The 57671-nt window shown below is 46.9% G+C and carries 46 protein-coding genes and 1 riboswitch (1 of these 47 running past the window's edge); of the genes, 26 read left to right on the plus strand and 20 right to left on the minus strand.

Annotation, left to right across the window (positions count from 1 at the left end; translation table 11 throughout):
• Positions 1 to 633: EFR1 family ferrodoxin (locus DW039_RS05260; protein WP_120381774.1), on the plus strand; the 633-nt coding region annotated here is incomplete at its 5' end.
• Positions 634 to 636: 3 nt separating this feature from the next.
• Here DW039_RS05260 and DW039_RS05265 read toward each other — a convergent pair.
• The gene (locus DW039_RS05265; RefSeq protein ID WP_005826809.1) at positions 637 to 1443 is read right to left on the minus strand and encodes a helix-turn-helix domain-containing protein; all 807 of its coding nucleotides are present in this window, start codon (positions 1441 to 1443) and stop codon (positions 637 to 639) included.
• A 171-nt stretch (positions 1444 to 1614) separates the two neighbouring features.
• Here DW039_RS05265 and DW039_RS05270 point away from each other — a divergent pair, with 171 nt between their 5' ends.
• From DW039_RS05270 to gcvT, 3 genes are all read left to right on the plus strand, one after another.
• On the plus strand, positions 1615 to 3027 hold the full coding sequence (locus DW039_RS05270) for an amidophosphoribosyltransferase (RefSeq protein ID WP_005826808.1): 1413 nt from the start codon (positions 1615 to 1617) through the stop codon (positions 3025 to 3027).
• 196 nt (positions 3028 to 3223) lie between these two features.
• Entirely contained in the window at positions 3224 to 4447 is a 1224-nt protein-coding gene (gene pepT / locus DW039_RS05275; RefSeq protein WP_005826807.1) for a peptidase T, read from the plus strand.
• A 31-nt stretch (positions 4448 to 4478) separates the two neighbouring features.
• Positions 4479 to 5567, plus strand: coding sequence for a glycine cleavage system aminomethyltransferase GcvT (gcvT, locus tag DW039_RS05280; protein WP_120381775.1), 1089 nt, complete (start codon positions 4479 to 4481; stop codon positions 5565 to 5567).
• A gap of 90 nt (positions 5568 to 5657) precedes the next feature.
• Here the strand turns inward: gcvT and DW039_RS05285 are convergent, their stop codons facing one another.
• Both DW039_RS05285 and DW039_RS05290 read right to left on the minus strand, forming a co-directional pair.
• Complete coding sequence (locus tag DW039_RS05285; RefSeq protein ID WP_035449408.1) at positions 5658 to 7184, minus strand: M48 family metallopeptidase; 1527 nt, start codon at positions 7182 to 7184, stop codon at positions 5658 to 5660.
• A gap of 181 nt (positions 7185 to 7365) precedes the next feature.
• The gene (locus DW039_RS05290) at positions 7366 to 7617 is read right to left on the minus strand and encodes a type B 50S ribosomal protein L31 (RefSeq protein ID WP_005835945.1); all 252 of its coding nucleotides are present in this window, start codon (positions 7615 to 7617) and stop codon (positions 7366 to 7368) included.
• A gap of 188 nt (positions 7618 to 7805) precedes the next feature.
• Here DW039_RS05290 and DW039_RS05295 point away from each other — a divergent pair, with 188 nt between their 5' ends.
• Together DW039_RS05295 and DW039_RS05300 are read left to right on the plus strand one after the other, a co-directional pair.
• Positions 7806 to 8813 (plus strand): endonuclease/exonuclease/phosphatase family protein, encoded by a 1008-nt coding sequence (locus DW039_RS05295; RefSeq protein WP_117749565.1) that lies wholly within the window; start codon positions 7806 to 7808, stop codon positions 8811 to 8813.
• Between the two features lie 282 nt (positions 8814 to 9095).
• A complete protein-coding gene (locus tag DW039_RS05300; protein ID WP_005826798.1) occupies positions 9096 to 10106 on the plus strand; it encodes a class II fructose-bisphosphate aldolase in 1011 nt (336 codons plus the stop codon).
• Between the two features lie 468 nt (positions 10107 to 10574).
• Here DW039_RS05300 and DW039_RS05305 read toward each other — a convergent pair whose 3' ends face one another.
• From DW039_RS05305 to mce, 7 genes are all read right to left on the minus strand, one after another.
• Positions 10575 to 12425: a glycoside hydrolase family 13 protein gene (locus DW039_RS05305; protein WP_005835949.1), complete on the minus strand. Its 1851-nt coding sequence runs from the start codon at positions 12423 to 12425 to the stop codon at positions 10575 to 10577.
• Positions 12426 to 12535: 110 nt separating this feature from the next.
• Complete coding sequence (locus tag DW039_RS05310; protein WP_005835952.1) at positions 12536 to 13888, minus strand: lipopolysaccharide assembly protein LapB; 1353 nt, start codon at positions 13886 to 13888, stop codon at positions 12536 to 12538.
• A 169-nt stretch (positions 13889 to 14057) separates the two neighbouring features.
• Positions 14058 to 15218 carry a sodium ion-translocating decarboxylase subunit beta gene (locus DW039_RS05315; protein ID WP_005826789.1) on the minus strand — a complete coding sequence of 387 codons (1161 nt, stop codon included), beginning with the start codon at positions 15216 to 15218 and terminating at the stop codon, positions 14058 to 14060.
• A 1-nt stretch (position 15219) separates the two neighbouring features.
• Positions 15220 to 15654: a biotin/lipoyl-containing protein gene (locus DW039_RS05320; RefSeq protein WP_005826788.1), complete on the minus strand. Its 435-nt coding sequence runs from the start codon at positions 15652 to 15654 to the stop codon at positions 15220 to 15222.
• A gap of 23 nt (positions 15655 to 15677) precedes the next feature.
• A complete protein-coding gene (locus DW039_RS05325) occupies positions 15678 to 16610 on the minus strand; it encodes an OadG family transporter subunit (RefSeq protein WP_008663742.1) in 933 nt (310 codons plus the stop codon).
• A gap of 31 nt (positions 16611 to 16641) precedes the next feature.
• Positions 16642 to 18195 carry an acyl-CoA carboxylase subunit beta gene (locus tag DW039_RS05330; protein WP_005826784.1) on the minus strand — a complete coding sequence of 518 codons (1554 nt, stop codon included), beginning with the start codon at positions 18193 to 18195 and terminating at the stop codon, positions 16642 to 16644.
• A 58-nt stretch (positions 18196 to 18253) separates the two neighbouring features.
• Positions 18254 to 18670, minus strand: coding sequence for a methylmalonyl-CoA epimerase (gene mce / locus DW039_RS05335; RefSeq protein ID WP_009036790.1), 417 nt, complete (start codon positions 18668 to 18670; stop codon positions 18254 to 18256).
• Positions 18671 to 18959: 289 nt separating this feature from the next.
• Here mce and DW039_RS05340 point away from each other — a divergent pair, with 289 nt between their 5' ends.
• The 3 genes from DW039_RS05340 to DW039_RS05350 all read left to right on the plus strand — a co-directional run bounded on the left by DW039_RS05340 (position 18960) and on the right by DW039_RS05350 (position 23256).
• On the plus strand, positions 18960 to 20447 hold the full coding sequence (locus tag DW039_RS05340; protein ID WP_005826781.1) for a TolC family protein: 1488 nt from the start codon (positions 18960 to 18962) through the stop codon (positions 20445 to 20447).
• 143 nt (positions 20448 to 20590) lie between these two features.
• Positions 20591 to 21952, plus strand: a complete 1362-nt coding sequence (locus DW039_RS05345) for a sigma-54 dependent transcriptional regulator (protein ID WP_005835956.1) — start codon at positions 20591 to 20593, stop codon at positions 21950 to 21952.
• Positions 21943 to 23256: a PAS domain-containing sensor histidine kinase gene (locus tag DW039_RS05350; protein WP_120381776.1), complete on the plus strand. Its 1314-nt coding sequence runs from the start codon at positions 21943 to 21945 to the stop codon at positions 23254 to 23256. The genes DW039_RS05345 and DW039_RS05350 overlap by 10 nt, the downstream gene beginning before the upstream one ends.
• A gap of 26 nt (positions 23257 to 23282) precedes the next feature.
• Here the strand turns inward: DW039_RS05350 and aspD are convergent, their stop codons facing one another.
• Together aspD and aspT are read right to left on the minus strand one after the other, a co-directional pair.
• The gene (gene aspD / locus DW039_RS05355) at positions 23283 to 24902 is read right to left on the minus strand and encodes an aspartate 4-decarboxylase (RefSeq protein WP_120381777.1); all 1620 of its coding nucleotides are present in this window, start codon (positions 24900 to 24902) and stop codon (positions 23283 to 23285) included.
• A 276-nt stretch (positions 24903 to 25178) separates the two neighbouring features.
• Positions 25179 to 26873: an aspartate-alanine antiporter gene (aspT, locus tag DW039_RS05360; RefSeq protein WP_120381823.1), complete on the minus strand. Its 1695-nt coding sequence runs from the start codon at positions 26871 to 26873 to the stop codon at positions 25179 to 25181.
• A 188-nt stretch (positions 26874 to 27061) separates the two neighbouring features.
• Between aspT and DW039_RS05365 the strand changes: the two genes are divergently transcribed.
• The 7 genes from DW039_RS05365 to DW039_RS05395 all read left to right on the plus strand — a co-directional run bounded on the left by DW039_RS05365 (position 27062) and on the right by DW039_RS05395 (position 34873).
• On the plus strand, positions 27062 to 29599 hold the full coding sequence (locus DW039_RS05365) for a DUF5686 and carboxypeptidase-like regulatory domain-containing protein (RefSeq protein WP_120381778.1): 2538 nt from the start codon (positions 27062 to 27064) through the stop codon (positions 29597 to 29599).
• A gap of 107 nt (positions 29600 to 29706) precedes the next feature.
• A complete protein-coding gene (locus DW039_RS05370; RefSeq protein ID WP_008663727.1) occupies positions 29707 to 30996 on the plus strand; it encodes an inositol-3-phosphate synthase in 1290 nt (429 codons plus the stop codon).
• A 138-nt stretch (positions 30997 to 31134) separates the two neighbouring features.
• The gene (locus DW039_RS05375) at positions 31135 to 31608 is read left to right on the plus strand and encodes a phosphatidylglycerophosphatase A (protein WP_035449646.1); all 474 of its coding nucleotides are present in this window, start codon (positions 31135 to 31137) and stop codon (positions 31606 to 31608) included.
• On the plus strand, positions 31593 to 32120 hold the full coding sequence (locus DW039_RS05380; protein WP_005826761.1) for a GtrA family protein: 528 nt from the start codon (positions 31593 to 31595) through the stop codon (positions 32118 to 32120). The genes DW039_RS05375 and DW039_RS05380 overlap by 16 nt, the downstream gene beginning before the upstream one ends.
• On the plus strand, positions 32110 to 32763 hold the full coding sequence (locus tag DW039_RS05385; RefSeq protein WP_005826758.1) for a CDP-alcohol phosphatidyltransferase family protein: 654 nt from the start codon (positions 32110 to 32112) through the stop codon (positions 32761 to 32763). Before DW039_RS05380 ends, DW039_RS05385 begins: the two co-directional genes overlap by 11 nt.
• Positions 32760 to 33692, plus strand: coding sequence for a phosphatase PAP2 family protein (locus DW039_RS05390; protein ID WP_120381779.1), 933 nt, complete (start codon positions 32760 to 32762; stop codon positions 33690 to 33692). The genes DW039_RS05385 and DW039_RS05390 overlap by 4 nt, the downstream gene beginning before the upstream one ends.
• 8 nt (positions 33693 to 33700) lie before the next feature.
• Positions 33701 to 34873: an iron-containing alcohol dehydrogenase gene (locus tag DW039_RS05395; RefSeq protein ID WP_117680499.1), complete on the plus strand. Its 1173-nt coding sequence runs from the start codon at positions 33701 to 33703 to the stop codon at positions 34871 to 34873.
• Between the two features lie 80 nt (positions 34874 to 34953).
• On the opposite strand, the gene DW039_RS05400 is transcribed toward DW039_RS05395, so the two are convergent.
• Together DW039_RS05400 and DW039_RS05405 are read right to left on the minus strand one after the other, a co-directional pair.
• Complete coding sequence (locus DW039_RS05400; protein ID WP_005826752.1) at positions 34954 to 36528, minus strand: Rne/Rng family ribonuclease; 1575 nt, start codon at positions 36526 to 36528, stop codon at positions 34954 to 34956.
• Between the two features lie 235 nt (positions 36529 to 36763).
• Positions 36764 to 37039, minus strand: a complete 276-nt coding sequence (locus DW039_RS05405; protein ID WP_005826750.1) for an HU family DNA-binding protein — start codon at positions 37037 to 37039, stop codon at positions 36764 to 36766.
• Positions 37040 to 37197: 158 nt separating this feature from the next.
• Here DW039_RS05405 and mutY point away from each other — a divergent pair, with 158 nt between their 5' ends.
• The 4 genes from mutY to DW039_RS05425 all read left to right on the plus strand — a co-directional run bounded on the left by mutY (position 37198) and on the right by DW039_RS05425 (position 40798).
• Positions 37198 to 38238 carry an A/G-specific adenine glycosylase gene (gene mutY / locus DW039_RS05410; protein ID WP_120381824.1) on the plus strand — a complete coding sequence of 347 codons (1041 nt, stop codon included), beginning with the start codon at positions 37198 to 37200 and terminating at the stop codon, positions 38236 to 38238.
• 72 nt (positions 38239 to 38310) lie between these two features.
• On the plus strand, positions 38311 to 38766 hold the full coding sequence (locus DW039_RS05415) for a single-stranded DNA-binding protein (RefSeq protein WP_005826745.1): 456 nt from the start codon (positions 38311 to 38313) through the stop codon (positions 38764 to 38766).
• 23 nt (positions 38767 to 38789) lie between these two features.
• Positions 38790 to 40139: a gliding motility-associated protein GldE gene (gldE, locus tag DW039_RS05420; protein ID WP_005826743.1), complete on the plus strand. Its 1350-nt coding sequence runs from the start codon at positions 38790 to 38792 to the stop codon at positions 40137 to 40139.
• Between the two features lie 29 nt (positions 40140 to 40168).
• Positions 40169 to 40798, plus strand: a complete 630-nt coding sequence (locus DW039_RS05425; protein ID WP_005826741.1) for a 4'-phosphopantetheinyl transferase superfamily protein — start codon at positions 40169 to 40171, stop codon at positions 40796 to 40798.
• A gap of 5 nt (positions 40799 to 40803) precedes the next feature.
• On the opposite strand, the gene DW039_RS05430 is transcribed toward DW039_RS05425, so the two are convergent.
• The 3 genes from DW039_RS05430 to DW039_RS05440 all read right to left on the minus strand — a co-directional run bounded on the left by DW039_RS05430 (position 40804) and on the right by DW039_RS05440 (position 45436).
• Complete coding sequence (locus DW039_RS05430) at positions 40804 to 42177, minus strand: tryptophanase (protein ID WP_016273374.1); 1374 nt, start codon at positions 42175 to 42177, stop codon at positions 40804 to 40806.
• A 272-nt stretch (positions 42178 to 42449) separates the two neighbouring features.
• Positions 42450 to 42651, minus strand: a riboswitch (cobalamin riboswitch).
• A 327-nt stretch (positions 42652 to 42978) separates the two neighbouring features.
• Positions 42979 to 44772, minus strand: a complete 1794-nt coding sequence (locus tag DW039_RS05435) for an ATP-binding protein (RefSeq protein ID WP_005835971.1) — start codon at positions 44770 to 44772, stop codon at positions 42979 to 42981.
• The gene (locus DW039_RS05440) at positions 44747 to 45436 is read right to left on the minus strand and encodes a response regulator transcription factor (protein WP_005835972.1); all 690 of its coding nucleotides are present in this window, start codon (positions 45434 to 45436) and stop codon (positions 44747 to 44749) included. The genes DW039_RS05435 and DW039_RS05440 overlap by 26 nt, the downstream gene beginning before the upstream one ends.
• A 288-nt stretch (positions 45437 to 45724) precedes the next feature.
• Between DW039_RS05440 and DW039_RS05445 the strand changes: the two genes are divergently transcribed.
• The 6 genes from DW039_RS05445 to DW039_RS05470 all read left to right on the plus strand — a co-directional run bounded on the left by DW039_RS05445 (position 45725) and on the right by DW039_RS05470 (position 56655).
• Positions 45725 to 46921: a hypothetical protein gene (locus DW039_RS05445; RefSeq protein ID WP_009036798.1), complete on the plus strand. Its 1197-nt coding sequence runs from the start codon at positions 45725 to 45727 to the stop codon at positions 46919 to 46921.
• 677 nt (positions 46922 to 47598) lie between these two features.
• Entirely contained in the window at positions 47599 to 50808 is a 3210-nt protein-coding gene (locus tag DW039_RS05450) for a SusC/RagA family TonB-linked outer membrane protein (protein ID WP_120381780.1), read from the plus strand.
• A gap of 21 nt (positions 50809 to 50829) precedes the next feature.
• Positions 50830 to 52677: a SusD/RagB family nutrient-binding outer membrane lipoprotein gene (locus tag DW039_RS05455; RefSeq protein ID WP_057256388.1), complete on the plus strand. Its 1848-nt coding sequence runs from the start codon at positions 50830 to 50832 to the stop codon at positions 52675 to 52677.
• Positions 52678 to 53008: 331 nt separating this feature from the next.
• Positions 53009 to 53815: a DUF3805 domain-containing protein gene (locus tag DW039_RS05460; protein ID WP_165853102.1), complete on the plus strand. Its 807-nt coding sequence runs from the start codon at positions 53009 to 53011 to the stop codon at positions 53813 to 53815.
• A 63-nt stretch (positions 53816 to 53878) separates the two neighbouring features.
• The gene (locus tag DW039_RS05465; protein ID WP_120381782.1) at positions 53879 to 55768 is read left to right on the plus strand and encodes an ABC-F family ATP-binding cassette domain-containing protein; all 1890 of its coding nucleotides are present in this window, start codon (positions 53879 to 53881) and stop codon (positions 55766 to 55768) included.
• A gap of 44 nt (positions 55769 to 55812) precedes the next feature.
• Positions 55813 to 56655 (plus strand): histidinol-phosphatase, encoded by an 843-nt coding sequence (locus DW039_RS05470; RefSeq protein WP_034525511.1) that lies wholly within the window; start codon positions 55813 to 55815, stop codon positions 56653 to 56655.
• Positions 56656 to 56728: 73 nt separating this feature from the next.
• On the opposite strand, the gene DW039_RS05475 is transcribed toward DW039_RS05470, so the two are convergent.
• The 3 genes from DW039_RS05475 to DW039_RS05485 all read right to left on the minus strand — a co-directional run.
• A complete protein-coding gene (locus DW039_RS05475; protein ID WP_120381783.1) occupies positions 56729 to 57157 on the minus strand; it encodes a co-chaperone YbbN in 429 nt (142 codons plus the stop codon).
• 9 nt (positions 57158 to 57166) lie between these two features.
• A complete protein-coding gene (gene trxA, locus DW039_RS05480) occupies positions 57167 to 57463 on the minus strand; it encodes a thioredoxin (RefSeq protein ID WP_005826711.1) in 297 nt (98 codons plus the stop codon).
• A gap of 71 nt (positions 57464 to 57534) precedes the next feature.
• Positions 57535 to 57671: the end of a S46 family peptidase gene (locus tag DW039_RS05485; protein ID WP_118132268.1), read on the minus strand. Its footprint extends 2023 nt past the window's final position; only the last 137 of its 2160 coding nucleotides appear in the window; its start codon lies beyond the right edge, outside the window; its stop codon occupies positions 57535 to 57537.

Here is a 57671-nt window from a genome sequence, read left to right on the forward strand (position 1 = left end):
GTGGGGCACTTTTTAAATGTTGTTCCGGGTCCCTTTTCAAGTGTTAGCTACACCTATGGTGCAAGGAAGTGCGATGCGGTAGAGATTTGGGACCGTATATCCCGTAAAGCCGACAATGCGTTCGACTATATCAACACTATCATCATGGTGGATAACTGGCTACCCAACTTCGACATGAACGAGCAACTCAAGATAGACAAGCACATCCCCGAGAACTTGCAGAAGATAACGGCAGATATCAACAGTCGGCAGCATTGGCACGAACCGGTGACGGAGGAGGAACGGCAACAGCACCAAGGTTTTATGCAGCGGAGTGGACTCGACCCCGAGGTGGGCTTCCTGATGAAAAGCGAGAAGTTCTTTACCGTGACTGATGCTTGTATTGACTGTGGCATCTGCACCTACGTTTGTCCGCGCGGCAATTATGAGCTGACGTCGAGAGGAGTGAAGACGTCCGGTGACTGCGAGTTCTGTTTTGCCTGCATACAGAATTGTCCGCAGAAGGCTATTCAGTTCATAAAGCAGGAAGATGGCTCTTTTCCTGACGGAACGGAGAAGAACCCCAATGCCCGCTATCGTAATGAGCATATTTCGCTAATAGATCTGAAACGGGCAAACAATCAAAAACTATAATCATTAACCTCTGTATTTTGTCGGATTTACACCCAGATGTTGTTGTACGTAACGGCTAAAATAAGCAGGAGAGGAAAAACCGAACATATCGGAAATACGGACGAACGTTAGTGATTTGTCGCGCAGCAAACGCGAGATGTCGAGTGTGGTATAACGGTTTATCCAGTAGTTTGCTGTATAACCGCTTACTTTCTTGGAAACTTCCGAAAGATATTTGGAGGTGACACATAGGCAGTCGGCATAATAGGTCACTTCACGATGCTCGCGGAAAGTTCCGTTCTCCAGCATGTTGAGGAAACGGCTCATGATGGAAGCATTTTGTACAGAGATATTGTCCTCGCCATATAGATGGGAGTGGAAATCGAAGAAGTCGAGTATCAACATCTGTGTGGAGGCGATAAGCATATCGCGATGGAAATGATGGTCTGTATTCCGGAGTCTGTATTCCACTTGTTCAAAATCCCGGAGACATAGCTCTTGCTGTTCGGTAGTCAGGGACATGATAGGATTGAGAAATAGGGAAAGTTGCCCTTTCATGCCGTAGTTGTTCTGTGGTGTACTCAGCACCACAAAGCCCGATGCGATATAGATGACCTTTACGCGAAAATCTTCTGAAGGTTGAATTTTCTCTACCAGTTTTCCTTTGCGGACAATCATCAGGTCGCCGGCACGTAGCTCGCGCTCCTCTCCATTGTACTTCAATCGGCAGATTCCTGACAGACAGAGGGCGTGTGCAAGATAGCCACTGTATGCGTCCGTCCCCAGACCTTGAAGAGTATCGGCTATTATAATATTTGCGGTTTCTCCCATTATACAGTTGTTTGGTTTCGATCACAAAAGTATATGTTTCCAATAATATAACTTCTATTGTGGGCAAGAAATATATTGCCTTTTTTATTCATTTCAAATCTGCCCGAATTTCGCAAATTCTTCATACCTTTGCATCCGTTAATTTTAGAAACCAATAACAAAACAGAACTTATGGGAGGTTTTTTCGGAACAGTCGCCAAGGCAACAAGCTGTGTGGCAGATTTGTTTTACGGCACAGATTATAATTCACATTTAGGGACAAAACGTGGTGGGTTGGCTACATACGATGCAGAAACGGAGCAGTTTACCCGTTCCATTCACAATCTGGAAAGCACTTATTTCCGCACGAAGTTTGAGGATGAACTGGATAAGTTCAAAGGAAATTCCGGAATAGGAATCATCAGTGACACAGACCCTCAACCCCTTATCCTTAACTCCCACCTCGGTCGCTTTGCCATTGTAACGGTAGCCAAAATAGTAAATCTGCAAGAACTGGAAACAAAACTGTTGGCCCAAAACATGCACTTCGCCGAACTCAGTTCGGGCAAAACCAATCAGACGGAACTTATCGCCCTCCTTATTATACAAGGAAAGACATTTGTCGAAGGAATTGAAAATGTGTATAAGCATATCAAAGGTTCCTGCTCCATGCTGTTATTGACGGAAGACGGCATCATTGCCGCTCGCGACCGCTGGGGACGTACTCCGATTGTGATTGGCAAGAAAGACGGAGCGTATGCCGCCACAAGTGAGTCGAGCAGCTTTCCGAATCTTGGTTATGAGATAGACCGTTATTTGGGACCCGGAGAGATTGTTCGCCTGCGTGCCGATGGTGTGGAACAGATGCGCAAGCCTGATGAGGGAATGCAGATTTGTTCCTTCCTATGGGTATATTACGGTTTCCCCACTTCCTGCTACGAAGGTAAGAATGTGGAGGAAGTGCGTTTTGCCTCCGGTTTCAAGATGGCACAGACAGATAAGTCAGAGGTGGATTGTGCCTGCGGTATTCCTGATTCGGGTGTAGGTATGGCGCTTGGGTATGCCGAAGGTAAAGGAGTTCCTTATCATCGTGCCATTTCCAAATATACTCCGACTTGGCCTCGTAGTTTTACTCCCAGCAAGCAGGAATTGCGTTCGCTGGTGGCAAAGATGAAGCTGATTCCCAATCGTGCCATGCTCGAGGGTAAGCGTCTGCTGTTCTGTGATGACTCTATTGTCCGGGGGACCCAGTTGCACGACAATGTGAAGGTGCTGTATGAGTATGGTGCCAAGGAGGTGCATATCCGGATTGCTTGTCCTCCATTGATATATAGCTGCCCGTTTGTAGGATTCACGGCTTCCAAAAGCGACATGGAACTGATTACCCGTCGTGTCATCAAGGAACTGGAGGGTGACGAGAATAAGAATCTCGATAAGTATGCCACTACCGGCTCACCCGAATACGAAAAGATGGTGGACGTTATCCGCGAGCGTTTCGGACTTTCATCCTTGAAGTTCAATACGTTGGAAACTCTGGTTGAGGCTATCGGATTGCCTAAGTGTAAGATATGTACGCATTGTTTTGATGGTAGCAGCCATTTTTGATTGACATTTTGTCCTTAAGAAATAAAAAAGAGGCGTGAATTGCTTGGCAGTTCACGCCCCTTTTTTTATCTTTACAGCACAAAATAGTGGTTAATGATTAGTGATTAATGATTAATGCCATTCGGATAATGCTTTTCGCCAATTACTAATCACTGACCATTAATCACTAACCATTAATCACTAATCATTATTCATCATGACTTTAGTAGAACGTTTTTTAAAGTACGTAAGCTTCGATACTCAGTCCAGTGAAGAGACTGAGATTACTCCGAGTACTCCGGGGCAAATGGTGTTTGCCCGGTATCTGAAAGAAGAATTGGAAACTTTGGGTCTGGAAGAAATCACGTTGGACGAAAATGGTTATCTGTTCGCCACTCTTCCTGCCAATACAGACAAGCCGTTGCCCGTCATCGGCTTTATTGCCCACATGGATACAAGCCCCGATATGAGTGGCAAGAATGTTTCTCCGCGTATCGTGCAGAATTATGACGGTAAGGACATTGTTCTTTGCGCCGAAGAGAATGTGGTTCTTTCTCCTGCCCAGTTCCCCGAACTGCTCGACCATCAAGGGGAAGATTTGATTGTGACCGACGGCAAGACCTTGCTTGGTGCCGATGATAAAGCCGGTATTGCCGAAATTGTATCGGCGGTGGTATATCTGAAGGAGCACCCCGAAATCAAGCACGGTAAAATCCGTATCGGCTTTAATCCGGATGAGGAAATCGGTCTGGGTGCCCATAAGTTCAATGTAGCGCAGTTCGGCTGCGAATGGGCCTATACCATGGATGGCGGAGAAGTGGGTGAACTTGAATTCGAGAACTTCAATGCGGCCTCTGCCAAGATAAGCTTCAAGGGACGGAATGTGCATCCGGGCTATGCCAAGAATAAGATGATTAACTCTATCCGCGTTGCCAACCGTTTCATGTCCATGCTTCCGGCTGACGAGGCTCCGGAGCATACCGAAGGTTACGAAGGTTTCTATCATCTGATAGGTATTACCGGCGAGGTGGAGCAGACAACAGTCTCTTACATTATCCGTGACCACGACCGCACCCGCTTCGAAGAGCGCAAGAAGGAGATGGAACGTCTTGTGGCAAAAATCAATGAAGAATACGGTCCGGGTACCGCTACTCTGGAACTTCGCGACCAATACTATAATATGCGCGAGCAGATTGAACCGGTGATGCATATCATCGACACCGCTTTTGCCGCCATGAAGGCGGTAGGTGTAGAGCCTCGTGTAAAAGCCATTCGCGGAGGTACGGACGGCGCCCAGCTCTCTTTCAAGGGCCTGCCTTGTCCCAATATCTTTGCCGGTGGCTTGAACTTCCACGGCCGCTATGAGTTCGTGCCTATCCAGAACATGGAGAAAGCCATGAACGTCATCGTCAAGATTGCCGAGCTCGTAGCAAGCAAATAGATAATTCATAACTCATAACTCTAATAGTTCCATGAAAACCACTCCGTTTACCGAAAAACACATCTCGCAGGGTGCCAAGATGCACGAGTTTGCGGGATATAATATGCCTATCGAGTATTCCGGCATCATTGACGAGCATCTTACAGTATGTCAGGGTGTCGGTGTATTCGACGTCTCACACATGGGAGAATTTTGGGTGAAAGGTCCCCATGCTTTGGACTTTCTGCAGAAAGTGACTTCCAATAACATAGCTGCCCTCACACCGGGGAAAGTACAGTATACCTGCTTCCCAAATGAAAATGGAGGCATTGTGGACGACCTTCTGGTCTATCATTATGAGCCGGAGAAATACCTGCTTGTCGTGAATGCGTCGAACATTGAGAAAGACTGGAACTGGTGTGTGTCTCATAACACGGAAGGCGCTGAATTGGAAAATGCTTCCGAGCACATGGCACAGCTTGCTGTGCAAGGACCGAAGGCTATTCAGGCTTTGCAGAAGCTGACTTCCATTAATCTTTCCGACCTTCCTTACTATACTTTTACCCACGGTGAGTTTGCCGGAGAAAAGGATGTCATTATCTCCAATACCGGATATACCGGCGCGGGTGGTTTTGAACTTTACTTCTATCCGGAGGCTGCCATGAAGATTTGGGATGCCGTGTTCGAGGCAGGCGCGGAGTTCGGCATTAAGCCAGTTGGTCTGGGTGCGCGCGATACGCTTCGTCTGGAAATGGGATTCTGTTTGTATGGCAATGATTTGGATGACACCACTTCGCCCATTGAAGCGGGTTTAGGATGGATTACCAAGTTTGTGGAGGGAAAGAACTTCACCAATCGCCCGATGCTGGAAAAACAGAAAGCGGAAGGCACTACCCGTAAGTTGGTGGGATTTGAGATGATAGACCGCGGTATCCCCCGTCATGGTTACGAGCTGTATAGTACAGACGGTATTGCCATCGGTGTGGTTACCTCCGGAACTATGTCGCCTACCCGTAAGATTGGTATCGGAATGGGGTATATCAGACCCGAATACAGCAAGGTCGGTACGGAAATCTGCATTGACATGCGGGGACGTAAGCTGAAAGCTGTGGTTGTGAAGCCGCCGTTCCGCAAACAGTAGTTTGAATAAATGACTGAGAATGAAGAATTTGGCTGCGCAATGATGCCGCATGACAAATTCTTCATTCTTTATTCTTAGTTATTCCTTTCTCTATATTCTGCTTATCCTATCCAGCATTTGGTTTGCCCAACCTATCTCTTTATTGGTCCATTCCTTTTCGGTTCCTTCTATGCCCTGGCCTTCGTAGGCCGAAAGCAAGATGATGTATTCTTTCAGTATATCGGTGGCTTGGGCTTGTTTGTTCATGCGCATCAATAATAGTATTTTTTGTTTATATATGTCCAGATTGGGGCTTGTTCCTGCCATCTCCTGGGCTTTATCAAGCATGGCGAGGCAGCGGTTGTTCACTTCTTCCGTATTAGACAGTGCCATTTCCGCTTTTACCAGGATGATGTAGTCATTGTCCGTGGCTAGTCTGTTGTCAATGTTCTTGCGTATCAGCCGGGCAGTTTCCTTATAGCGCTTGTTGGCGTAGTTCATACTTGCGTTGAAAGAAACGACATCGCTGGTAGTCCGTAGGTAGGGGCGGGCACTCAAGCTATGGGATTCACCGGCCTTTTCTATACGCTTTTGCAGGTCGCCGATGCTGCCGTAGCGAGGAATATCCTTGTTGCGCTGGTGCAGGTTGTAATACCCTATAATTTTACTGAGGGCCGATGCGATTCCGTCGGGATTATAGCCCTTGAATGCCAGAAGTTGGCGCGCAAGGCGGTCTGAAGAGATTTCCTGGGAAGTTTTGTATTTCATCCCCAACCGGTCCGTTGCCGGAATGCTCAAAAGGGAAGCGATGGCTCCGATATCTGCCACCAGACTGACGGCATAAGCATCTTCATTATCGTCCCAGTAGGCCACATCGAGGGCTGCACTGGCGGTAGTGGCAAAGACATCTGCCCAAAAAGCTGCACGCTTGGCACGCCGCTCGGCACGGTAAATGTTGTTTACCTGATGGTCGAGGACGAAATGTCCCAGCTCACATGCGATGACGGCGGCCAGTTCGTCTTCGGAATCAAGAGTGCAGAGGAGGCCCGTACTGATAACCATGGAGCCGTTGGGAAGCATGAAGGCATCTGGTTCGGGCGACTGGATGATACGTATGTTCAGACTCTCCCCGCGATTGCTGTCAATGGTGGTGGCGTTCAACTTGGAGAACACTCCCTGCACGTACGAAACGATGTAATCTTCCTGATAGGCTATCTCATTCAGTTTGTCGAGATAGTCCAGGCACTCTTCGTCGATTTCCTGGCGCAGTTTGTGCTTGTAGCCGCGGTCGCTGAAATATTCGTAAAGATGGTTTTTCAAGTATATCTGCTGCCAGAATTCCCGGTCGGTTTGCGGAGCGGATATGGCAATGTGCCCCATCTCATTCGAAGGAATGGTCTCTTGCATGCCGTTCATTTCGACAGCATAGTAAATGTTGTTGCTGCTTTCACCGGGATTCTTCATTTTGACAACCCGGCGGATAATGACCGGTGTACCGGCGGGAGATTGCCGGTACTCTTTTGTCAATTCTCCTTTGACAGCGATGTTCCCGCTTAAATCTTTGTACTTTTGGGGCTTGGCAAATCCTGCCGTTGCGACAAGGATTGTCAGGATGAATAGGGTGGCAAGTCGTTTCATGATTAGTATATGTTTTCGGTTTTGATGATACAAAAATAGGGAAGTGTTTTTTCCCTTTCTCGTTTTTTTCCCTATTCTGTGATAGGAGATTCCCTATTTATCGGTCCTGCAGTGGAGGCGGAAACAAAAAAGGGAACCTTTCAGTGAAAGACTCCCTTTTTTCAGTTTGCTTGAAAACTGATTATTTCTTACGGTTACCGTAACGGCTCATGAACTTATCAACACGACCGGCAGTGTCAACCAGCTTAGACTTACCTGTGTAGAACGGGTGAGAAGTGCTGGAGATTTCCAGCTTTACCAGCGGATAAGTTTCACCTTCGAATTCGATAGTCTCTTTCGTGTTGCAAGTGGAACGAGACAAGAATACATCACCATTTGACATATCTTTAAATACTACCGGACGGTAATTTTCAGGATGAATACCTTTTTTCATTTTGATATTTTCTTTTAAAAATTTATATTCTGTTACTATTTTGGTAATAAATAGTGTAATGGTCTTCTTTTCAGAGCGCAAAGATAGTGCAAGTTGGAGACTCTACAAAATAAATTCAGATTTATTTTTATTTAGTAGGTTTATCGCATTTTATTTCTGATTTTTGCAGGACTTAATCTTGTGAATTTATGAGGAAACTACTTGTCTTATGCTCTTTCTGGCTGTGCGTGGCAACGCTGGGGGCACAAAATGCGGAACGGAAACTGTATAGTGTTGCGTTCTATAATCTTGAAAACCTGTTCGATACGGTTCATGATGCCGGTAAGAACGACCATGAGTTCCTGCCCGACGGCAGTTACCAATGGACGGTAAAGAAGTATGAGTCTAAACTACAGAACCTTTCCAAAGTGTTGGGTTCCCTTTCGCGTGATTTAGTGCCGGAAGGTCCGGCATTCATCGGTGTGGCAGAGGCGGAGAACAGCCGAGTGCTGGAAGACCTCGTGAAGCAGCCGGCCATTTCCAATTATGAGTTCGTGCATTATGAAGGACCGGACAGACGGGGTATAGACTGTGCCTTGCTGTACGACCCGAAGCAGTTCAGCGTTACCCACTCGAAGTTGGTGCTTTCCACTCCTTTTGAGGGGGATACGGTGCACTTGACGCGCGGCTTCCTGATTGTGGACGGACAACTGGCGGGAGAGCGTGTCTGCGTGATAGTGAACCACTGGCCCTCCCGTGGGGCGAAGTCACCGGTGCGTGTGCATGCAGCCAGGCAAGTAAAGGCCTTGAAGGACTCTCTGATGCGTAGCGACAAGAAGCTGAAGCTCATCGTGATGGGGGATATGAATGACGACCCGATGGATGAAAGCATGGAGGTGCTGGGTGCACGCAAATATCCGAAGCAGGTGAAGAAAGGCGAATTCTACAATCCCTGGTGGGAGACACTGGAAGACAAGGGAGTGGGGACATTGCTCTATCGGGGCAAGTGGAACTTGTTTGACCAGATTGTCATTTCGAAACCGTTGCTGAAGGCTAAGAAAGGGTTGCGCTATGATCACAATGAAGTTTTCATCCGCGATTATCTGATTCAGCAGGATGGCAAATACAAAGGTTCCCCCTTGCGTACGCATGGAGGCAGGACTTGGCTGAACGGTTACAGTGACCATTTGCCGACCATCATCTATCTGAAAAATTAGTATTACATAATAATGTGTAAACAGATGCCGGAGAGCAAACATGTTCTCCGGCTTTTTTGTTGATAGAAGTATAGATGGCAAAAGTATGGCTGGCAGAGATAAATGCAAAGAGTTTGTAATATAGAGATTACAATAATCTGTTAAATGAAGCCAATAGCTTTAAAATAGAATGGATTTGGTAGGATGAGCCGGATATTTTATTCCTCTCAAGTTCTTTACTTTAAAGGATAATGATTACTTTTGCGTAGAATTTTAATTCACTAACAATAAAATTTAAACAAAATGGTTAATTACAAAGATTTAGGACTGGTAAACACAAGAGAGATGTTTGCTAAGGCTATCAAAGGTGGATATGCTATTCCGGCATTCAACTTCAACAATATGGAACAGATGCAGGCTATCATCAAGGCTGCAGTTGAAACAAAGTCTCCGGTTATTCTTCAGGTATCTAAGGGTGCCCGTCAGTATGCCAACGCTACGCTGTTGCGTTACATGGCTCAGGGTGCTGTTGAGTACGCTAAGGAATTGGGTTGCAAACATCCTGAAATTGTTCTTCACCTCGACCATGGAGATACATTCGAAACTTGCAAGAGCTGTATCGACTCCGGTTTCTCTTCAGTAATGATTGACGGTTCACACCTTCCGTACGAAGAAAACGTTGCACTGACTAAGAAGGTAGTTGATTATGCTCATCAGTTCGACGTAACTGTAGAAGGCGAACTCGGTGTATTGGCCGGTGTAGAAGATGAAGTTTCTGCAGAACACCATACATATACTAATCCTGAAGAAGTTATTGACTTCGCTACCCGTACAGGTTGCGATTCACTGGCTATCTCAATCGGTACTTCTCACGGTGCATACAAGTTCAAACCCGAACAATGCCACGTTGACCCTGCTACCGGTCGTCTGGTTCCTCCTCCTCTGGAATTTGCCGTTCTGGATGCTGTAATGGAGAAACTCCCGGGATTCCCCATCGTTCTTCACGGTTCTTCTTCAGTTCCTCAGGAAGAAGTTGATACTATCAACAAGTATGGTGGCAAATTGGAAGCTGCTATCGGTATTCCCGAAGAACAGTTGCGTAAGGCTGCCAAGTCTGCTGTTTGCAAAATCAACATCGACTCTGACTCACGTCTGGCTATGACAGCTGCTATCCGCAAGACATTTGCTGAAAAACCGGCAGAATTCGACCCGCGTAAGTATCTGGGTCCGGCTCGTGACAATATGGAAAAACTGTACAAGCATAAAATCATCAACGTGCTTGGTTCAGAGAACAAATTGGCTCAACTGGACTAATCGAAAGATAATCCGAATATAGCGTCAGCCCTTGCAATATTGATGTTGCAAGGGCTGACTTGTTGTATATAGGCCGGTGTTGTGGGATGGTTAAGTTCGCCGCTTATTTCAGAAGCGGATGTTTCAACGTGTACAACAGTCTGTTTCCTTTAACAAAACAGTCTGTTTCCCTTAACTGAACAGTTTGTTTCAATAAAGAGAACACTTCGTTCCAATATGCAAAAACACTTCGTTCCAATACGTAAGAACACTTTGTTTCTACATATCCGAACACTTTGTTTCTCTATACTGGAACAAAGTGTTCACTGTTATGAACTAACAGATTAGCTGTATTTGAGGCCGGTGAAAGGCATACCCCGGACACCTATTCCATACTAAAAATCCCTTGCAGATGGCTGGCAGGAGAAGTGTCTGCCAGCTATCTGCAAGGGAGATTTGCAAGAATGAGCTCTCTGTGTGGAGTACGCGTTATAATTCTATCACTAATGATTCTCTGGGGCCCATCTTCAGCTCTTCACCGAAGGTGATGGCCTTGCCGCTAAGAATATCTTTTCCCTGCTTGCTGTCTTTTAGGATTTCCTTGTAGAATTTCAAAGGAACGGTGGTTTCTGCATCTGTACCGTTCAGCATCACGAATATCGTCTTGCCTTCGTACTGGCGTGCGTAGGCATAAACACCATTCTGTACCATGAACTGCACCATGCTGCCTTTGGCAATCACATCGTTTCCTTTACGCCAGTTCAGGATGGTCTTGTAGAAGTCGTAGCACTCGTTCTGTATCTTGGTACGTCCGGCTGGGGTCAGTGCGTTTGTTGCGTCACCGGTCCATCCGCCGGGGAAGTCCTTGCGGACATAGCCGTCGCTCTTGCTCTTCACGCCATTCATCATGACTTCCGTTCCGTAGTAGAGTTGCGGAATGCGGCGGGTGGTAAGCAGCAGGGTAGAGGCTTGCTTCAGCATCGGAAGGTTGTTGCCCTCGCCCAGGAAGCGGTCGGTGTCGTGGTTTTCGATGAATGCCAGTACGGAAGCGGGGTTGGGGTAGAGGAAGTCGTATACGAAGTTATTGTATATGCGGTCCAGTCCCTTGAACCAAGTTTCGGTCTGTTCATTCTTGGCGGTGTTTATCTTGTCAAAGAAGCTGAAGTCCATAACGGTCTTGAGGTTACTGTTCTTGGGGGCTGATAGCTTGGAATCCTTCTGCCACCAGGCGGTGTAGGCGGGTTCGGTAACCCAGGTCTCGCCCACGGTGTTGTAGTTGGGATATTCTTCGTTGAGCTCTTTCATCCAGTTGCTCATGGCATCATAGTCGGCATACGGGTAAGTGTCCATGCGGATGCCGTCGATGTTGGCGAATTCAATCCACCAGAAACTGTTCTGTACCAGGTAGCGGTAAACGTGAGGGTTCTTCTGGTTGAGGTCGGGCATGGAAGGTACGAACCAGCCGTCGTTCATCTGGTCGGCATCGTACTGGGAAGTATAAGGGTCTACGTGCGGGGTCAGTTTGAAGGAGGTCTGCACGAAGTTGTTTTCGTGGTCGGGGTTGTTGAACCAGTCTTTGGAGGGCATGTCCTTAATCCATACATGCTCTACGCCGCAGTGGTTGAAAATCATGTCCATTACGATTTTGATGCCGCGTGCATGGGCTTTTTCAATCAGTTGCTTGTATTCTTCGTTGGTACCGAAGCGCGGGTCTACCTTGTAGTAGTCTGTGGTGGCATAGCCGTGATAGGAACCGCCGGTCATGTTGTTTTCCAGTACCGGAGTAAACCAGAGGGCTGTGACGCCGAGGTCGGAGAAGTAGTCCAGGTGTTGTTCGATGCCGGCAAGGTCACCGCCGTGGCGTGCATTGGGGTCTTTGCGGTCTATCTTGTACTCGGCCATGCCCGCAATCTGGTCATTGTCCGGGTTGCCATTGGCAAAGCGGTCGGGCATCAGCAGGTACAGTGCGTCGGAGGCGTCGAAACCTTTATGTTCGCAACCTTTCTTGTTGCGTGCCTTCAGTTCATATTCCTTTACGAGTTTCTTTTTTCCTTCAGTGAAGGTGAGGTTGAATTTGCCGGGTTTTACATCCTTGTCCAGTTTCAGATAGACCAGGAGGTAGTTGTTGCTTTCCAGCTTGACGGTGCTGCTCAATGAGACGCCGGGATAATTGACGGATACTGCCGCGTTGCCGATGCCTTCGCCATAGACCATCAGCTGGAGTTCCGGGTTCTGCATGCCGGTGTACCAAAACGGAGGGTCGATTTTGTTCACATTCATAGCTGCATACGTACTGAGGGAGAGTAAGAGTGTTCCCAAGATTAAGAATACTTTTTTCATGATAGTAACTTTACGGTTAATTTTTGCGCTAATTTAAAACAAATAACGGAGAAAGTTAATCTTTCTCCGTTACTGTACCTTATTATATTATGCAAACGTTTTCATTGGGGCTATTTGATGGGGGTTACGCTGGCGGTATCGACCTTTCCCTTGAAGAAGTCCTCTTTCTTGCGCTTTTCTCTGATGTCCTTCAGCCAGTTTTCGGCGGCATTGTATCGGTTGTCTTCTCCGATGATGGGAACTCCGTCCGCATCTACTTCCTGCACTTTGTCCTTGCTGTTTTTCGGACGGGTTTTCAGGTAGGCCGTCAGATATCTCTCTGCTTTGGACACATCTTTCAGATAGTAATAATAGATAAAGGCTGCGTCGTAGAGCAGTTTGTGTTTCTGCCGGTCGTATTTTTCGTATTGCGTCAGAAGGGTATTCGCCTGGTCGGTGTATTGAAATGCCATCTTGTAGCAGTCCGCAAGCCCCACATATAGGCGGGACATGACACTGTCGCTGGGCATGGCGAGGCTTACGGCAGTTTCCAGATAAGTCACTCCATCCTCTTTCCATGATGTCTTGGAGCAGGCGCGTCCCAGATAATAGAGAACGTTGATGTTGGTATTGTCATCTTTAAGAGCCCTTTCCAGCAGGTCGTGTGCTGGGTAGAAGTCTTCGAGGGCATAATAGCTGATTCCGGCGTAGAAGCAGGTTTGGAAAGAACTGTCTTTTTCCTGTAACAGTTGTTCATATCTTTCTATTGCTTTGGGGTAATCTTTGTTCAGGCAATAGGCTTGGGCATTGATGCGGTTCACAAGGACGTTGGTGGAGTCTATGGAACGGTATTTCTCCGTTATGTTTATGGCGTCTTCATACTGGTGGCCTGCTACATAGATGTTGCCGAGTTTGGCAGCAGACAGGTAATCATTGGGATATCTTTTCTGTATGTCCAGGTAGGCATCTATCACATGCATGATTTCTGTGTTGTCATAGACTTGCCCCATACTTTCGGCTCTAAGGTGTAGTACATAGGCGGAACTGTCCCTTTCTGCCAGCAGGTTGCTTTCCTTTAGAGACTCACGGTATCTCTTCATGTTCATCAGCAGACTGATATACTGAATGCGTGCGTATTTATTGTCCGGATTTATGTGGAGCGCATTTTGGTAGTAATCCAGTGCCTCGCTATATTTGGCAAGTGATTTGCAGCATTCGGCAGCTTCAATGTATGCCCGGGGATTGAGAGAATCCTGAGCTACGACTTCCTGAAATACGCTCAGAGCTTCAAGGTTATTGCCCAGCCCTTTCAGCGCTTTCCCTTTTTGGTAGAGTAGGGGGACGGTCGGGGTTTCTTGATCGATCAGCATCAAGGCTGTTTCATAATCGTAGTTGGCCATCGCCTCTTGAATGGGATTTGTGGTCTGTGCCGCCAGAAGCGAACAGCATGCACTGAAACATAAGGAGATAAAAAGCTTTCGCATACAGTATATCATTTATATGAGGTTAAACTGACTGCAAGTTACTAAAAAGAATGTATTTACGAAATAATCGTAATCTGTTTTAGATAGATTAACGAAAAAGCCCCTCCAAAAATGAAGGGGCTCTAAAATAGTTCAGAATTCAAGCCGGATAACGGAATGAATAAATGTATTACATTAAGAATCCCAGCAGGATACCTGCTGCTACAGCGGAACCGATTACACCGGCAACGTTCGGGCCCATGGCATGCATCAGCAGATAGTTGGTAGGATCGTATTCCAGACCTACTACTTGGGAGATACGTGCAGAGTCGGGTACGGCAGATACACCGGCATTACCGATCAACGGATTAATCTTGTTGCCTTTCTTCAGGAAGAGGTTGAAAATCTTCACGAAGATGACACCGGATGCTGTGGCAATGACAAATGATAAGGCGCCCAGACCGAATATCTTGATTGAATCAAGGGTTAAGAACTCGGATGCTTGCGTAGAAGCACCTACTGTCAAACCAAGCAGAATAGTAATGGTATCAATCAGCGGACCACTGGCTGTGTTTGCCAGACGACGTGTAACTCCACTTTCTTTCAGTAAATTACCGAAGAACAGCATACCCAGCAAAGGCAGACCGGATGGTACAAGGAATGTGGTCAGTAACAAACCGATAATCGGGAACATTACTTTTTCCGTATGTGAAACCACACGGGGAGGTTTCATACGGATAAGACGTTCATTTTTACTGGTCAGCCAACGCATAATAGGCGGCTGTATCACCGGTACTAATGCCATATATGAATAGGCTGATACTGCAATGGCACCCATTAAGTTAGGAGCCAGTTTAGAAGAGAGGAAGATGGCAGTCGGACCATCGGCACCACCAATGATACCGATTGCACCAGCCTGCATCGGGTCAAATCCTATGGCAAGGGCAATCATATAAGCACCGAATATACCGAATTGGGCTGCTGCACCAACCAACATTAATTTGGGGTTCGATATCAAAGCAGAGAAATCCGTCATGGCACCGATACCCAGGAATATGAGTGGCGGGTACCAACCGGAGGTTACTCCCTGGTACAGAATATTAAGTACGGAACCTTCTTCATAGATACCGACTTTTAATCCGGCTTCCATATTGAAAGGTATATTACCAATCAGCATACCGAAACCGATAGGAATTAATAGCATCGGCTCAAATTCCTTGGCTACAGCCAAGTATATGAAAAACAAACCTACCAGAAGCATTACCACATGTCCTACCGTTGCATTGGCAAAACCTGTATAAGTCCAGAAGTCGGCAAGGTTGTTTCCTAAAAATGTGATAAATTCTCCCATATTATTCAATAATTACGAGGTCAGTACCTTCGAGAACAGAGTCCCCTTTGTTTACATTGATGGCTGTAATCTTACCGTCTTTATCAGCATTGATATTGTTTTCCATCTTCATGGCTTCCAAAATGATGATAACTTGTCCCTTCTTTACTGTATCGCCGACATTTACTTTGATATCGAGGATTACACCGGGAAGCGGAGATTTTACACCTGACTTGCCGGTAGAAGCAGCGGCCGGTTTTACTACCGGAGTAGCAGGAGCAGCAGGAGCGGATGTGGCTGCCGGACGTGCTACCGGTTTAACAACTACCTTCGGTGCTTTTTCCATTTCAACTTTGTAGGGAGTACCGTTCACTTCTACATGAGCGATGTTGTCTTCAATATCTCCAATGGCAACTTTATATACGTTACCGTTAATTTTATATTTATATTCTTTCATCGTTTTATTTTATTATGGGTGACTTACTTTTTGTGAGGAGTCTCACGCAACGTATAAATCTTTGAACTCCACGGTGAGTAACTGCGTTTTACACGGGTAATGGTAAGTATCGTGTCTTCCACATCGTGTACATCGCTTTGGAATTCGTGCATGGCCATTGAAATGGCAGCAAAAACTTCTCCCGGAGCCTGCCCCAGTTGTTTCTCTTTTGCTTCTTGTTTATCAGTAATACCTTTAGCTTTCATGGCATTGCGTTTGCTGAGGTTAACTGATATTTTACCTATAATCTTGAAGGAGATGTAGAGTAATATCAGCCCGCAGAATACAACGCTCATGGCAGAAATAGCCATACCGATACCTACGCTGTCATGCTCTTCGAATTTTTCCATTTTGGCATTGCTGTCGATAGTCTTGTTGTTGGTACTCGGAGTGACATATTTATCTTCGCTTCCACCCTTTACTTCCCATTGGTCGGCTGCATCACTGACACGGGCATAGGATTGGTTGGCTTTTAAAGTACCGGCAGGCACTATGACTTGATCAAGCAATTTCTTGCCGGAATCATACAACCCAATCCAGTTGGCATTTGTGGCATCCAGTTTGAAGTTCGTATGAAATGTACCGCGTCTTGGTTCTCCATCAGCCCAGAAAAGTGCATGCTGACGTGGTTTTATGAGTGTCAGAACGTCACCTTTGGGAATGAAATAACTGGCAGTATCACCCGGCTGGCTGCTGAATTTCAGATAGCAACCTGCAAGGTCGGCGCTGCCGTATGATCTGTTGAATATTTCAATCCATGCGCTGTGCACACCGTAGTCATCCTGATAGTTGCTCTCGTTGTTGACCAGCACTTCATTCAGCAGCAGTTTGTTGTTCGATTTCTGTTCTTTGCAAGAAGAGCAAAAGCCTAACACCAGCATCAATGAAAGGAATATTCCGATTTTTGTTTTATTCATAATCGTTCTTGTTTTAGTGTGAAAAGCTTGATTACAAGGGAATATTACCATGCTTCTTAGCCGGGTTAGTCAATTTCTTGGTTTGCAACTGTTGCAGGGCACGAATGATGCGGAAACGTGTGTTACGCGGTTCGATAACATCATCAATGTAGCCATATTTAGCTGCATTATAAGGATTGGCAAACAACTTGGTGTATTCAGCCTCTTTTTCAGCCAGGAATTGAGCCGGATTTTCCTGCTCTTTGGCTTCGCGGGCATATAATACTTCTACAGCACCTGCACCACCCATTACAGCGATTTCAGCAGTAGGCCAAGCATAATTCATGTCGCCACGCAGCTGCTTACAGCTCATCACGATGTGCGAACCACCGTAGGATTTACGCAGTGTGATGGTAACCTTGGGTACAGTAGCTTCACCGTATGCATACAGCAGTTTGGCACCGTGCAGGATGACGCCGTTGTACTCCTGGCCGGTTCCCGGAAGGAATCCCGGTACGTCTACCAATGATACGATAGGAATATTGAAGGCGTCGCAGAAACGGACGAAGCGTGCGCCCTTGCGGGATGCGTTGCTGTCGAGCACACCTGCCAGATACTTCGGCTGGTTGGCAACAATACCTACGGACTGTCCGTTGAAACGTGCGAAACCAATAATGATATTCTTTGAATAATCTTTTTGGATTTCGAGGAACTCACCATTATCTATGATAGCGCCAATTACCTCGTACATATCGTACGGTTTGTTCGGGTTATCAGGAATGATATCGTTCAGGGAATCTTCCAGACGGTCAATAGGGTCTGTACAGTCTACATAGGGAGCTTCTTCCAGATTGTTCTGGGGAATGTAGCTCAACAGTTTGCGGATAAGGGCCAAACCTTCTTCTTCTGTCTGTGCAGTAAAATGAGTAACACCAGATTTGGTGGAGTGAACGCTCGCGCCACCCAGGTTTTCCTGGCTTACGTCTTCTCCGGTTACAGTCTTTACTACCTTCGGACCGGTAAGGAACATGTAGGATGTACCTTCCATCATCAAAGTAAAGTCTGTCAAGGCAGGAGAGTAAACGGCGCCACCAGCACAAGGACCGAAAATACCGGAAATCTGCGGAATGACACCCGAAGCAAGTATGTTACGTTGGAAGATTTCAGCGTAGCCAGCCAAGGCATTAATACCTTCCTGAATACGTGCACCGCCCGAGTCGTTGATACCGATACACGGAGCACCCATTTTCATGGCTTGGTCCATAATCTTACAGATTTTCAGAGACATGGTTTCGGACAGTGAACCGGCAGAAACTGTGAAGTCCTGTGCGAAGATATAAACCAGACGGCCTTCGATTGTACCGCAACCGGTTACTACACCGTCACCGGGGTAGTGTTTCTTTTCCATGCCGAAGTTGGTGCATCTATGTTCTACGAACATGTCCATTTCTTCGAAACTGCCTTCGTCAAGAAGCATGGCTATACGCTCACGAGCTGTATATTTACCCTTCTCGTGTTGCTTTGCAATCGCTTTTTCACCACCACCGAGACGTGCTGCAGCGCGGCGGTCTATAAGCTCTTTAATCTTTTCAAGTTGATTACTCATGAATTTATATTCTTTAAGTGTTTATACAATTTATGATTTGATGATTTTACAGTCTTGCTTATTCCGGTTTTTCGCAAAGCTCGGTCAGGACACCGAGAGTTGACTTCGGATGCAGGAATGCAATGTTCAGACCTTCTGCACCTTTGCGGGGAGCTTTGTCTATAAGGCGGATACCTTTTTCTTCGACTTCGGCAAGCGCACCGGCCACTCCGTCTTCAACGGCGAATGCGAGATGATGCATGCCACCGTTACCGTTGTTCTTTTCGATGAACTTGGCAATTGTGCTTTCGGGAGAAGTAGGTTCCAACAATTCGATCTTTACATCGCCCACTTTCAGGAAAGCGGTTCTAACTTTCTGATCTTCCACGGTTTCGATGTTGTAGCATTTCAAACCTAAAACGTTTTCGTAGTACGGAAGGGCTTCTTCAATGCTCTTAACGGCAATGCCCAGATGCTCAATGTGTGAAATCTTCATAACTATATAAATTAATGTTAGTATTGTATCCTTTTTAATAAAGGTATAAAGCAGCACAAAGAAAGAGAATTCTTCCTTAATAAAGAAATTTTTCATCAATTAATTAATGGTTAATTGAACTTTAGAAGGATTTTTTCAGACTTTAGATAGAGACCGGTTGTTTTCTTGATATCGTCCGCTAACGGACATCCCCACTGTCCGAAAATGAACACTTACCCCTCTATGAAACCTTTCCGGCCACTTGGCACACTCTTTGCTTTTCTGTTTGCGACAATTTTAAAGATTGAACATGAAAAAGAATATTTTACTTGCAGTTTGTTTTTTGATGCCGTTGGCAACCATGGCGCAGAATGATACTTTGGGACATGAACGCAATATTACGCTGTCGGAGGCCATTGTACTGGCCCGTACGCAGTCTGTGGATGCTGCTGTGGCATTGAATGAATTGAAAACCGCGTATTGGGAATACCGTACATTCCGTGCGGACTTGTTGCCGGAAGTGAATTTCACCGGTACACTACCCAACTATAACAAGTCCTACAGTACCTACCAGAATTCCGACGGCTCCTATAGCTTTGTCCGCAACAATACACTGGGGCTGTCCGGACAGCTTTCGGTAGACCAGAACATTTGGTTTACGGGGGGTAAGCTGTCACTGACTTCTTCGCTGGATTATCTCAAACAACTGGGTTCCGGAGGAGCGAAGCAGTTCATGTCAGTCCCCGTGAGTCTGGAGTTGACGCAACCGGTCTTCGGAGTGAATACCTTGAAGTGGAACCGCCGTATAGAGCCCGTACGCTATGCCGAGGCAAAGGCCGAGTTCATTTCAGCTACGGAAGAGGTGACGATGAAAACCATCACTTATTTCTTTGAGTTGCTGCTGGCCAAAGAATCGCTCGCTACCGCCATGCAGAACAAGACGAATGCCGACCGCCTTTATGAAGTGGCCATAGCCAAACGTAAAATGGGACAGATATCCGAGAATGATTTGTTGCAGCTTAAACTGAATTCATTGCAGGGCAAGGCCGACGTGACTGAGGCAGAGAGCAACTTGAATGCAAAAATGTTCCAGCTCCGTTCTTTCCTCGGGGTGTCCGAGCAGGAAAGCCTGAATCCGGTGTTGCCCGCCACTGTTCCCGATATAAAGATGGAGTATGACCGTGTGCTGAACAAGGCACTGGAACGCAACTCCTTTGCACAGAACATTCGCCGCCGCCAGCTCGAAGCTGATTATGAAGTGGCAACGGCACGCGGAAACTTGCGCAGCATCGACCTCTTTGCCAGTGTGGGCTATACGGGGCAGAACCATGAATTCTCTTCAGCCTACCGGGACTTGCTTGATAATCAGATTGTGCAGGTAGGCGTCAAGATTCCTATCCTTGACTGGGGCAAGCGCCGCGGCAAGGTAAGAGTGGCAAAGAGCAACCGTGAAGTGGTCTTGTCCAGAATCCGTCAGGAACAGATGGACTTTAATCAGGACATCTTTTTGCTGGTGGCTAACTTCAACAACCAGGCGCAACAGCTGGACATAGCCGAAGAGGCGGATGTCATTGCTGAGAAGCGTTACAAGACCAGTGTAGAGACCTTTATGATAGGTAAAATCAGCACCCTGGACCTGAACGATGCACAGAACTCTAAAGACGAAGCCCGTCAAAAGCATATTTCAGAGCTGTACTACTATTGGTATTACTTCTATCAGCTCCGCAGCTTGACCCTTTGGGATTTTGAACGCGATACGGAATTGGAAGCTGATTTTGAAGAGGTGGTAAGAGGATAAGTCGACGGGTTGCAAGTGATAAGTTATGAGTTATTTGCCGGTAAAAGTACCGTATATGCGATATTATAGGTAAATAACTTATAACTTATCATTCATAACTCTGCTTTTTTACTTATTTTTGCGGGAAACAAACTACAATTTTTATGATACTGATAATAGACGACGATAGTGCTGTGCGCTCTTCCCTCAGCTTTATGCTGAAGCGTGCCGGATATGAGGTGAAAACGGCTCCGGGCCCTCGCGAAGCTATGGACATAGTGAGGGCCGAAGCTCCCGCCTTGATTTTGATGGATATGAACTTCACTCTTTCCACTACCGGAGAAGAGGGACTTACCTTATTGAAGCAGGTAAAGGTGTTCCGTCCCGATGTGCCCGTTATTTTGATGACGGCATGGGGAAGTATCCAGCTTGCCGTGCAGGGTATGCAGGCCGGCGCATTCGATTTCATAACCAAGCCTTGGAACAATGCTGCTCTTTTGCAGCGCATCGAGACGGCCCTTGAGCTTACGGCCGCCCCGAAAGAGGTGCCGGAAGAACAGACTACCGCATTGAATCGCAGCCATATTATAGGTAAGTCCAAAGGGTTGATGGAAGTGTTGAACACAGTGGCCCGCATAGCCCGTACCAATGCTTCGGTGCTGATTACGGGCGAAAGCGGAACGGGCAAGGAGCTGATTGCCGAAGCCATCCATATCAACAGCCAACGTGTGAAGCAGCCTTTTGTCAAGGTGAATCTCGGCGGCATCTCGCAGAGCTTGTTCGAGAGCGAGATGTTCGGCCATAAGAAAGGGGCGTTTACCGATGCCAGCGCCGACCGTATAGGGCGTTTTGAAATGGCAAATAAAGGTACTATCTTCCTCGACGAGATTGGTGACCTCGACCCTTCCTGCCAGGTGAAACTGCTGCGCGTGCTTCAGGACCAGACATTCGAAGTGCTGGGCGATAGCCGTCCCCGCAAAGTCGATGTGCGCGTCGTTTCCGCCACTAATGCAGACCTCCGCAAGATGGTGTCCGAACGTACTTTCCGTGAAGACCTTTTTTACCGTATCAACCTGATTACCGTAAAACTGCCCTCCTTGCGGGAGCGCCGTGAGGATATACCTTTGCTGGCACGTCATTTTGCCGACCGTCAGGCAGAGGTGAACGGCTTGCCGCGTACGGATTTCTCGGCCGACGCTCTGAATTTCCTTTCCCGCCTGCCTTATCCGGGCAACATTCGTGAGTTGAAGAATCTGGTGGAGCGTACCATTCTGGTCAGCGGCAAGCCGGTGCTGGATGCCACGGATTTCGATGCCCAATATCTGCGTCACGACGAACCGGCCAAAGCTGCCGAAGGTACTTCTTTTGCAGGTATGACCTTGGATGAAATAGAGCGGCAGACTATCTTGCAGGCGTTGGAACAGCATAAAGGGAATCTCAGTCAAGTGGCAGTGTCATTAGGCATCAGCCGCGCTGCGCTTTACAGACGTTTGGAAAAATATAATATTCAAGTCCCGTGCGCATAAAATTCTTTTTCTTCATACTTGTCCTTTTTCTGCTCGGTCTGGGTGGAATGCTGGTATATTTGCTGAGTGGGAAGCCGCCTTTGTATCTGTACGTATTGGAGGGGCTCATCGGGTTTATCCTTATCTATCTGATAGTATTCTATAATAAGATAGTGAAGCCGATGAACACCATAGGCAGCGGTATGGAGTTGCTGCGCGAGCAGGATTTCAGTAGTCGTCTCAGCCGGGTAGGGCAGTACGAGGCAGACCGCATTGTGAATATCTTTAACCGAATGATGGAGCAGCTCAAGAATGAACGGTTGCGCATGCGCGAGCAGAATCACTTCTTGGATTTGCTGATTCAGGCATCTCCAATGGGGGTTGTTATCCTGACAATGGACGATGAAGTGTCGCAACTGAATCCGATGGCGGTAAAGATGCTCGGTGTCCGTATGGAGGAGGCGATGACAAAACGGCTGGACCAGATGGACTCCCCGTTGGCTGCCGAACTTTCGTCCATTCCCAAAGACGAGACGGCAGTGGTCCGTCTCAATGACGCGAATATTTATAAATGCACCCATTCTTCTTTTATTGACAGAGGGTTCAAACATCCTTTTTTCTTGATAGAGCGTATGACAGAAGAAGTGATGCGTGCCGAGAAGCGTGCCTATGAAAAGGTTATCCGCATGATAGCTCACGAAGTGAACAATACCACTGCGGGCATCACTTCCACACTCGATACAGTGGAGCAGGCACTTTCTACAGAAGATGATATGGAGGACATCTGCGACGTGATGCGCGTCTGTACGGAGCGTTGTTTCTCGATGAGCCGTTTCATTACCCGTTTTGCAGATGTGGTAAAGATACCCGAACCTACCCTGGCACCCGTCCAGCTGAATGAGTTGGTGTCCATGTGCAAGCGTTTCATGGAAGGAATGTGCAATGACCGCAATATAGAGCTACGTCTGGAATGCGACCCAGAGGTGGGAATGGTGCGTATGGATGCTTCTCTTTTTGAGCAGGTGCTTGTGAATATCATCAAGAATGCCGCCGAAAGTATAGAGGGGGACGCCGGAGAAAACGGACAGCAAGGTGAGATAATAGTAAGGACCACTGCCCCCGCTTCTGTCGAAGTCGTTGACAATGGTCCGGGGATAAGTAAAGAGACCGAAGCTAAACTCTTCAGCCCCTTCTTTTCCACCAAGCCGAACGGGCAGGGAATTGGCCTGGTGTTTATCCGGGAAGTTTTGAGCCGTCATGGTTGCACGTTCTCCCTGCGTACCTACAGCGATGGATTGACCCGCTTCCGTATACTATTTAATTGAAAATTGAAAGTTTTACCTTTCACCTTTCAAATTCTGCTTTTAAAGAATTCTTTTGCATATTCGTCCAATATCCTTTTAATGCCTTGGCCGATGGTCGCATAGTCTTTCTCGTCCAGATTGGCGAGTGAGGCGCGCACGCTCCATTCGGGGCCGTCAAAACCACCGCCGTTCAGCAGCACCAGAGAGGTTTCTTTGGCAAGGCGGAAGACTACGTTCAGCGGGCTGTAGGTACGTTTCAGATATTCTACAAAGTCGTCCCCATAGAACTTCTTTGCCCAAACCAGCATGTCGATTTCTGTATAATAACCTACACGCAACGGGTCTTCCGTCAGCGTGAAACCGGTATTCTCCCAAAGGGCATGCAATCGGCGGCGGATAATCTCCTGCATCTTTTGCTTGTATTTGTTTTCCTTGTCCAGCAGGGCAAAGGCGGCGAAAAGGCCCATCTGCATCTGTTGTGGCAATGACAGTCCGGCGGTATGGTTCAGTGCCACCTGGCGACTGTCGGCAACCATACGGTCGATAAACTTCAGTTTTTCAGGTTCCAGAGTGAGGGTGGAGTAGCGGCGGTGCAGAATCTCCCGTTTCTCTTTCGGCAGTTTGGCTATCAGCTTGTCGAACAGATTGAATTCGTGCAGGGCAATGACCGCATTGCGCCATCCGGTGGCACCGAAGTATTTGGAGAATGAATAGACGCAAAGCGTATTGTAGGGAATTTCTGCCATGAACGAACGGAAGTGCGGACTGAATGTACCGTATACGTCGTCTGTAATAATCATCAGATTAGGGTTGTCATTCCTGACGATGCTCACGATGCGCGCCATTGTATCCGGACTGAGTGTGTAGCTGGGCGGATTACTGGGATTGGTGACAAAGAGGGCCTTGATTTTAGGGCTTTTCAAGCGGTCTATGTCTTCGTCGCTGTACTGCCAGAGGTGCATCCCTTCGTTATTCATGCGGTTGGCATGTATTTTGGTCACTCGAAACTGGTAGCGGCTGAGTTGTGGGATTTCAATATAGGGGGTAAAGGCAGGAACCATGAGGACGATGCCGTCCCCTTTGTTCAGCAGGAAGTTTTCCTGCAGGGAGTCGAAGATGTAGCACATGGCGGCTGTTCCACCTTCGGTGGCAAACAGGTCATAGGCACCCCGGGGAGGACGGTTGTCGCACATCTCTTGCGAAAGGTAATCTTGCACAAGGATTTCCGTAAAATGAAGGATGCGGTCGGGCACGGGATACTGGTCGCCTACAATGCTTTCGGTCCATTCGTGTACAAGGCTGTCGGGGTCGGCGGCATGCTGCATCAGCAGGTAGTTGTAGGTTTGTTCCAGCAATTTGGCACCCGGTGCGTTATTGTTCTTTTTCAGGAAGGCTTCGAAGCGGGAGGCAATGCCTTTTTTTTCGGGGATGCCTGCAATGCCCTCGGGCAAATCCATGATGCGACGGCACTCTTCCAGGCCGAAGCTTCCCAATAGGAAAAAGGCCTCGCGTGGAGCGGTTGCAATCCAGTTGGGGTTGCCGCGCCCTGCGTTCAGCATGGTACGGGCGGTTTTCTTCAGACTTTCGTCTGCCATGTCTATCAGGCGGTTCTTCAGTTCGAAAGGACTGATAGATTCCATTTTCTTTTCTAAAAGTTTTGTATCCATAAGCTCAAGTTTAGGTTCGTTATTTATTGTTTTCAGTCATTCGGCGAATAATCTCTGTTCATGCGGTATACTATTTCTTTCCTTGCTTGAAATTAATCGTCCGATATATGTTTCCTTTTCGTCCGACAGTTGTTGAATCATCGTCCGACAACTGTTGAATTATCGTCCGACAGCTGTCGGACGAATAGCTATTAGTGAATGGGTATATAGTCGCTTGCATTTCCGGCAATAATTCTTTGAATGATTTGGATTAGTAAGTATTGGCACAGAATCGTCTTATATTAGCAAAACGATGACTACACCCCATATTATTAATAAGGTATTGCCCACGGCATAGGTCACGGTGTATCCCAGAGCAGGTGTCTCACTCTCAACGGCATCCTGCACCGCGCCTAAAGCGGCCGTAGTGGTACGTGCCCCCGCGCAGACGCCCAAAGCCAGTGCCGGATGGAACTTGAAAACATACCTTGCCAGCAGCAAGCCGATAATCAGCGGCAGGGTGGTGGCGGCTGCTCCCACCAGGAACAGGCTGATACCTACGTCGTGGAAGCCCTGCACGAAACTGGGACCTGCCGAAATGCCCACTACCGCGATGAACATGTTCAGACCGACATTGTTCAACACCCATTGCGAAGGTTCGGGAATGCGCCCGAAGGTGGGGTGCTTACTGCGGAGCCAGCCGAAGAACAAGCTGGCAATCAATGCGCCGCCGCTTGTGCTCAAGCTGATGGGGATGCCGCCGATATGGACGGAAAGTGCTCCGAACAAACCTCCGACAAGGATACCCAGGCCTACGAATATCATGTCCGTCTGGTTGGTAGGGCGGTCTATATACCCCAGACGTTTGGCTGCTGCTTCCACTTCCTGCCTGGTACCTACCACTTCGATGACGTCGCCGGCATCTACTACCGTTTGTGCCAGCACGGGAATGGATATTCCGGCGCGCTTGATGCTCCGGATACTGACACCGTGCATGAACTTTTCCCTTCGGATAACTGCAACCGTCTTGCCGGCAACCGTCTTGCGTGTGATTGTAACCGGTAACTTTTCGGCAGGAAAATCCAGGAGCTGGGCATCTTGTACTTCCGGCCCTATCCAGCTTTCTTCGCCTATGATGTATTCGCGGCGTCCGCTTAGCACTACTTCGTCTCCCGGCTCTATCTGTATGTTCATGCTGACTTCCACCACAACTCCGGATTTGCGGAGGCGTTCCACAAATAGACGTTTGTCGTGCTGCCGGAAGTAGACTTCCAGGTCAATCACCCGCTTTCCATTCTTGAACCATTCGTTTTCGACCCGGTAGGCACGGAAAGTGACGGGGCGTGCCGCCGGCATGAATCCCGGTTCGTCAGCCAGAGAGCTGCCCATCTTCGCCTCCAGTTCCTTGCAGGCGGCTTTCACCTTTTCCAGCCCGCCTAGCATCTTGGGACCGATGGATGATAGGACCCATGCCGAGCCTGCCGTACCGAAAATGTAGGTGACGGCGTAGGATACGGGAATGATGTTGACGTAACTTTGTCGTTGGGCCTCGTCCAGTCCCATATTGGCCATGGTGTCTTCTGCCACTCCGATGACGGCGGAGATGGTTTGCGAACCGGCCAGCAGTCCGGCAGCTTCACCGGCATTGTAGCCCATCATCAGGGCCAGCAGCCAGGTCACTAACAGTACGGATACACACATCAGTACGGCAAAGCCTACTTGGGGTAATCCGTCCTTTTTCAGTCCGCGGAAGAACTGGGGACCCACTTTATAGCCCACGGCAAAAAGGAAAAGCAGAAAAAATACCGACTTTATCGGACCCGGTACGGCTATATTCAGTTGCCCTACCAGTACGCCTACAAGCAGTACACTGGTCACTGTGCCCAGCGTAAACTTACCGATACGCAGTTTCCCCAGCCAGAATCCCAGGAATATAGTGAGGAAAATGGCAAGTTCGGGGCGTTCCCTGAGCTGGTTGAAAATCCATTCCATAATCAAGTTGTTTAGGTTATATATTGGTTGTTCCGATGCTTTCTGGAGCGTCGTTTCGCTATACAACGGCTTTTAACGGGAAGTGTTTTATACAAAAGGAGTTTTTTAGAACATTTATTCCGTAAAACCGAACTTTAATAAAAAGTTTTCTTCCGTACCTTTGCCATCCAAATTAGGTAAAACAAGGTATGAAGTTGTTTTTTAGGGTATTTCTGCTTATCCAGCTGGTTACTCTTCCATTGAGAGCACAATATATGGTGCAAGGCGTTGTCACCGATTCGTTGACGAAGGAGCCATTGCCTTATACGTCAGTTTATCTGAAAGGAACTACGGAGGGAGGGATGACGGACAATAACGGCCGTTTTTCCTTCAAGACCTATCGCCCGGAGGCCACGCTGGTCATTTCGGCCGTGGGATATAATGAATATGTCCGGCTGATTCATCCTGCAAAGTCTTCTAAGTTCAATATTGCCCTTTCGCCAGCCACTTATGCACTGGATGAGGTGGTGGTGAAGCCGAAACGTGAACGGTATAAGAAAAAGGATAATCCCGCAGTGGAGTTTGTACGCAAGATGATAGAGCATCGGGATGACTACTCGCCCGACGAACGCGACTTCTGGAAACGTGACCGCTATGAAAAGATGACTTTTGCCATCAATAACTTCGACAGCTTGAAGCAACAGAAGTGGCTTTACCGTAAGTTCAAGTTTCTGACGGATTATGTCGATACCTCTGCCGTTACCGGCAGGCCGGTACTGGCCATCTCCAACCGTGAGTTGCTTGCCACAGACTATTACCGCAAGTCTCCGCATAGCCGGAAACAGTGGGTCACCGCCCGCAGGCAGGCAGGAGTGGACGAAATGCTTTCCCAGCAGGGTATGGAGCAGGCTATCAGTGTCACCATGACCGATGTAGACCTTTATGAGAACAACATCACCTTGTTCACCAATAAGTTTGTCAGTCCGCTTTCCTCCCTTGGGCCGTCTTTCTACAAATATTATCTGATGGATACGCTTACCGTTGCCGGAAAGCCTTGTGTTGACTTGACATTTGTCCCTTTCAACTCCGAGTCGTTCGGTTTTACGGGACATTTATACGTCATGCTGGACAGTACCTATTTTGTAAAGCGTGCCGTCATGAACTTTCCTCAGAAAATAAATCTGAACTTTGTGGACTACATGAAGATTGAACAGAATTTTGACCGCGCGGAGGACGGTACGAGGCAGTTGCTCAATGAGAGTATCACTACGGAGTTCAAGTTGGTGGACAATAGTGACGGTATTTATGCCAAGCGGGATGTGTATTACAGAAATTATCAGTATGAACCGGATGACAAGGCTCTGCAGGCTTTCCGAAAACCGGAAAAGGTGATTGAAGAGACATCGGCTTCCGGCTATTCGGAAGCATATTGGGATGCCAACCGCCAGGTGGAGGTCGGCAAGAAAGAGACTTCGGTGGACAAGATGATGGCCCAGTTGCGCAGCTATCCCGTTTATTTCTGGACGGAGAAAGTGTTGAAGGTGCTGTTCACGGGGTATATTCCCGCTCCGAAGGAAAAAGAACCTTTGTTCTATATCGGTATGATGAATACCACTATCAGCGGAAATACACTGGAAGGGGTGCGCTTGCGTGCCGGCGGTATGACGACGGCATGGCTCAATCCGCATCTGTTCGGTAGGGGGTATATGGCATACGGTTTTCGCGACCATCGTGTAAAAGGACTTGCCGAACTGGAATATTCTTTTCATAAGAAGAAGGAATATGCCAATGAATTTCCTATACATTCGTTGAAGCTCCGTTACTTGTCAGATGTCAATCAATATGGACAACACTATCTTTATACCAGTCAGGACAATGTTTTTCTTGCTTTGAAACGTCAGAAGGATGACCGTATCGGTTATCAGCGGAAGGCGGAACTGACCTATACCAATGAGTTCCATTCCGGTTTTTCCGTACAGATGACGACGCGTCTGCGTAAAGATGAATCATCCCATCTGATTCCTTTCGTCAAGCAGGACGACCATAATACGTATGTAAAAAGTATTTCGACCAGTGAACTGGAATTGAAGCTGCGCTATGCTCCCAACGAGAAATTCTTCCAGACCCAATGGAACCGTTTCCCCGTTTCGCTGGATGCTCCGGTCTTTTCGCTTACACATACCATGGCTGCCAAAGGGGTACTGGGAGGAGACTATACCTATCACTATACGGAAGCGGGTTTTCAAAAGCGTTTCTGGTTCTCAGCATTCGGTTATACGGACGTTATCCTGAAGGCCGGGAAAGTATGGAACAAGGTTCCTTTCCCTTTGCTCGTCATTCCCAACGCGAACTTGTCCTATACCATACAGCCCGAGTCCTATTCACTGATGAATGCCATGGAATTCATGAACGATGAATACGCTTCCTGGGATGTGACCTATTACTTGAACGGCTGGCTCTTCAACCGTATTCCTTTGTTGAAAAAGTTGAAATGGCGTGAAGTGCTTTCCTGTCGCGGCTTGTATGGGAATTTGAGTGATAAGAATAATCCGGCTTTTCAGCAGGATTTGTTCCGTTTTCCTGCCGGCAGCACTACAATGGGGCATACGCCATACGTAGAGGCAGGTGTAGGTGTTGAAAATATTTTCAAAGTATTGCGTGTCGATTATGTATGGCGTTTGACTTACCGAAATTTACCAAATATAGACAAATCCGGGCTCAGAATCAGTCTACACATGACATTTTAACTTAAATCTTACTAATAGGACATTAAATCGGATAAAATGACTAATCCCAATTGAGTAAAATACCCTAAATTTGAGCAATTTTTTAAACTCTAAATAATACAATGGCAATGAAAGAAAACATTAAGCCGGCAACCGGACGCCTGGGCGTGCTGGTAGTCGGAGTAGGTGGTGCGGTTGCAACCACCATGATTACCGGTACATTAGCTGCTCGCAAGGGCTTGGCAAAAGCTATAGGCTCAATCACACAAATGGCTGCTATGCGCATGCAGGATGGCAAAGAGAAACTTATCAAAGACATAGTGCCTTTGGCTGATTTGAATGATATCATTTTCGGCGGTTGGGACATTTTCCCGGACAACGCCTACGAAGCTGCTATGTATGCCGAGGTTTTGAAAGAGAAAGACTTGAATTTGGTAAAAGACGAACTGCAAGCCATCAAGCCGATGCCTGCTGCATTCGACCACAATTTTGCAAAACGTTTGAACGGTACGCATATTAAGAAGGCTGCTACTCGCTGGGAAATGACAGAGCAGTTGCGTGAGGATATCCGTAACTTCAAGGCAGCCAATAACTGCGAGCGTATTGCTGTGCTGTGGGCTGCAAGTACCGAAATATATATTCCTCTGTCCAAGGAGCACGAATCTCTCGCTGCTTTGGAACAGGCAATGAAGGAAAACAATACTGAAGTAATCTCTCCGAGTATGTGCTATGCATATGCTGCCATTGCAGAAGGCGCTCCGTTTATTATGGGTGCTCCTAATCTGTGTGTGGATACTCCAGCCATGTGGGAATTCTCCAAGAAAATGAATGTGCCCATTTCCGGTAAGGACTTCAAGAGTGGCCAAACTTTGATGAAGACGGTGCTTGCTCCGATGTTCAAGACCCGTATGTTGGGTGTAAGCGGCTGGTTCTCTACGAATATTCTGGGTAACCGTGACGGCGAGGTACTCGACCAACCGGAGAACTTCAAGACAAAAGAGGTCAGCAAGCTGTCTGTTATCGACAATATCTTCGAACCGGAGAAATATCCTGACTTGTACGGTGATGTTTATCATAAGGTACGCATTAACTACTATCCTCCTCGTAAGGATAACAAGGAAGCATGGGACAACATCGATATTTTCGGCTGGATGGGCTATCCGATGGAAATCAAGGTTAACTTCCTGTGCCGTGACTCCATTCTTGCTGCTCCCATCGCGCTCGACTTGGTTATTTTCAGTGATTTGGCATTGCGTGCAGGCATGTGCGGCATCCAGACGTGGCTGTCTTTCTTCTGCAAGAGCCCGATGCACGATTTTGAGCATGAGCCAGTACACGATTTGTTCCAGCAATGGCGCATGGTGAAAGAGACTCTCCGCAACATGGTGGGTGAAACTACACCAAGTTATTTGGATTAAAAAAACAGTGATAAGGTGATAGAAATAAGGTGGTAAGGTGATAGAGTGATAGCACTTTACCACTTTATCACTTTTATTACTTTATTGCATTTATCACTTTACCGTTTTTATCGCATTTATCACCTCATTACTTTTTTGATGAAGAAACCCTCCCTCCTCCCAGTCATTATCGGTACGGGCTTTGGCTCGGGCTTTTCTCCTTTTGCACCCGGCACTGCGGGAGCTTTGCTGGCTACGCTTATCTGGTTCGGGTTGTCTTATCTGGTTTCAAGTGTCTGCCTTTTGTGGCTGACAGTAGCATTGATTTTGGTATTTACACTTGCCGGTATCTGGGCTGCTAACCGCCTGGAGGCATCTTGGGGCGAAGACCCTTCGCGCGTGGTGGTCGATGAAATGGTCGGTGTGTGGATTGCCTTGCTTGCGGCGCCCGCCGGACATGTATGGTATGCATTGGGAGCATTTGTCTTGTTCCGTTTGTTTGATATATTCAAGCCCTTGGGCATCCGCCGTATGGAAAGTCTGCCGGGTGGAATAGGGGTAATGATGGACGATATTCTGTCCGGAGTCTACGGATTTATAATTTTGATTGTGGCAAGATGGATAATCAGTTGAAATCAAATGGCAAAGGTGTGTCGTGGCGCCATTCTGTCTGGATCTTCTTCAAGGCCCAGATTTCTGCGCAATTCGCAAGCTTTGTCGATTTTCTGGTGACTATCCTTCTGGTAAAGGCTTTTGCTGTTTTTTATCTTTATGCCACATTCACGGGTTCCGTGGTAGGAGGCATTGTAAACTGTGCCATTAATTACGGATGGGTGTTCCATGCCGAAGACTGTAAGAAAACGCATGTTGCCGTGAAATATCTCTTTGTCTGGGGAGGCAGCATTATACTGAATACCTGGGGCACTTTTGCACTGACCGAGTGGCTTACGGGCATGACATGGGTCAATGGGCTGTTGGGATATTATATAGACAATGTATTTATTCTGTCAAAGATAATAGTAGCAGTGCTGGTAGCTTTTTTTTGGAACTACCATCTGCAACGTTTTTTCGTTTATCGTAATCACAATATAAAAGGCTTTCTGAAACATTATTTAGAGAACAAAAAAGACGAATATGAATTATAGAGATTGGTTGCAGCAGGTGATATACAAGATTATCAATCCTGTGGTGCATGGTATGATTAGAATTGGCATTACGCCTAACTTTATTACGACTACGGGGCTGGTGCTGAATATCGTGGCGGCTGCCTTGTTTGTGTATGCCGGGGTGTACAAGAGTGGTGAACTGGCCTATGTAGGCTGGGGAGGCGGTATTGTGCTCTTTGCCGGGTTGTTTGACATGATGGACGGACGTGTGGCACGCGTGGGTAAAATGAGTTCTACTTTCGGTGCGCTCTACGACTCCGTACTCGACCGTTACAGCGAGCTCGTGACATTGTTCGGCATCTTCTATTACCTGATGCTGCAAGGCTATTTGTGGGGCTCCATCATTACATTCATTGCGCTGATAGGTTCGCTGATGGTGAGTTACGTGCGTGCCCGTGCCGAAGGTTTGGGGCTGGAGTGTAAAGTGGGTTTCATGCAGCGTCCCGAACGCGTTGTGCTGACTGCCCTCGGTGCCATGTTCTGCGGTATCTTTGGTGATTGTACTTTATTCGACCCGATGCTGATACTAATTGTGCCTATGGCAGTGATTGCAATATTGGCGAATTTGACGGCATTTGCCCGCTTGGCGCATTGCTATAAACTACTGAAAGACAAGGAATGAAAAATAGTTTGTTTCCCTCTGTGAGAGAGGCAGTGCTGGTGATTGTCATCACAGCGTTTTTCCTGATTCTGACAGCGGTCTGTATCGGGCTTCGTCCGGAACATTTCCTGATGGCGGGGGTATTTCTGTTATTGTTCTTTGCCGGACAGACAACCCGTAAGTTGGCAGTGGCGCTGTTGCCGTTTTTCATATTCGGCATTTCGTATGACTGGATGCGCGTATATCCCAATTACCAGGTGAATCCCATTGATGTAAAAGGACTTTATGAGGCAGAAAAATCCCTTTTTGGCTTGTCTGTAGACGGTGCTGTCCTTATCCCTTGTGAGTATTTTGCTTTGAACCATTGTCCTGTTGCCGATTTCTTTGCCGGGATATTCTATCTCTGTTGGGTACCGGTTCCCATTGCATTCGGGGTGTGGCTCTATCTGAAGGGTGACCGTAAGATATATCTTCGTTTTGCGATGGTGTTCCTGCTGGTTAATCTCATCGGTTTTGCCGGCTATTACATCCATCCCGCTGCTCCGCCCTGGTATGCCATGAATTATGGTTTCGAGCCGATACTCGACACTCCGGGCAATGTGGCCGGCTTAGGACGTTTTGACGAATTGCTGGGATGCTCCATCTTCAACTCCATTTACGGAAGGAATGCCAATGTATTTGCAGCAGTGCCCTCGCTCCATGCCGCCTATATGGTGGTGGCTTTGGCCTACGCGGTTATGGACCGCAGCAAAAAGTGGTTGATAGCGTTGTTTGCGGTGATTATGGTCGGTATTTGGTGGACGGCTGTCTATTCGGGACACCATTATCTGATTGATGTGATGCTGGGCATCTCTTGTGCATTGCTGGGTATTTTTGTTTTTGAGAAAGGACTGATGAAGTGGGGAGCGTTCGGACGCTTCTTTGAAAGATACAGTCGATACATTAAATAAGGTATACAATGAATAATTTTGTTTTTTATAGTCCTACAGAGTTTGTCTTTGGCAAGAATACTGAAGTGCAAGTCGGTGCATTGGCGCGTAAGTATGGTGCACAAAAAGTGATGATAGTATATGGAGGCGGTTCTGTTGTACGGAGTGGTCTGCTGGATAGAGTGAAGCAATCCTTGCAGGAAGCCGGTGTGGCTTATTGCGAAATGGGAGGTGTCCAGCCCAATCCCATTGACGGGAAGGTATACGAAGGTATTCAGCTTTGCCGTCGTGAGCAGGTGGATATGATGCTTCCTGTGGGAGGTGGTTCGGTCATAGATACGGCAAAGGCCATTGCTGCCGGAGCCCTTTATGATGGTGACTTTTGGGATTTCTTTATCGGTCGTGCCAAGGTGGAGAAAGCGTTGAAAGTAGCCGTGGTGCTGACTATCCCGGCTGCCGGAAGCGAAGGTTCGGGCAATACGGTAATTACCAAGACAGAGACACTCCAAAAACTGGGGCTCTGTGCCCCCGAGCATTTGCGTCCCGTATTTTCCATCATGAATCCTGAACTGACCTACACCCTTCCGGCTTATCAGACGGCTTGTGGTATTGCCGACATGATGGCTCACATCATGGAGCGTTACTTCACGAATACACCGGATGTGGAAATCAGCGACCGGCTTTGTGAAGGTACCTTGACAGCTATCATTAAAGAAGCTTACCGGGTGAAACAGCAACCGGACAACTATGCCGCACGTGCCAACATTATGTGGTGTGGCACTGTGGCGCATAACGGAATTTGTGGGGTAGGGCGTGAGGAAGACTGGGCATCCCATGCACTGGAACATGAAATCAGTGCTATCTATGATGTAGCCCACGGTGCCGGCTTGGCTGTAATCTTTCCTGCCTGGATGGCTTTTATGGCGGAACATAATCCGGCAAAGATTGCCCAGTTTGCCCACCGCATTTTTGATATACCCAAGTCCGAAGATTTGGAAGAGATGGCTTTGGCAGGTACTGCCCGACTGAAACACTTTTTCCGTTACATGGGCTTGCCGGTTAGCTTTAAGGAGTTGGGCATCGAGCATCCCGATATAGACCGTATGCTCGTCAGTCTGCAGCGCAATAAAGGCGAACTGCTTGGCAACTACGTGAAGCTGACCATGACTGATTGCAGGGAAATCTATCGTTTGGCTTTATAACGAAAGGCATGTTTGGGGAGAGCTCCCCCAAAGCAAGAGATAAAAAAGACGGCGAAGATAAATACCCTTCGCCGTCTTTTTTATTTGATTTCGATTTCTTCCTTCATGTCTATCTCTTCCCCTTGCAGGTCGTAGAATACATATTCCAGGAATGCTAATTTCTGGTTTGGAATAATCTTGATACCGAATCCGTACTTCATCTGCCACTTCCGTTTCAAGGAGACGAGTCCCTGATTGACGTAGGCTGCGATGTACGGGTGGATGTGTAACGAGAATTTCTTTATCTTCAATTTGTTGACCAGGTAGTCAATCTTACTCTCTAAGGTGTCCGTAAAGAGGATGGACGATTTGATGGTGCCTTTACCGAAGCAGGTGGGACAGGTTTCCGTCGTATTTACATCCATAGCCGGGCGTACACGCTGGCGTGTAATCTGCATCAGTCCGAATTTACTGAGCGGCAGGATGTTGTGACGTGCCCTGTCTTTCTGCATGTTGGCACACATACGTTCGTAAAGCTTCTGTCGGTTTTCGGCTTCATTCATGTCGATGAAGTCCACCACGATGATACCACCCATATCCCTTAGTCTGAGCTGGCGTGCCAGTTCGTCGGCTGCACCCAGATTCACTTCCAGTGCGTTGGCCTCCTGCCCGTTGGCATTCTTGGTGCGGTTACCGCTGTTCACGTCTACTACGTGAAGCGCCTCAGTATGCTCAATAATCAGGTAGGCACCACTTTTGTATGAAATGGTCTTGCCGAATGACGACTTGATTTGTTTGGTGATACCAAAATTGTCGTAAATGGGGAGTTGACCTTTGTACAGCTTCACGATTCCTGCCCGTTCAGGGGCGATGAGGGTTACGTAATCCTTGATTTCGTGGTACACAGCCTCGTTGTTCACGTGGATGTTTTCGAAGGAAGGATTGAACAAGTCGCGCAACAGTCCTACGGCACGGCTGGTTTCTTCGTAAATCAGTGTCGGAAATTTGGTGGCCTTCTGTACTTTTGTAATGGCATCTTCCCAATGTTTCAGTAATACTTTAAGCTCTCCGTCGAGCTCGGCAACACGTTTTCCTTCGGCCACGGTGCGGACGATGACGCCGAAGTTTTTCGGCTTGATACTCATCAGCAGTTGCTTGAGGCGTGCGCGCTCTTCGCTCGATTTAATTTTTTGTGATACGGAAACCTTGTCATTGAAGGGAATCAGCACGAGGTATCTTCCGGCAAAGGAAAGTTCGGAAGTCAGTCGCGGCCCTTTGGTAGAGATAGGTTCCTTGACAATTTGCACCACTACTTCTTGTCCCACCTTGAGTGTGTTGGAAACCGTTCCGTCCTTTTCAAGGTCGGGAAGTATGGTTGCTTTGGTAATGGGATTCAGCTTCTTCTTGTCGCTTAAAGTTTGCTTTACGTACTTCTCTAACGAGTTAAATTGAGGACCTAGGTCCAGATAATGAAGAAAAGCGTCTTTCTCGTAACCCACGTCCACGAAGCAGGCATTCAGGCCGGGCATCAATTTTTTGACGCGTCCCAAATACATGTTGCCCACCGAAAAGGAGATGTTTCTTCCTTCGCTCTGGAGTTCCACCAGCTGCTTGTCTTCAAGCAGTGCAATGGATACCTCTTTGGGCTGTACGTCTACAACGAGTTCGCTTGTCACAATAATTGGCTTTTAAATGATTCTATTTACTACTTAAACAAAGAACAAACCCGCGAGACATTTTGCTTCACAAGTTTGTTCTTTATTTTGTCCTTCAGACTAAAAATTACTTTTTGCTTTTATGTCTGTTCTTTCTTAGTCTTTTTTTACGCTTGTGCGTAGACATTTTATGTCTTTTTTTCTTCTTTCCGCTTGGCATAGCTTCAAAATTTTTATGGGTTAATACTATTGTTTATTATTTCTTCACTGAGAGGGTGAACGTTTTTGCAGGCTTAAATGCCGGAATGTTATGTTCCGGAATGATTATTGTAGTGTTCTTGGAGATGTTGCGAGCAGTTTTCTGAGCTCTTTTCTTCACTACAAAACTACCAAACCCGCGGAGGTAAACATTTTCATCTTTGGATAAAGATGCCTTTACTGCGTCCATGAATGCTTCAACGGTTGTAAGTACGGTTGTCTTATCAATTCCGGTGTTCTTTGTAATTTCGTTTACAATATCAGCTTTAGTCATTTTTCTTTAAAAAAAAATATTATTACTATAGTTTTCCTAATTTTTTGGACTGCAAATATATAGCTTTTCCGTGGCTCTAAAAAATATATTTCGGACAATTTTCTAAAAAAGTCTTGGCATTAAGCTTTGTTAGGCTGAAAATGAAGTATTTTTGCAGCATGAATATTTTTAGCGGAACATTGTTGGATTGGTATGCGGAGAACAAACGCGACCTTCCGTGGCGAAATACCATGGACCCTTATCTGATATGGATTTCTGAAATCATCTTACAACAGACAAGAGTGGCGCAGGGTTATGAGTACTTTTTGCGTTTCATAAAACGCTTCCCGGATGTGGCGTCGCTGGCTGCTGCGTCCGAGGACGAAGTGATGAAATATTGGCAGGGCCTGGGGTACTATTCGCGTGCCCGCAACCTGCATGCCGCAGCCAGAAGCATGAAGGGGACATTTCCGAAAACCTATGCAGAGGTGCGTGCTTTGAAGGGAGTGGGGGATTATACGGCAGCGGCCATCTGCTCCTTTGCCTATGACATGCCTTATGCGGCGGTCGACGGGAATGTGTATCGGGTGCTTTCCCGCTATTTCGGCATTGATGTTCCCATTGATTCTACCGAAGGGAAAAAGACTTTTACCGCTTTGGCGGGAGAGGTGCTCGATAAATCCAGGCCGGCAGATTATAACCAGGCAATTATGGACTTCGGAGCCGTGCAGTGTACGCCGCAGTCGCCCAACTGTCTGTTTTGTCCTTTGTCCGGCAGCTGCCGGGCATTGTCTGAAGGAAAAGTGCAGCAACTGCCCGTGAAGCAGCACAGAACCAAGACCACCAACCGCTATTTTAATTATATATATGTACGCATGGGCGCGCATACCTTGATACATAAGAGGACGGAGGACGATATCTGGAAAAATCTCTTTGAATTGCCTCTGGTTGAAACGGAAAAAGATTTATCCGAAGAGGAATTTCTGGCATGTCCGCAGTTTCATGCGCTGTTTGCAGAGGGAGAGGTGCGGATGGTCCGTACACTGCTTCGGGGGGTGAAGCATGTATTGTCCCACAGAGTGATTTACACCAACTTCTACGAGGTTACTCTGCCCGATAATTCGAGCTCCTTCTCAAGTTACCAACGGGTTGCAGTCGAAGATTTGGACCGTTATGCGGTACCCCGGCTGATACATGCTTTCTTGGAGAAATATGTATAAAAGTTGTTCGTATTCTTGCATGGTGTGAATATTCTCGTTAATTTTGGCAGCAAATTAATAAAATAGAAGCTTATGTCAGTAAATAAAGTGATATTGATAGGAAATGTGGGACAAGACCCTAAAATAACCTATTATGAAGGTGGAAACTGTGTTGCCCAGCTTTCTTTGGCCACTACGGAGAAAGGATACACTTTGCAGAATGGTACGCAGATTCCGGACCGTACCGAATGGCATAACCTGATATTCCGTGGCCGTTTAGGCGAAATCGTTGAGAAATATGTGCATAAAGGCGATAAGCTTTACGTGGAAGGTAAGATACGTACCCGTTCTTACGATGACCAGGGAGGCATCAAGCGTTATGTGACTGAGATATTTGTCGACAATATGGAGATGCTGACTCCGAGAACGGCAACTCCCGGTGCTGGCCCTTATGCGCCGCAGGCGGGAGCCGCCCCCCAGCCACAACAACCAGTACAACCGCAGGCTGCCCCTGCACAAGATAACCCGACGGACGACTTGCCGTTCTAATTGTTTAACTAAAACCAAAATCTTTGGACCCAGACGCTTATTTATGCCAGTTGGCAGATGTTTTTAACGGTATATCCGTACAGACTCCTTCTATTTCGGCCGTTGTAGCCATTGTGTTGGCAGGTTTGCTTTTGCTTGTTTCCGGTTTTGCATCAGCTTCCGAAATAGCCTTTTTCTCTCTTTCTCCGTCAGACCTGAATGCAATAGCGGAGAGAAAGCATCCTTCGGATGAGAAAATCAGTAATCTGCTGGACAACAGCGAACGTTTGTTGGCAACGATTCTGATTACGAACAACTTCGTGAATGTAACCATAATCATGCTCTGCAACTTCTTCTTTATGAATGTGTTCCAATTTCATTCTCCCATTGCAGAGTTCCTCATTCTGACAGTAGTCCTTACATTTTTGCTGTTGCTTTTCGGTGAAATCATGCCTAAGATATATTCGGCTCAGAAGACGCTGGCTTTTTGCCGCTTCGCCGCTCCCGGTATCACGTTTTGCCGTTCCGTATTCTATCCGATGGCATCCATGCTGGTGCGTTCCACTTCTTTCCTGAACAAGCATATGGTCCGCAAGAACCATAACATATCGGTCGATGAACTCTCGCATGCGTTGGAGCTGACCGACAAGGCAGAGCTTTCGGAGGAGAATAATATTCTGGAAGGTATCATCCGCTTTGGCGGGGAAACGGCCAAGGAGGTCATGACCTCTCGCCTTGATGTGGTGGACTTGGATATCCGTACCCCTTTCAAAGATGTGGTGAAGTGCATCGTAGAGAATGTCTACTCCCGTATTCCCATCTATGCGGATAGCCGTGACAATATCAAGGGGGTACTTTATATCAAGGACTTGCTTCCCCATCTGAACAAAGGGGATAATTTCCGCTGGCAGTCGCTTATCCGGCCCGCCTATTTTGTGCCCGAAACCAAGATGATTGATGATTTGCTGCGCGATTTTCAGGCAAACAAAATTCATATAGCCATTGTGGTCGATGAGTTCGGCGGTACGTCGGGCATTGTCACCATGGAGGACATTATAGAGGAGATTGTGGGCGAAATTCATGACGAATACGATGATGAAGAACGTACATATGCCGTACTGAATGACCACACTTGGGTATTTGAAGCCAAGACCCAGCTGACTGATTTCTATAAAATAACGAAGATAGACGAGGAAACGTTCGATGAGGTGGCAGGGGATGCCGATACGCTTGCCGGACTTCTGCTGGAACTGAAGGGGGAATTTCCTGCTCTCCATGAAAAGGTGACCTACGGCCGTTATGAGTTTGAGGTGTTGGAGATGGACAACCGCCGTATCCTGAAAGTGAAGTTCACAGTAAATGCCCCGGCAGAACCCAACTCTTCTTCCCTTTAATTTTTAATTATTAATTTTTAAATTGTTCCGTGCCCCTCTTCTTGCAACATACCGCTCTTCCCTGTCGATGGGGAATTTGGAAAACGGAGGAATCTCCGGAGGAATTGCTGGCCATGCTTCCTCATCAGGAAGTATACCGGGAAGGTATGCGGCGCTTCACCGCGGCACACCGCCGTTTGGAGTGGCTGGCTGTCCGCGTATTGCTTTATACTCTGTCGGGAGAAGAGAAAGAGATTGCCTATCATCCCAGTGGGAAACCTTATCTGGCGGATGACTCCGCCTCTCTCAGTATTTCGCATACGAAAGGTTATGTGGCTGTTGTCTTGGGATTGCCGGGTCGGGAAGTGGGTGTTGACATCGAGCAGTATGGTGAGCGGGTAAGGAAGGTGGCACATAAATTCATGCGCGAAGATGAACAGCCATCCGTGTTTCGCGGAACCGACACTTGGTCACTGTTGCTGCACTGGTCGGCTAAGGAGACCATGTTCAAATGCCTGAATGCTTCCGAGGTTGATTTTCGCGGGCACATGCGCATTCTGCCTTTTGCTGTAAATGAAAGCGGCGTATTCTCCGCCGAAGAATATCGTACGGTGGAGAAACGCCGGTTCACTATTCATTATTATTTGTTTCCGGATTTTGTCTTGACATTGAGTCTGTAAATCTCTTACAGCCTTTCCAGTTGTACCGTGAAGTGTCTCATCAACGGAGCTTCCCAGGTGATGCGCACTCCGCGGGTAATACTTTCCCGTTTGTCATATACATTTTTCAGAGCGGCTGCCACCACATCCATGTGGTTGTCGGTATACACACGGCGGGGGATGGCAAGCCGGAGCAAGTCCAGGCCGTTGAAGCGGTTTTCGCGGGTCACCGGGTCGCGGTCTGCCAGCAGATAGCCGATTTCACAACCGCGTATGCCTGCTTCCAGATAGAGCTCAGCGGTCAGTGTTTGTGCCGGGAATTCTTCTTTGGGCACATGTGTCAGCACTTTGGGGGCATCCACAAATATGGCATGGCCGCCTGCGGGACGTTGGTAGGGTATCCCGTACTCATCCAGTTTCATGGCGAGATAGCCCACCTGGTGGATGCGGGTTTCCAGATTGTCGAATTCGGTATTCTCGTCCAGGCCGATAGCAAGGGCGTTCATGTCACGACCGTTCATGCCTCCGTAAGTAAGGTAGCCTTCGAACTGCACGCAGAAGCCTTTGGCACCTTCATACCAGTCTTTCCGGCGGGTGGCTATGAATCCGCCCATGTTGACAATACCGTCTTTTTTGGCACTCATCGTCATACCGTCGGCAAGGTCAAACATCTCGCGGGTAATTTCCTTTATGCTCTTGTTGCGGTAACCTTCTTCTCTCATTTTGATGAAGTAGGCATTTTCCGCAAAGCGTGCCGAGTCAAAGAGAACGGGCTTGCCGTACTTGTCGGCAATGGCGCGGACTTCGCGCAGGTTCTGCATGGAAACCGGCTGGCCGCCTGCAGTGTTGTTGGTTATGGTGACGATGACGAACGGTATCCGTTCGCTATGTTCCTGTAATGCTTTTTCCAGTTTTTTAGGGTCTACATTGCCTTTGAAGGGAATTTCCAGCTGTGTCTGTTTGGCTTCGTCTATGGTGCAATCCAGAGCCAATGCCCGGCGTCCCTCGATATGTCCTTTGGTGGTGTCGAAGTGGGAGTTTCCCGGCACAATGTCGCCCTCGTGCACCAGATAGGAGAAGAGTACATTTTCGGCAGCGCGTCCCTGGTGGGTGGGGATAATGTATTCAAATCCGGTGAGGCGGGTGATGACTTCCTTCAGTTTGAAGAATGAGGTGGCTCCGGCATAGCTTTCGTCACCCAGCATCATGCCTGCCCATTGGCGGTCGCTCATGGCTCCGGTGCCCGAGTCGGTGATGAGGTCGATATAAACTTGTTCCGATTTGAGTTGGAATACGTTGTAGTGGGCCTCTTTCAGCCATTGTTCGCGTTCCTGGCGGGTACTTTTGCGGATAGGTTCCACCATTTTGATTTTCCATGCTTCGGCAAATGGTAATTCCATAGACTCTGTATCTTTAATAATTTGACAATAGGTTAACGGATAAACCGATTATTGCGGTTTAATGTGCCGAATTTAGACAAAATCTATGTAATAACCAATTTAAATATGACTTTTTGTAATGTAAATGTCCGGACGAAATCACTTCGGCCGGACATCATCAAATAAACTTGGCAGAGTTTATTACCTTCTTTACTTTCTCTGAATTAGGTTTGATGAATGAAATGATGGACGGTTTGTCCGGCTCATTAGACTCAACGCTTTTTCCTCGAAAGCAATGATAAAGTATGCATGGCAGGTCTTCTGACTTGTTTCTGTTGCAGGCGCCTTCCCGGAAGAATATTCCAGTGGCATAGAGTAATTGTCTGCAACGTTGCACGAAACTTACAGCAGCGGGACTGTCCAGGATTTACACCTGATTCCCTTTTAATCGCTTTCCCAGAAGAGGGGGAGCGAACCAATGCATGACAAAGATACGGATTCTTTTTGAGAAAACAATTCTATGGGTGATAAATTTTCTTCCCTGCTCTCTTTCTTTTTGCCGACAAATTGGCAAGGTTTTGCCACCCTCTTGGCAAGACTTTGTCACCGCGTTGGCAAAACTTTGCCATAGGCATGGCAAAAGTTTGCCAAAAGCATGGCAATAGGTTGGCAAAATTACTCTCTGATTGATAGTGACTTAAGGCGATTTAAGCAATCCGTCATGTCGGTAAGGTGAAAAGATACCAATACAAGCCACACTTGCCACAAGAACCTTCTCCGGAGGTATGCAAAGCATTTTGTTTGGTGTGGTAAAACGGGCTGTTATCTCTCTTTTGCCAGTGTGAATACAAACTCCAGTCCTCCGCCTTGGTTGTTTTTGGCAGAGATGGTGCCTCCGTGAATAAGGACTGCATTCTTCACTATGGCGAGCCCCAAGCCGGTGCCGCCCAACTTGCGCGAGCGTCCTTTGTCTACACGGTAGAAGCGTTCGAACAAACGGTTCAGATGTTCGGGAGAAACGCCGATGCCGGTATCGGCAAAACTGAAATAGTAGTAATTCTCGTCTTCGCGGAAACAACTGATGTTGATGTGTATGTTGGTGCCGGCATAAGCGATGGCGTTGTCCATGAGATTGCGGAAGATGGAGTAGAGTAGAGAGTAGTTGCCCCGCAACTGTATCTTCGGTTTTAGGGAATTGACAACGGTGATTTGCTTCTGTTCCAGTTCCAGGGACACTTCGTTGACGATGTTTGAAACCAGCATGCTGATGTCCACCTTTTCCATATCAATCATGTTGGCGGCTTCGTCCATGCGGGTCAGTACGGATATGTCGCGCAGCAGGCGGCTCAGGCGGTTGCTTTGCGCGTAGCAGCGTTCCAGGAAGACCTGCATCTTTTCGGGTGCAATGTTTTCGTTGTTCACGATGGTTTCCAGATAACCTTGTATGCTGCTTACGGGGGTTTTCAGCTCGTGGGCGATGTTCTGGGTCAACTGCCGTTTCAGCCGTACTTGCTCTTCTTCCTGGGTGATGTCGTTGATGGAAATTTCAAAGCTGAGGTCTTGGAAGATGATGCACTCCACGATGAAGGTGCGTCCGTTCTTGTTGATGTGTACGGACATCCTTCGTTCTTCGTTGTAGGAGGGGCGCTTCTGCGCCTTGTTGATGAAATCCGTTATCTTCTGGAATTCGCAGATGGAGAATATCTCTTCGGTAGCCTGCAGGTTGGAGTCTGAAATCAGATTGCCGTATTGGGTGAACAGATTGTTTACCAATATCTCCTTTTTGTCTCTGTTGAATACGCCCAGTCCTTCGCGGGAGGTTTGCAAATGGGTGATAAGCTTTTCGCGCTCAATGTAAAGCGCCTCTTTGGTTTCGCGCAGGCGCTTGTATATCTGTATGATATGCTGCGAAATCTCTCCAAGCTCATTGTGCGGGAAGGCGGCTTGTATGTCCATGTCTATGGGTTCGTTCTTGTCGGCCCTTTTGGCAAACTCGCGCAGGTGGTTGATGGCGCTGCCCAGTTTGGAGGTGAATTTGTAGAAGACGGATATCAGCAGCAGTGATACAATGACCGTGAACCAGATGTAGTGTGGGTCGGCAGCCAGATTGTTCATCAGGTTGACGTTGTAGGGGAGGGCTGAGCGGATGATACAGCCTTCGTAGGCGGTGGCAGAATAGAAATAGGTCTTGCCGGTGGTTTCGGAGATGCGCCGCAGGTCATAGCCCTTGCCGTCTTTCAGCGCTTTCTGTACTTCGGGGCGTTTGATGTGGTTGTCCAGTTCATGGCTGTCGTTCTGGGAGCTGTCGAACAATACGTTGCCATGAAGGTCTACCACAGTGACGCGCAATTCCTTGTTCACATGCTTGGAGATGTAGCTGTCCAGCATGGAAGTCCATAGGCTGTCGGGGAGGTAGCGAAGCTCCTGGTGCAGTCTGTCGTTATAATCTTGCAGCTGCATGTCCAGCAGCTCCACTTTGTATTCCTTTTCCCGCTGATACTGGTAGGCGATGAAGCAGGCGGCGAATACGAGGAACAGCGAGATGACCGAAAGGAAAAGTTTCCGGCTGAAGGACAGAAAGTGTCTGTCGTTATTCGGCTTCGAAACAATAACCATATCCCAAGCGTGTTACGATACATTTGCCATAAACTCCGATTTTCTTGCGCAGACGTGTGATGTTCACGTCGATGGTGCGGTCCAGCACATATACTTCGTCGCTCCAGATGCGGTTCAGTATATCCTCGCGCGAGAATACGCGTCCTTTATTCTGCAAAAGCAGCAATAAGATTTCAAATTCTTTTTTGGTGAGCGGTGCCTCTTCGCCGTCAATGCAGACTTTCTTCTTGATGATGTCCAGTACCAGCGTCTTGTAGACAATCTGTTCCGGTGCATGTTCCGTTTCTCCTTGTCGGGTGCGTCTAAGTACGGCTTTGACACGTGCCGCCACTTCGCGCAGCGAGAAGGGTTTGGATATGTAGTCGTCCGCTCCCAGGTTGAAACCGGTCACGGTGTCATTTTCCGTATCTTTGGCGGTAATGAAGATGATGGGTATCTGGGCTGTCTTCTTGTCCTTCTTCAGCATGCTCGCCATTTTGAAGCCGGAAATTTCTCCCATCATCACGTCCAGCAGTAGCAGGCTGTAGCTGCCAATGTCCATTCTCAGAGCTTCTTCAGCGGAGTTTGCCGTATCCACTTCGTAGCCTTCGTTTTCGAGGTTGAACTTCAGAATTTCACATAAGTCTTCTTCATCGTCCACTACTAAAATCCGGTAATCGTTCATTGCTTTGTTGTTTATGTATGACAAGGATAAAACAATTCTCTTGTCACAAAGTTAAACTTTATTTCTTTTTATCGGCAAAAATAGTGCAAACCGAATGCAGAATTTTCATGTTTGCATGAAAACTTGTGCTGAGATGCAGGCCATTTCTACTTTCTGGGTACAAAAGTGAGGCTAATTTGTTACGGAATGATGAAACAAGTGTTACATTTGGGTTACATTAAATTCTCGTTTATCTAAAAGCCCTGTCACATATAAAATATTATCTTTGCTTCGTAAATATTGAATTGTATGAAAGAACTTATGTATATCAGGAGTTTCTCTAAAAGGCGTTTGCCGGTTATTGTGGGAACTCTGCTTTTAGTGATAATCGGCTCTGTCTGGCTGAATACGGCTCCTTTCCGTTCGGGCTTTGATATCGCGGATGAGCTGGGCGGTAATATATTCCCTTCCAGTATCCTTTCAGTGGCTACCACCGATGCTCAGGTCATAGTGCCGGTAGACTCCATGTATGTAGGTAATCCGAAGTCGTGCATCGCTGTCCGTGTCCGTTCGAGGAATGCTTATAGCCGGGTGCGGGTAGAAGTTGCGGAGACTCCGTTCTTTTCCCGTTCAGTGTCGGAGTTTGTGTTGGCAAAACCGCGTACGGAGTATATTATCTATCCTGATATCATATGGAATTATGAGGCTCTGAAGAATAACAACCAGGCGGAACCCATTAGTGTGGCCGTTATGGTAGAGATGAACGGTAAGGATTTGGGGCAGAGGGTGCGTACTTTTTCCGTTCGCAGCATTAATGAATGTCTGTTGGGGTATGTCACGAATGGTACAAAATTCCATGATACCGGCATCTTTTTTGCAGCATATGTAAATGAGGAGAATCCTATGATTGACAAACTGTTGCGTGAAGCGCTGGATACGCGTATCGTCAACCGGTTTTTGGGTTATCAGGGAGGTACCGAAGTGGTGGACAGGCAGGTTTATGCCTTGTGGAATGTACTGCAGAAGCGTAAGTTCCGTTATAGCTCGGTCTCCAATACGAGCCTTTCCAGCAATGTGGTCTTTTCACAGCGTGTGCGCACGTTCGATGACGCCTTGGAGTCCTCGCAAATCAACTGTGTGGATGGAAGTGTGCTTTTTGCTTCTCTGCTCCGTGCCATCAACATAGAACCTATATTGGTGCGCACCCCGGGGCATATGTTTGTAGGATACTACACGGATTCCAGTCATAAAGACATGAATTTCCTTGAAACGACCATGATTGGTGATGTGGATTTGGATGATTTCTTTCCGGACGAACAGTTGGATTCGACGATGGTGGGAAAGTCGCAGAACCAGATGTCGCGCATCACCTTTGACAAGTCCAAGGAGTATGCCAATAAGAAGTATGCCCAGAATAAGGAAGGTATTCATTCCGGCAAACTGAACTATATGTTTCTGGAAATATCCAAAGAGGTGAGAAGGAGAATACAGCCGATAGGGAAATGAGGCGTAGAATGCAAACAGCCGATTTTCACGAACCGGCCGTTCCAATCATCATCTATGAATGAAGACCGTTGAGAGGCTTCAATGAATTAAATCTCACACTCATGCTACGTGCTGTCATGAAATAATCTGTACCATTATATATGTCACCACTGATATGGAAATTCCACAACATGGAAAGAGACCAGTTTTTATAAGTGAAACTTGTATATATTAGTTTTATGCTGAAAAATAAAATGTTAATGTAGATTATATATGGAATTTATTATTGTTAATAGTCTAACACTATTTTTTGATGAACTTATGAATCATTTTAACTAATTTGCTTTTTAGAATCCTTATCCATACCAATATCCCCACGTAATCAAGTTCTTTTTATATAAAAAGATTTATGAATATGCTTTAATGCGTAAATCAAATAGTTCAAAACATCGCTATATATAAATGATAAATGTGATGTGTTTTTCGTTTTTTCGCATCATTGAGATATATTATATACAAGTACGGCATTAATATGATTAAGAGTTAATGCTTTGAATAATTACTAAATAGATATTTAAAACTTTGCAAAAATATAAATGCAAATGTTTTAATATTTATTTAGTATTTTTTAATTCGATTGATGATAGAATTTCTAAATTAATTCATATGTTTGCAAACAAATCCAAATAATAGAGCTTATGAAAAGAAATTATTGCTTATCATTAGTGTTGCTTGCATTGTTTGGGGTGTCTGCACCTTTTGCTGCTAATGCAGCTGTTGAAAGTGTGCTAAGTTCCCAAAGTACTCAGCAAGCCAAGAAAATCACAGGTAAAGTTTTAGATGCGGCAGGCGAACCCATCATCGGCGCCAGCGTGTTAGTAAAAGGTTCTGGTACCGGCGCTGTGACGGATATTGATGGAAATTTTTCTGTAGAGGCGCCGGTGGGTAGCACATTGGAGGTATCTTTCATTGGGTACAAAACAGTGACATTGAAGGTGACGAACGCCACTACTTATACTGTGAGTTTACGAGATGACTCGCAAGCGCTGGACGAAGTGGTTGTGACGGCAATGGGTATCAAGAAAGAGCGCAAAGCTTTGGGATATTCAATGGAGGATGTGAAGTCGGATGAATTGATGAAGATGAAAACTGCCAATCCTATTTCATCCCTTTCGGGGAAAGTGGCCGGTGTGAATGTTACTCAGTCATCTGGTGCCGCTGGTGCGGGCGCTCAGATTATATTGCGTGGAGGAACGTCGGGTGCTGAAGGCAAAGACAATCAGCCGCTCTTTGTGGTGGATGGTGTTATTTTTGATAACTCTTCATCAGTGGTGGGCAATTCGGCTTTCGATGGTTCCATGCGTTCTGCCTCTACTACTTCCAATCGTTTGATGGATATAAATCCCGAAGATATAGAAAGTATGTCGGTGCTCAAAGGCCCTGCAGCTGCCGCTTTATACGGTTCACGTGCAGCCAACGGAGTTATTCTTATCACTACCAAGAAAGGTAAAGAGGGCGTGGTTGAAGTGAATATCAATTCTAAGTTTACTGCTTCATGGGTAAAGAGCCTGCCGCAAACGCAACGCCAATATGCCCGTGGATATATGGAAGACCAATATGATTCAAAGAAGAACTATACTGGTACTGTGTTTAATGACTTTGCTTATACTTCGTGGGGAGAGAAGTCGAACGCAGCTACTTATGATAACATAGGTGATTTCTTTCAAGGCGGAAACATTTTCGATGAAAGTGCCAGCGTAGCCGGGGGTACCAAGAATAGTAAATTCTATCTTTCAGGGTCTTACTATGATCAGGTAGGTGTTGTGCCCGAGACCGGATACAAGAAATATGCTTTCCGTTTCAATGGTGAGCAGAAGGTGGGGATTTTCACCTTTAACGCCAGTGCCGCATATAGCGATGCTCATACAGACCGTACTTTGACGGGTGCCGGGCTTTATAATTCGAGTGGTAATGGTGCTCTTTATGGTGTGTACAACTGGTCTCCTTTCGACCGAATGACCCACTATCAGAACGAGGATGGTACCCGTTATCGTTTGTTTGGCGATCGTCTTGATCCATGGGACGAACGCGACAACCCCTATTGGATTGTCAATCGTAACCACATGTATGACGACATCGACCGTTTCAATGGGATGCTCAGTATAAAAGCCGATATTGCCAAATGGTGGTTTGTTTCTTATAAAATAGGTATTGACCGTTATACCCAAACTGCTTCCAACCGTTTGGCTGCCAATGGCGTGCTTAAACAAGTGTGGCAAAAAGGTATGATGAGTGACAACACCCAGCAGTTCCGCTATATGAGCCATGACTTTATGTCGAACATGAGCCATAAGTTCGGTGATTTCGATTTGAATCTTTTGTTGGGTGCCACAATGGACGAAACCAAGACAGACCGTAGCTCGATGATGGCTTGGAACTTTTCCGTTCCTGATTTCTTCTCATACGCCAATGCCAGTAAAGACAATAAGCAATTCACACATGCAGCTACTAAGAAACGTTTGGTAGGAGCTTTTGGAGAATTCCGTGCATCATGGAAAAATATGCTCTATCTCACTGTGAGCGGTCGTAATGACTGGACTTCTACTCTTCCTCTTGAAAACCGTTCGTACTTCTATCCTTCGGTAAGCGGTTCATTCGTATTTACTGAAGCCTTGCAGCGACTCGGTTGGCTGGATGACAGTGTGCTCAACTTTGGTAAATTGCGTGCATCGTGGGCCAAGGTAGGTAAAGATACCGGTGTGTACGAATTGGAAACTGCCTTATGGCCTACGGGTACCTATCTTGACGGTACGGTAGGTGTGGGAAATACTTGGACACGCGGTAATGACAAACTGAAACCGGAAATGACCAAGTCTACCGAAATAGGCGTGGAATTGAGTTTCTTCAAAAACCGCCTGCACATAGACTATGCTTACTATACCAACGATTCATATAATCAGATTCTTGCTCCTCGCGGTCCGCAATCTACCGGTTACATCTTTTGGAGTATCAATGCGGGCAATGTGTATAACAAAGGTATGGAACTCTCTATTTCGGGAACTCCCATACAGACTAAGGACTGGACATGGGACATTGGCTTGAACATGGCAGGTAATCGTGGTACTTTGGACGGGCTTCCCGAAGGTATGGGCGTGATGTATGTTACCGATGTGCAATATGCCGGTATGCAGGCAGCCTCGTTCAGCGGTGGAGATTTTATGGGTATTGCCGGTACCAAATGGAAACGTAATGACGCCGGTGAGGTGATACTCGACAAAAACGGTATGCCTACTTATGACAAAACCCTTGTAGCAGTAGGTAATCGTGAGTCATCGTTTACCGGTGGATTGAACAATACCCTTACTTGGAAGAATTTTACTTTCAATATGCTATGGGAATTCCGTGTAGGTGGCGATGTGGTCAACGGTACTCAATATGCTATGGATAACAGCGGTGTGAGCCAGTTCTCTGCCGATGTACGCAATCGTTCTCTCACTGTAACGGGTGTCAATGCCAATGGTGACCCAGTGACCAATACTTGGGAAGCCGATAAAACCTATACTTTTAATGGAGTACAAATGAGTGGCTACAACATCATTAAGGATTACTATCAGAACTATTACTCCAAGGAGTCAGCCAACTATATTACCGATGTCAACTCTTTGCGTTTGCGTTCTGTTTCATTGAGCTATGAGTTTCCTAAAACGTGGCTTTCCAAGATTGGATTTGTAAAGCGTGCTTCGGTATCGGTAGCTGCTACCAATCTATTGCTCATCACCAATTACGACGGTGACCCTGAAGTGGCTGCCGCCGGTGCAGGTGTAGGTGGCTCATCATCAGTAGGATTTGACTACTGCGGTGTACCTGCCACTTCTACCATGTCGTTTGGCTTGAATCTTACTTTCTAACTCTTAAAAAACAGAAGCAATATGAAACTATTCAAATCTATGATATTATGTAGTGCGGGTGCCCTTATGACTTTGTTCTCGGGGTGTAATGATTGGCTCGATGTAAATGTCGATCCCGAAAATCCCACAGCCGGAAATGCGACCTATGATTCACGATTGGCACATATTGAATTTTATACCAACAGTGCCACTCAGTTTGCTGCTTGGCGTTCCAGTATGTCTATGGGCGATTGGACACGCTATTATGACGGCGGCACTTATTGGAATATGTCTTATTGGAGTCCTCAGACCGGTGCCGTTACCACTCCCTACCAATGGTGGTTCTGTGGAGCTGCTGTAAATATTCCATTTTTGATTGACAAGGCTACGGCAGCCGAGGCTTGGCATTATGTGGGTGCAGCTCGCGTAATTCGTGCCTATGGTTTTATGCTTATGACAGACCTTTATGGAGAAATGCCTTACAAGTCGAGTGAGGCTGAAGCCGGTGTTACTCCTACCTATAATGACGGAAAAACAATCTATTTGGGCTGTTTGGCCGATCTTGACACCGCTATCGAGATGTTCCAAAAAGAGCAAGGGTCTGCGACAGCTTCGTTGGCTGTAGGCGATATTTGGAATGGTGGTAGTGTAGACAAGTGGCTTAAATTGGCATATTTACTTAAAGCACGTTACATTAACAAGCTTATTAAAAAGGGTGAAGGCAGTTATCTTGAAGGGAAATACGATGCCGCAGAAATCTTGGCTTGTCTTGACAAGGCTCAGCAAAGCAATGCCGACAATACCGTATTCAATCATATTGATGCCAATAATTCGCATGATGTATTGGGATGGGACGAACCGGTTGATTATTCACCGCTCTTTTCTGTATGTGGCATGAATGCCGGCTATATGCCTACCAAGATGCTTTACGATAATCTGACAAATTTTGCCGGAAGTGGAATAGAAGATCCGCGTGCCGATAAGATTTTACCTTGGGCATATTCGAAGCAATCAAGTAATTCACCCGCAGAGGTGAAGTTCAAAAACGGTTGGCGTCGTTCTATGGGTGTAGACATGATTGGCAATGATAGTCCCAGCCTTACCGGCGGACCGTTGCGCTCGAACTTCTCGGCAGCCAAAGGTTGGTGGATTGACAGTGAATCTTCTACCCGTAAGGGGGACACTATTTATGTAGAGTGTACCAGTCAGTGTAAAGCTTATCAAGGACGTCCTGATTTACTTTATCGTCGCGATGGTACTGATGCCTCTCGCGAATCGGGAACTTTCTATACTCGCGTGTCTTCTCCCACCTATATTGGAACCTATGCCGAAGCTTGTTTCATACGTGCTGAAGTACTCTTTAACCAAGGTAATAAAGGAGCGGCTTTTAATGCTTATAAGAAAGGTATTGCAGCCAGTATCGACGGTATGAACGATAAGTTGAAAGTGTGGTGCCGTGAAGATGCCAATTTGGAAGCATGCCCCTCGTTCTCTCCTATGACGCAAACCGACATTGACAACTATTTGAACAATGGTATTGGCACTGAAGAGAATATTACTTTGGGCAAGATTCTTACTCAAAAGCGTTTGGCATTGCATTTTTCCATGGAAATTTGGAACGATATGCGTCGCTACGATTTTAATCCGGAGCTTTTCTTAGGCTGGGGTATTCCTGCACGCTATGGCGTTGATGCTACTGCCCAAAAGAATATTCCGCAAGGTAAACAGTTCCGTCGTTGGCAGCAATGCAGTCATGAACTCAACTACAATACGGCCAATCTGCAAGCTATCGGTGCCACTGTTCCGGGAGCTGATACTTCAATTGCACTTTGGAATGCTGCCGAGGACGTATGGACTTTACCCGTATGGTGGGACAGTGCCCAAAACTAATTTTTCATTGCATTTTATTTTGTGATACAAATTCATTATCTTTACGCCCAAAATGTGGATTTTAAGATATAGTTAAGATATTGAAGGCTCTAATGGTCTTCATTCATAGATGATGATTGGAACAGCCGGTTCGTGAGAATCGGCTGTTTTTTTGTTTCGTTTGTTTGCATATCAACGGCGGTAATATGTTACTTTTGCCCTAAAACCGAAGATAGGCTGCACCTCAGCATAAAAAATGGACAAGTTCATTTTATTTTGCATTCGGTTTGTACTATCTTTGCGAGAAATAGCTGAGATGGTAGGAACTGTCTTTGCAAAGATTAGTCTATATATGGAACAAAGCAAGAAATTTATCTCTCCGGGGGCATGGTTCTCCATGACTTATCCGGCAGACTGGAATGAATTCGAGGACGGGGAAGGCTCTTTCCTTTTTTATAACCCCAATGAGTGGACCGGTAATTTTCGCATTTCGGCTTTCAAAGGGAATGCTACATATGGCAAGGACTCCGTGAAGCAAGAGTTACGGGAAAACTCCTCTGCCATTCCGGTTAGGATAGGCCGGATGGAATGTGCATATAGTAAGGAGATGTTCGAGGAAGAAGGTGCGTACTATACTTCCCATTTATGGATAACGGGCGCGGATGAAGTTGCCTTTGAATGTTCGTTTACGGTGAAGAAAGGAGAGCCGGTTGCAGAAGCGGAGAAGATTATCGCTTCGCTGGAAACGCGGAAGGATGGAGTGAAGTATCCAGCGGAGATAATTCCGGTGCGCCTTTCGGAAATCTACCAGATTAATGAAGCATACGAGTGGGTGGATACTACTATAAAGGAATCGTTGAAGAAGGATTTCCAGGGAGCCGAGGAAGACATTGCCAAGATGCAGCAGATGATGGAAGAAAGCAACATCGGTCCTAAGAAGAAGGATGCATGGCTGGCTTTTGGCATCGCGCTTTGTGTTATTTTCGCCAATGAAGTGGACGGTATGGAATGGCGTACCTTGGTGGACGGAAACCGGGAAGCGCCCATATTGCTGAACACGTCTACCGGTGAATGGATAGACCCCATGAAGCTGGTTTGGAGCAAAGTAAAGGCAGGAGGTAAAGTGAATCTGCCGGAGATATACAGCTCCTTGTTCTAAGGTCCGGTCATCTCGGTACTGTGATTTTCAACTTTCAATTTTCATTTTTCAACTATTAAAGCATTGGCAGCAGTAAATTCAATTCTTCAGGTGGAAAACTTGACCAAGTCGTTCGGTGACTTGGTACTATTCGAAAATATTTCTTTGGGCTTGTCCGAGGGACAGCGTGTCGGGTTGATAGCCAAGAACGGCAGTGGCAAGACGACATTGCTCAATATCCTTTCCGGCAAGGAAGGGTATGACAATGGCACCATTTCCTTCCGTCGTGATTTGCGTGTGGGTTATCTGGAACAAGACCCGCAATATCCCGAAGAGCTGACCGTGCTCGAAGCGTGCTTCCATCATGGCAACAGTACCGTCGAGCTAATCAAGGAGTATGAACGTTGCATGGAAACGGAGGGGCATCCCGGCTTGGACGAAATTCTGGTGCGTATGGACCATGAAAAAGCTTGGGAGTACGAGCAGAAGGCGAAACAGATTCTGTCTCAACTTAAAATACGTGATTTCAGTCAGCACGTAAAACATCTGTCCGGCGGGCAGTTGAAGCGTGTGGCACTTGCCAATACCCTTATCACTGAACCCGATTTGCTGATACTGGACGAGCCTACCAACCACCTCGACCTCGATATGACGGAGTGGCTGGAGGAATATCTCCGCCGGAATAACCTCAGCTTGCTGATGGTGACGCACGACCGTTATTTCCTCGACCGGGTATGCTCCGAAATCGTAGAGATAGACAACCGGCAGATTTATCAGTATAAAGGCAATTACAGTTATTATCTGGAGAAGCGCCAAGAGCGTATCGAGGCCAAGACTGTGGAGATAGAACGTGCCAATAACCTCTACCGCACAGAGCTGGAATGGATGCGCCGCATGCCGCAAGCCCGCGGGCACAAGGCACGCTATCGGGAGGATGCCTTTTACGAGTTGGAGAAGGTGGCTAAGCAGCGTTTCAACAACGACAATGTAAAGCTGGACGTTAAGGCTTCTTATATAGGCAGTAAGATATTCGAGGCAGACCATCTGTACAAATCCTTTGGTGACTTGAAGATTCTGAATGATTTCTCCTACATCTTCTCCCGTTACGAAAAGATGGGTATCGTAGGGAATAACGGTACGGGCAAGTCGACCTTCATCAAGATACTGATGGGGTTGGAGCAGGCAGACAGCGGTACGCTGGACATTGGCGAGACGGTCCGCTTCGGTTACTACTCGCAGGACGGCTTGCAGTTTGACGAGCAGATGAAAGTGATTGATGTAGTGCAGGACATTGCCGAAGTCATAGAACTGGGCAACGGCAAGAAGCTGACGGCATCGCAATTCCTGCAACATTTCCTGTTTACTCCCGAGACACAGCACAGCTATGTCTACAAGCTGAGTGGGGGAGAACGCCGCCGCCTCTATCTGTGTACGGTCCTGATGCGCAATCCCAACTTCCTGGTGCTGGATGAGCCGACCAATGACCTCGATATTGTGACGCTGAATGTGCTGGAAGAGTATTTGCAGAATTTCAAAGGATGCGTGATTGTGGTGAGCCACGACCGTTATTTCATGGACAAAGTGGTAGACCATCTGTTAGTGTTCAACGGACAAGGGGACATCCGCGACTTTCCCGGCAACTATACACAATATCGCGACTGGAAAGATGCGAAAGTCCATCAGGAAAAGGAGAAAGAGAAAGAAGCCGCCAAGGCTCAGGAGGACAAGACGGCGAAGGTGCGTCTGAACGAAAAGCGGCGCATGTCTTTTAAGGAAAAACGCGAGTTTGAACAATTGGAGCAGGAGATAGCCGACCTGGAAACCGAAAAGAATGCAATTGAAGAGGCTTTGTGCAGCGGTACTTTGTCTGTGGACGAACTGACGGAGAAGTCGAAACGTTTGCCGGAATTGTCGGACTTGATTGACGAAAAAACATTGCGCTGGCTGGAGCTGAGTGAGATAGAATCGAACTGAAGTTCGAAATTGAAAATTAAGAATTAAAAATTAGAACTGAGAAAGTGGGAAATCTGACGAATTATCATAGCCATAGCCTTTATTGTGACGGGCGTGCCGGCATGGAGGACTTTGTGCGTTTTGCATTGAGTGAAGGTTTTACATCTTATGGCTTTTCATCGCATGCTCCATTGCCTTTTTCTACGGCATGGACTATGGAGTGGGATATCATGGACGACTATCTATCTGAATTCCATCGTCTGAAGGAGAAGTATGCTGGACGTATCGAACTGTATATCGGTCTGGAGATTGATTATCTGAATGAAGCGAGTAATCCGTCCATCGCCCGTTTCAGGGAGTTGCCGTTGGACTACCGTATTGGTTCTGTACATCTTCTCTACAATGACAAAGGGGAAGTGGTGGATGTAGATGTACCTGCGGATACCTTTAAGACCATTGTAGACGGACATTTCTGCGGTGACTTGGAGCATGTGGTCCGTCTCTATTATGGTAGGTTGACGAGGATGCTCGAGCTGGGTGGTTTTGATATTGTGGGCCATGCCGATAAGATGCACTACAATGCAGCATGCTATCGCCCGGGATTGCTGGACGAGCCTTGGTATGATGAGCTGGTTAGGGCGTATTTCGCAGATATTGCCCGTCGCGGCTATCAGGTAGAGGTCAATACCAAAGCCTATCATGACCTGGGTACTTTTTACCCCAATGAGCGGTATTTCTCCTACCTGCATGATTTGGGTGTACGTGTGCAGGTAAACAGTGATTCACACTATCCGGAACGGATAAGCAACGGACGTCCCGAAGCTTTGTGTGCCTTGAGGAAAGCTGGATATGAATCGGTGATGGAACTACACGGAGGAGAATGGAAAGAGATGCCTATCGTGTTTTGAGTGAATAGGATACAGAAACTCCTGACTTGCCTTTTTGTAAAGGTAGTCAGGAGTTTTTTCTTTCTATTATGAACTATTCTGTTTTCAGTAAAAAGTCGTCAATCGCCTTTTTGTAGGTAGCCTTATCGGCTGCTCCGCGGAAGAGCTGAGGCTCTCCATTCATAGGGATGAATACAAAAAGAGGGATGCTTGTTGCATTGAACAACGCTGCCAGTTCCTTTTCCTTATCCACATTGACTTTGTAGACAACGATTTTATCGGCATACTCTTTGGCCAGTTCCTTCATAATGGGAGTCACCATGCGGCAAGGTCCGCACCAGTCGGCATATAAGTCTATGATGGCAGGCTTGTTTCCCTTGTATTTCCAGTCCTGGGATTTCTCATAGTCGAACACATCCTTGATGAACATGGCTTTGTTCATGACGATAACTTCTCCGTTTGTTTGAGCATAGGCCAGCATGCAAGAAAACACGAGGGCAACCATTGCTATAATCTTCTTCATTTCTTCTTGTTAAGAGTTTTGTTCTATAACGGCTTTCAAATCCTTACCGCTGATGACACCCGAATGGCGCCATACGGCTTCACCTTTTTTAAATACGATAAATGTCGGTACTGCTTGTATGCGGTAGCGGGCAGCAAGCTCTTCGTGCTGGTCTACATCTATTTTGGCGATACGGGCAGCATCTCCTATTTCGTTTTTGAGTTCCTCCAGTACCGGATGCATGGCCTTGCACGGGCCACACCAGGTTGCAAAGAAATCAACTAAAACGGGCTTTTCTGATTGTATCAATTCTTCAAACTTTTCCATAATTTTTTCCTTTCTGTTTTTATTTATTTGTAATGATAACAAAATAGGAGGAGGATTTGTTCGCTAAATCATTATTTAATCGTCATCTCTTCAATGAGATGCGAAGCTCCCGCGTATTTGTCGATGATGAACAAGGTGTAGCGGATGTCTACACATGCTGCTCGTTGGGAGGACGGACGGAAGGCAATGTCGCCAGTCAGACCTTCGT

Source organism: Bacteroides sp. AF39-16AC, from assembly GCF_003602735.1.
Lineage (GTDB): Bacteria > Bacteroidota > Bacteroidia > Bacteroidales > Bacteroidaceae > Bacteroides > Bacteroides uniformis.

Bases quoted from the DNA above. Each gene is read 5' to 3' on its own strand.
- mce (WP_009036790.1), bottom strand. From the start codon at position 18,670: ATGAAGATTTCACACATTGAGCATCTGGGCATTGCCGTTAAGAGCATT.
- DW039_RS05475 (WP_120381783.1), bottom strand. From the start codon at position 57,157: ATGAAGAAGATTATAGCAATGGTTGCCCTCGTGTTTTCTTGCATGCTG.
- DW039_RS05330 (WP_005826784.1), bottom strand. From the start codon at position 18,195: ATGAGTAATCAACTTGAAAAGATTAAAGAGCTTATAGACCGCCGCGCT.
- DW039_RS05460 (WP_165853102.1), top strand. From the start codon at position 53,009: ATGGAACAAAGCAAGAAATTTATCTCTCCGGGGGCATGGTTCTCCATG.
- pepT (WP_005826807.1), top strand. From the start codon at position 3,224: ATGACTTTAGTAGAACGTTTTTTAAAGTACGTAAGCTTCGATACTCAG.
- DW039_RS05300 (WP_005826798.1), top strand. From the start codon at position 9,096: ATGGTTAATTACAAAGATTTAGGACTGGTAAACACAAGAGAGATGTTT.
- DW039_RS05435 (WP_005835971.1), bottom strand. From the start codon at position 44,772: ATGGTTATTGTTTCGAAGCCGAATAACGACAGACACTTTCTGTCCTTC.
- DW039_RS05430 (WP_016273374.1), bottom strand. From the start codon at position 42,177: ATGGAATTACCATTTGCCGAAGCATGGAAAATCAAAATGGTGGAACCT.
- DW039_RS05375 (WP_035449646.1), top strand. From the start codon at position 31,135: ATGAAGAAACCCTCCCTCCTCCCAGTCATTATCGGTACGGGCTTTGGC.
- DW039_RS05370 (WP_008663727.1), top strand. From the start codon at position 29,707: ATGAAAGAAAACATTAAGCCGGCAACCGGACGCCTGGGCGTGCTGGTA.
- aspD (WP_120381777.1), bottom strand. From the start codon at position 24,902: ATGGATACAAAACTTTTAGAAAAGAAAATGGAATCTATCAGTCCTTTC.
- aspT (WP_120381823.1), bottom strand. From the start codon at position 26,873: ATGGAATGGATTTTCAACCAGCTCAGGGAACGCCCCGAACTTGCCATT.
- gcvT (WP_120381775.1), top strand. From the start codon at position 4,479: ATGAAAACCACTCCGTTTACCGAAAAACACATCTCGCAGGGTGCCAAG.
- DW039_RS05390 (WP_120381779.1), top strand. From the start codon at position 32,760: ATGAAAAATAGTTTGTTTCCCTCTGTGAGAGAGGCAGTGCTGGTGATT.
- DW039_RS05310 (WP_005835952.1), bottom strand. From the start codon at position 13,888: ATGCGAAAGCTTTTTATCTCCTTATGTTTCAGTGCATGCTGTTCGCTT.
- DW039_RS05270 (WP_005826808.1), top strand. From the start codon at position 1,615: ATGGGAGGTTTTTTCGGAACAGTCGCCAAGGCAACAAGCTGTGTGGCA.
- DW039_RS05295 (WP_117749565.1), top strand. From the start codon at position 7,806: ATGAGGAAACTACTTGTCTTATGCTCTTTCTGGCTGTGCGTGGCAACG.
- trxA (WP_005826711.1), bottom strand. From the start codon at position 57,463: ATGGAAAAGTTTGAAGAATTGATACAATCAGAAAAGCCCGTTTTAGTT.
- DW039_RS05415 (WP_005826745.1), top strand. From the start codon at position 38,311: ATGTCAGTAAATAAAGTGATATTGATAGGAAATGTGGGACAAGACCCT.
- DW039_RS05455 (WP_057256388.1), top strand. From the start codon at position 50,830: ATGAAACTATTCAAATCTATGATATTATGTAGTGCGGGTGCCCTTATG.
- DW039_RS05440 (WP_005835972.1), bottom strand. From the start codon at position 45,436: ATGAACGATTACCGGATTTTAGTAGTGGACGATGAAGAAGACTTATGT.
- DW039_RS05450 (WP_120381780.1), top strand. From the start codon at position 47,599: ATGAAAAGAAATTATTGCTTATCATTAGTGTTGCTTGCATTGTTTGGG.
- DW039_RS05290 (WP_005835945.1), bottom strand. From the start codon at position 7,617: ATGAAAAAAGGTATTCATCCTGAAAATTACCGTCCGGTAGTATTTAAA.
- DW039_RS05285 (WP_035449408.1), bottom strand. From the start codon at position 7,184: ATGAAACGACTTGCCACCCTATTCATCCTGACAATCCTTGTCGCAACG.
- DW039_RS05305 (WP_005835949.1), bottom strand. From the start codon at position 12,425: ATGAAAAAAGTATTCTTAATCTTGGGAACACTCTTACTCTCCCTCAGT.
- DW039_RS05365 (WP_120381778.1), top strand. From the start codon at position 27,062: ATGAAGTTGTTTTTTAGGGTATTTCTGCTTATCCAGCTGGTTACTCTT.
- DW039_RS05340 (WP_005826781.1), top strand. From the start codon at position 18,960: ATGAAAAAGAATATTTTACTTGCAGTTTGTTTTTTGATGCCGTTGGCA.
- DW039_RS05315 (WP_005826789.1), bottom strand. From the start codon at position 15,218: ATGGGAGAATTTATCACATTTTTAGGAAACAACCTTGCCGACTTCTGG.
- mutY (WP_120381824.1), top strand. From the start codon at position 37,198: ATGAATATTTTTAGCGGAACATTGTTGGATTGGTATGCGGAGAACAAA.
- DW039_RS05320 (WP_005826788.1), bottom strand. From the start codon at position 15,654: ATGAAAGAATATAAATATAAAATTAACGGTAACGTATATAAAGTTGCC.
- DW039_RS05445 (WP_009036798.1), top strand. From the start codon at position 45,725: ATGAAAGAACTTATGTATATCAGGAGTTTCTCTAAAAGGCGTTTGCCG.
- DW039_RS05265 (WP_005826809.1), bottom strand. From the start codon at position 1,443: ATGGGAGAAACCGCAAATATTATAATAGCCGATACTCTTCAAGGTCTG.
- DW039_RS05385 (WP_005826758.1), top strand. From the start codon at position 32,110: ATGAATTATAGAGATTGGTTGCAGCAGGTGATATACAAGATTATCAAT.
- DW039_RS05380 (WP_005826761.1), top strand. From the start codon at position 31,593: ATGGATAATCAGTTGAAATCAAATGGCAAAGGTGTGTCGTGGCGCCAT.
- DW039_RS05405 (WP_005826750.1), bottom strand. From the start codon at position 37,039: ATGACTAAAGCTGATATTGTAAACGAAATTACAAAGAACACCGGAATT.
- DW039_RS05345 (WP_005835956.1), top strand. From the start codon at position 20,591: ATGATACTGATAATAGACGACGATAGTGCTGTGCGCTCTTCCCTCAGC.
- DW039_RS05325 (WP_008663742.1), bottom strand. From the start codon at position 16,610: ATGAATAAAACAAAAATCGGAATATTCCTTTCATTGATGCTGGTGTTA.
- DW039_RS05395 (WP_117680499.1), top strand. From the start codon at position 33,701: ATGAATAATTTTGTTTTTTATAGTCCTACAGAGTTTGTCTTTGGCAAG.